A 57,671-nucleotide genomic window follows, 5' to 3' on the forward strand; every position below is an offset into this window, starting at 1 on the left:
AAAAATATAGTCTTGACCAGAGATAAAATAGTTGAACATGTATGGGGATATGATTACATGGGTGAAACCAACGTGACCGATGTCTATATAAGATATTTAAGAAGTAAATTGGACCAAAAATACGGTATTGATTTGATAAAAACCATACGTGGGGTGGGTTACAAAATCAGTGATGAAAAATAAGAATAGAAAAATCGGCCTGAGACCCTCAGCGCTCGATAAAATTATTGGGGCGCCTTTAACTGCACTGGAAGATATCAAACAGCTAATGAAATTTTCAATAAGAACCAAGATATCCATCAGTTACCTAATTATATTCACATTTATATTTTCCGTCACAACAGGATTTCTGGTTGCGGGATACATTTATTCAGTAAAAACGCAATTATACGAAAAAAATTTTGATGTTGTGGAACAAGTTCTAAGTCTTGTATCTGAGGAAGGACTTGTGCCGGATGTTAAGGATCATCTAAGCCGGATATACATCGATCAAAACATTGGGGTTTTGATACAAGATCGAAACGGAGAAGAAAGTTATGCCAACTCTCCCTTATATCCGATTGTTAATTATGATTCTCTTAAAGGTAGCGGTTTTTTTAAGGATATTTTTCCACTTCTGGATTTGGCTTCATACGAGTTGATGCCATTGGAATTCGATTTGGATACTGATGGAAAGGCGACATTTTTCTTTGAGATTTCAGGTGAAATAAATTTGGGAAGGAGAATGTGCGCAATTTTAGGCATATGTTATTTTGTAGGACTTATGGTGATGTTCTTATTTGGAGGAATAAAAACAAAACAAGTAATAAGTCCCATAAACATGATTTCCCAGACTGCGGACAATATCAATTCACAAAACTTGGATGCCAGGATAGATGTGGGAAAAGCCAAGTACGAATTGAAAGATTTGGCAATCACTATCAACGAAATGATAGATCGCATACAGGATGGATATAAAAAACAACAAAGATTCGTATCTGATGTAAGTCATGAACTAAGAACACCCATATCTGTTATTGATGGGTATGCCAATATGCTTGACAGATGGGGAAAAAAGGATCCTGAGATACTGCAGGAATCTATTGATGCACTAAAAAATGAAGCTGCAAACATGGGGAATTTGGTTGAGAGATTACTTTTTTTAGCGCGCTACGACCGGGATGTCCTAAAATATGAAATTAAATCATGTAATATCAGCGAAATCATCGAAGAAGTCGCTAAGGAGACTCAAATGATTGATTCTGACCATAAAGTAAACTGGTTAATAGAACCTAATTTATATGTTTTAGGGGACTGCGACAGAATTAAGCAGGTTGCAAGGATTTTCGCCGATAATGCTGTCAAGTACACTCCAAAAGGAAAACACATTGATTTTGGATGTTTTGTTAAAGAAGGGTATGCAGCCGTTGAAGTTAAAGACAGCGGCATAGGGATCGAAAAGAAAGACTTGGAGAGTATTTTTGAACGATTTTATAGAGCGGATGAGTCTAGAAATAAACAGACCGGTGGTTACGGTTTGGGTTTGAGCATAGCGAAAATAATCGTATTACAGCACAAAGGGAAAATAAAAGTTAAGACAAAAATCAATAGAGGAAGCATATTTAGTGCATATTTTCCTTTGCAAAAAAACAAAACGCCATAACAGCGTTTTGTTTTTGGATACAATTATTCGACTTCTTCAGTTATCGTGAATTCTTTCAAGTCGATTTCCATAACAAAGTCTATCGCTTTATTCAGTTTTTCTTTGAAAACTTTTTCATCGATCCCGACACTCAAAATCCAGAAACGAGTTATAAATAACATGGCTTCTCTGTAGCCCATATTCAAATTTCCGGAAATTATACTTCTGAATATGCTTGTAGCTATAGAAAATGCGGAAATCGTGTACGCCTTCAATAGATCTTCGTTCATATCGACTTGATAATTCTTGAGTATCTCATCGAATTGTTTTGTGACCATGTAGTTTAAATCGTAGTCGTCAACGATAAGTACCGGGCTGTCGAAGGGATGGGTAGATTCCATATAAAGGGTTTGGTAGAGCTCTTCTTCCAGCAATATCCTGTAATATAGCGAAACATAAATGAAATGGCTCAACATGCAATCCTCTTTTAAAGGAACGCTTTTTTCTGCAAAGTCCAATGTTTTTAGTATCAATGTCCCCAATATGTAATCCGCAATACCTTGTTTGTTCTTGAAATAGTAGTAAAGCAGTGGATTTTTAACTCCGGCGCGCTCTGCTATATCTCTTACAGAGATGTCTTTCCATCCTTTTTCAAGTACCAATTCTTTAGTTACATTAAGTATTTTTTTTCTTGTTTCAAAACTTTTTTTATATGCCATTTTCATCACCACTATAATTATACCACAAATTTTTAGTGTTAAACTAAAAATTGATGTCAAGATTAAAAATCACCAAAAATATATCATATGATATAATTTATTTATTAAAGATTGAGGAGGATACGCGTGATTTATGGTTTGGGTACGGATATTATCAATATAGACAGAATTTCAAAAGCCATTCAGAAGAACCCCAGATTTCTGACAAAATACTTTACCGATAGTGAAATCAAATACATAAAATCAAGAAAAAACGCAGCTGAAACAGCTGCAGGAAGGTTTGCAGCCAAAGAAGCCGTATCAAAAGCATTGGGAACTGGTTTTAGAGGCTTTGGAATGATCGAAATCGAAGTGCTTAATGATGATTTGGGCAAACCGTTTATTAATCTTCTGGGACGAGCCAGACAATGGGTAAATGAGTTGGGAAACGTAAAGATCCTCGTGTCTATTTCTCATACAAACGAGTGCGCCATGGCTACGGCGATTGTCGACAAGGAGGATTGAAATGAATATATATACTGCGGATGAAATGAGAAATATAGACATGCATACAGTAAAAAGCAGCGATGTCTGTATGTATGACTTAATTGAGAAAGCCGCAAATGCGATTCATCACGTTATTGAAAACAAGATCCCCGTCAGTAAAGGAAACTACAGTTTTTTGGTAATTTGTGGCAAAGGAAACAACGGTGCAGATGGAAGAAAGCTTGCCGAGCTGATAAGCAATAAATTTATTCCTGTCGAGATCCTCATGTTATTTGGGGAAGAAGATTTTGACTTTGAATGCGATGTTGAAAAAAAATCAATATCAGGGCAAATAAAAGTACATTTTGTAGAAAATCTTGGCACAGAAGAATTGATAAGCCTGGTAAAAAAGCATGAATACGTGATAGACGCAATCACGGGTACTGGTCTCAAGGGTAAACTGATTGGTAAAGTTGTTGATGTCATCCAAATTATTAATCGGTTTGCGAAGAACGTGATAAGTATAGACATACCTACCGGTGTGAATGGTACAAATGGATTAGCAGACGAGAACAGTGTGAAAGCCAAATACACCATAGTTGTAGACTCATATAAAACAGGGAATTTACTGGGCGAAAGCTGTGATTATTCGGGGAAAATGTTTTTAACTGATGAAATAGGTTTGAATAAGGAACGAGCCCCCAATAACAAAATTTTATTGGACAGCTTGTCGGTTGGTATATTAAAACCCAGAAAACTTTCAGGTCACAAGTATACATTCGGGAAACTTGTGATTGCAGGAGGATCGAAAGGCATGGAGGGTGCTCCTATAATGGCGGCTTTGGCCGGCTTGAAAACAGGCTGTGGTCTTTCTGCAATCTTAACGGACAAACAGACGTTCAAATCCTTGGATTCTTCAAATCATGAACTGATCAAAATGTGCTATGATGAAGAAAAAACCTATGAAGACTGCCTTTACAAGGCTTCTGCAGTGGTATTTGGTCCGGGACTCGTTTGCAATGACGATAATATCTCAAACTTGAAGACTTTGTTATGTAAAGATATTCCAATGGTTGTGGATGCAGGAGGGTTAAGTGTATTTAACGAAATGGCGGACAAAAGCAATTTAAAAAACAAGAGAATCATCGCAACCCCACACTACGGTGAGATGGCCTCATTGTTCAATGTAAAGACCCATGATATTTTGATGGATCCTTTGCATTTTGTAAAAAGTTTTGTTGCCTGTTACAATATGGATATAATACTAAAAGGTCCTTGTTCGATCCTGGCTGTGGGTGGTAAAATTTGGTTTAACTATAATCCTAATTCTGGAATGGCAACGGCGGGAAGCGGCGATGTTTTAGCGGGTATCTTGGGTGGATTGCTTGCACAGGGATACAATAACAGGGATTCAATGTTGTTGGGAACAAGAATCCATAATTTAGCAGGCAGATATGCTCAAAATTCAAAAGGGTCGTGGAGCATGATGGCTGGTGATATCATAGAAAACATTCATAAAGCTATAATGCATATGCAAAATAATAATGAAATTACATGAGGTGGTATATTTTGGAAAGATTTGGATTTTATAGAATTATGTGTTCTACACCGGAAGTCAAAGTTGCTGATGTGGGTTTTAATTCAAGTGAAATAATCAAGATGATGAAAGATGCAGACAAGCAGGATGTGGATATTCAAGTTTTTCCCGAACTTTGCATAACTGGCTATACTTGTGCAGACTTGTTTTTTCAAGATGCGCTTGTTATTGAGGCTGAGAAAGCAGTGGCGCAAATTGTGGGACAAACCCGCGACAAAAAGCAGTTGGTGGTGGTAGGAGCGCCTGTAAGGATTTTTAACAGGTTATACAATTGTGCTGTCGCTATTCAGAATGGATCCATACTCGGAGTCATTCCCAAGCTATACTTGCCTGAATACAACGAATTTTACGAAAAACGCTGGTTTTCCAGCGGATTTGATTTTGTGGAAAATACCAAAATAAACTATGCGGAACAAAGTGTTGAAATAGGTCACAAAATTCTTTTCCAAAATTCAACGGATCCAAATCTAATTGTAGGGGTAGAGATATGCGAGGACTTATGGGTTCCGATCCCACCGAGCAGCTATCAATCACTTAGGGGAGCAACTGTGATTTTAAATCCTTCTGCAAGCAACGATTTAGTAGGCAAAAATGATTATAGAAATGAACTGGTGAGAAATCAATCCGCCAGAATAATGGGGGCTTATTGCTATTCATCTGCAGGATATGGCGAGTCCACCACTGATGTTGTTTACGGTGGAGGCGCAATCATATGCGAGAATGGAGTCAAACTGAAAGAGAGTGAAAGATTTTCTTTGGAAAGCGAGTCGATTTATGCAGATGTGGACATAAACCGATTGGCAGGCGAAAGAATCAAAAAACAAGGGTCGTTTCATATGAATAATCCTGCGGAGGATAGCTCATACAAGATCATATCTTTTAGTTTGCCGGATAAAATAAAGAAAATAGACAGAATCGTATGGAAGCACCCTTTTGTTCCTTTTAATACTTACGACAGAAATCATAGGTGCGAAGAAATATTCAACATACAGATAAGTGCTTTAGCCAAGAGATTGGTGCACACCGCAAGTAAAGGTTTGGTTGTAGGCATTTCGGGTGGTTTGGATTCAACGCTGGCACTACTGGTTTGTGTGAAAACATGCGACAGATTGGGTATAGATCGAAAAACCGTTAGAGCCATAACAATGCCGGGGTTTGGAACTACGGACAGAACATACAATAACGCATTGAATCTTATGAAGAATTTGAATGTTTATTATGAAGAGATATCTATCGTTGACGCTACTTTACAGCATTTTAAGGATATAGGGCATGATCCACAGGTACACAATGTGACATATGAAAATTCTCAAGCCAGGGAAAGAACTCAAATTTTAATGGATGTGGCAAACAGGGACAATGGATTAGTAGTGGGAACTGGTGATCTTTCAGAGTTGGCACTGGGATGGGCTACATATAATGGCGATCATATGTCGATGTATGGGGTAAACAGTGGTATTCCAAAAACATTGGTTAGATATTTGGTGAAATGGATAGCAGACAATAGCCTTCAGGAGGTCAAAGAGACCTTATACGATATTTTAGATACGCCTGTTAGTCCCGAGTTGTTGCCCCCTGACGATCAGGGTTTGATTTCTCAAAAGACTGAAGAAGTAGTTGGACCTTACGAACTTCATGACTTCTATTTATATTATGGAATAAGATTTGGTTTTACACCGGGGAAAATTTTTGAATTGGCAAAACTGGCCTTTGACGATCAGTATGCTGATGAAATACTGTACAAATGGCTTGAAAAGTTCTGCTACAGGTTTATTTCTCAACAATTTAAAAGGTCATGTCTTCCAGATGGACCTAAGGTAGGTTCTATAAATTTATCGCCAAGGGGTGATTGGAGAATGCCAAGCGATGCATCGGTGAAAGTCTGGGAGACCGAATTGAAAATAATCAAAGACAGTATTTAAATGGGTTGTGGATGTTTATTTGTTGATTTTAGCGAGGATCTGTTTGTATCCTTCTCCATATTTCAGACATCTGCTGACCCTGCTGACCGTTGTTGAACTTGCTCCTGTAATTTCTTGAATCTCTGAAAAAGTTTTGCCGTTATTGAGTCCCTGTGCAATTTCAAGGCGATGTTGCATATCTTCTATTTCTTTGATTGTACAGAGATCTTCGAGGAAATCGGAAACTTCATCTTCGTTTTCCAGAGATATAAGACATTTTAGCAGTAATTGAAACTTGTTTTTGTCCAAATTTATTCCTCCAAAACTTTATTGCCGAAAAAATGGCTTTAAGTAGATTATACTTTATTAAACTAAAGCAGTAAAGCAATAAATGTTTTTAATGTTTGATAAATAATTTTGTGGTATAATTCATTGGTTGATCAATGGAGAAGGTGAATTTATGGAATGGATCAAGTATTTAAAGAAATTAGATTTCTTTCTTTTGTTTATTGTTGTAGTCCTGTTTGCTATCGGATTGTTTGCAATCAATGTGGCTACCAATACTGAAAACTTTTTAGCGGGGGAATCATCTTCATTCATATTCAGGCAATTGCTGGCTTTTGGATTGGGGATTGCTGGAATGATTATGATCACCATGTTGGATTATAAGACCCTTGGCCAGTACTGGATACACGTTTATGTGATCTCCATAATTGTGCTGTTGCTGGTGTATGTGCCTGGATTAGGAATAGTAAACAAAGGTACAAGAGGATGGATAGATCTGGGAGTTATGGAATTTCAGACATCGGAAATTGCAAAACTTGGATTCATAATATCTTTTGCAAAATTGTTGGACATCAGAAAAAATAAACTTGATAAACTCTCAGATGTTTTGTTGCTTGTCGGATTTATACTCGTACCGGTACTATTTGTGTTTATACAGCCTGACTTGGGCCAATCAATAGTGTTTTTGTTCACTGCTGCCGGTATGCTTTTTATTGCAGGACTCAATATGAAATATTATTACAGCCTTATTGGTGTTTTTATCATTGGGTTTCCCATATTTTGGAACTATTTTATGCAGGACTTTCAGAAAAACAGGATAATAACTGTATTCAATCCTGCAAGTGATCCATTGGGGGAAGGATATCATGCCTTACAATCCATGATCACAGTGGGATCAGGTGGGTTGTTCGGCAAAGGAGTCGCTGCAGAAAATACTATGACCAAACTGAATTACTTGCCTGCTCAGTGGACTGATTTCATTTTTTCGGTGATTTCTGAAACCGCCGGTTTCATCGGTGCATCCTTGGTGGTTTTATTATTATTCACCTTTTTATTCAGGTTGCTGAAAGATGCAAAGACCGCTAGAGATGAATTTGGTACTTTGATAATTTCAGGTGTGTGCTTTATGTTTATGTTTCAAATTTTTGAAAATGTCGGGATGACTATGGGAATCATGCCTATAACAGGAATAACTTTGCCCTTTCTAAGCTATGGAGGTAGTTCGTTGATGACAAATCTACTGGCAGTCGGAATGGTATTGAATGTAAATATGAGACGGCATCAAATTAATTTTTAAATTGGAAAGGAACTGTTGATGAAGGAAAGATTGGAAAAATTGCTCCCATTGGTTGAAACTCCGGCTAGATATACGGGAAATGAAGTGAACAGTATCAAAAAAAGTATAAATGAAGGCACCATAAGATTTTGTATGGGTTTTCCCGATGTCTATGAAGTAGGTATGTCTCACCTTGGGATAAAGATATTATACTCGATGCTAAATGATAGAGAAGATGTATATTGTGAAAGAGTTTTTGCACCATGGACAGATATGGAAGACTTGATGAGAGAGAATGAGATACCTTTATTCTCACTTGAAACACAAACACCGGTAAGTGAGTTTGATTTTGTAGGTTTTACTTTGCAATATGAGATGAGTTATACAAATATTTTGAATATGCTGGATTTAGCCGGCGTACAGATTTTTGCCAAAGACAGGGATGAAAGATCACCATTGATAATCTTTGGCGGACCATGCGCCTACAACCCCGAACCCATAGCTGAATTTGCAGACATGGTTATAATAGGTGAAGGCGAAGAAGTATTGTCCGAGTTGATGGATCTATATAGTACTCATAAAAATAATTATAATAGAAAGAGCTTCTTAAAAGCAGCTGCAAGAATTCAGGGAGTTTACGTTCCCGAGTTTTACAAAGCGGAATACAATGACGATGGAACGTTAAAAAGATTCGATGCAGTTGAAGCGGAAGTACCTGAAATGATTAAAAAAAGGTTCGTAAAAGATCTGGATAATATATATTATCCAGACAATTTTGTCGTGCCTTATATTGAGATCGTTCATGATAGAAGTTTGCTGGAGTTGTTTAGGGGATGTACAAGAGGGTGTAGATTCTGTCAAGCAGGAATGATTTACAGACCATTAAGAGAAAAAAGTCTTGAAACTTTAAAAAAAGATGCAGATGCTTTAATTGAAAGCACCGGTTATGAAGAAATATCATTGTCTTCATTGAGTACCATGGATTATACATGTCTTCCTGAGCTGACTGACTATCTCATGGAAAAGTACGCTGAAAAAAGGATAGCTGTAGGTTTGCCCTCATTGAGGATAGACAGTTTTTCAATTCAGACAGCAGAAAAAATACAACAGGTTAGAAAAACTGGATTGACTTTTGCCCCGGAAGCTGGAACTCAGAGAATGAGAGATGTCATTAACAAAGGTGTGACGGAAGAGGATCTGATAAGTTCGGTAAGTGAGGCTTTTGATTTGGGATGGGGGCATGTCAAACTTTATTTCATGATAGGTCTGCCTACTGAAACAATGGAAGACGTAGACGGGATCGCCAAGCTCGGCTACAAGGTTCTGGACAAATATTTTGAAACTAAGAGCGAGAAAAAAAATAAAAAAATTAAAGTGGTGGTTTCCACTTCCTCATTTGTTCCAAAGGCATTCACGCCTTTCCAGTGGGTAAGACAAGATACTATCGAAGAAATTACTGAAAAGCAACGATATCTTATCGATAATATGCGCAGTAAGATGATCAACTACAGCTGGCACGATCCGAAAGTGAGTTATCTCGAAGGTGTTTTTGCCAGAGGGGACAGAAAGTTGGCAAAAGTCTTGTACTCAGCCTTTAAAAAAGGTTGCAAATTCGATGGATCAAAGGAGCATTTCAACTATGAAAAGTGGCTTGAAGCTTTTAAAGAAGAAGGTATCGATCCTGATTTCTATACAGCTAGAGAAAGATCTGTAGATGAGCTGTTCCCTTGGGATTTTATTGATATGGGAGTAACAAAGGCTTTTCTTGCCAAGGAATATCAAAAGGCACTTCAAGGTAAATTGACTGGATTTTGTAAATTCAAATGTGAGAATTGTGGATTTAACGAATTTGAAGAAGGATGGAAATGCCATGTATACAGCAAGAGTCAAGTTTAAGCGCGGAAACGAAATCAGATTTATTTCACATTTAGACATGCAACGGATGGTACAGAGAATACTTAGAAGAGCTCATATTCCCATGAAATACAGCGAAGGATTCAATCCGCACCCCAAGCTTGCATTTGCCATGGCTATGTCTGTAGGAATGCTTTCCGATTGTGAGTACTTTGACGTGGAATTGGAAAATCATGTCGATCCTGATGAGATGATTAGTAGAATCAACAAATCTTCACCGGAAGGATTTACTGCAGTCAATGCACTGGTAACCAATCAAAAAATGCAGTCGCTCACTTCATTGATTGAAGAAAGTGAGTACACCATCAATGCAAAGTTGTTAAATTCCGAGGACTCAAAAAAACTTGAGGATGCCGTAAAAACTATTTTAGGAGAGGAAAGCATCAAATATAGAAAAAGGAATAAAAAAGGTCGATATAACGAAAAAGAGATCAGACCTTTGATAAAAGACCTTGATTTGGTGATTGAAAATTCTAAAATAAAGTTGGGAATGAGACTTTCCACAGGCAGCAAAGAGAATTTGCGACCGGATGTAGTGATTGGGATTTTGGATCCTGAAAAAATTTTATTTGACTGGGAGTTTGGATTTTTAACTAAAAGAACTTTTCTAGGCAAATCAAACTTAAGGGAACGTATTTAATTTTAGATTTACTTAAAATCATATATTTAAGGGAGGAATTTAAATGACAAGAGTCAGATTTGCACCTAGCCCTACAGGATACGTGCATATAGGATCTCTAAGAACGGCCTTGTACAATTATTTATTTGCAAAGAAAAATAACGGCAGCTATATACTGCGGATAGAAGATACTGATCAAAAGAGACTGATTGAAGATTCCATGGTCAACCTCATAAAATGTTTGGAGACTACCGGCATCGTTCATGATGAAGGACCCACTTTTGAAGGCGAAAAACTGATTCAAAAAGGGGAATACGGTCCGTACATTCAATCTGAAAGATTGGACATTTACAAAGATCATATACAAAGGCTTATTGACGAGGGGCACGCTTATCATTGTTTTTGTTCCAGGGAAAGACTTGAAGAATTAAGAGAGGAACAGAGAAAAGCAAATCAGACTCCGAAATATGACGGTCATTGTAGAACACTTACCTCCGAACAAGTCAAGGAGCGGATAGCTAATGGCGAAGATTATGTAATAAGGTTGAAGATGCCTGAAAATCACAATATCAGTTTTTATGATGAGGTAAGAGGGGAAATATGTATCAACAGCGATGAAGTCGATGACCAAGTCCTTGTCAAATCTGACGGGTTTCCCACTTATCATTTTGCTGTAGTCATAGACGACCACTTGATGAAGATTACTCACGTAATTAGAGGAGAGGAATGGTTGCCATCCACTCCCAAGCATGTACTGCTCTACGAGGCTTTCGGATGGGAAAAACCTGTATATGTTCATTTGCCGAATATATTAAATCCGGACAAGAAAAAACTAAGCAAAAGACAAGGGGACGTAGCAGTAGAGGATTTTTTGGCCAAAGGTTATCTGCCTGAAGCGTTGATCAACTACATTGCGCTGTTGGGATGGAGCCCCGATGTAAATGAAGAGATATTCTCCATGGAGGAGCTTGTCGAACACTTTGACATAAAAAGAGTAAATAAATCAGGTGCAGTTTTTGACGTTAACAAGTTAAACTGGATGAATGGTGAATATATAAGAAAGATGACATTGGAAGACGCCACAAAATCGGCTTTGCCTTTTATGTTGGAAACAGGTTATGTAACCAAGGCAGATGAAATCGAAAGGTTTGAATACTTGGTAAGGATCGTAGATACATTTATTGAGAAAATGGACAAGTTTTCTGATATTAAAGATGAAATGAAGAGCATATTCGAATACAATTTGGAAAACTCTGAAGAAGTTACTGAAATGCTTAATTTGGACAGCACGCCTGTTCTAGCGAAGGCAGCGGTTGAAAAAATGTCTGAATTGGAAGACTTTAGTCCGGAGAATCTCAAGTCTCTATTCAAGGAAATTCAAAAGGAATATGGCATTAAAGGAAAGAATTTGTTCATGCCGGCACGAATAATAGCTACAGGATCCATGCACGGATCTGATTTGATGAAGATAATGAGCATCCTAGGCAAGGATGAAACCATTAAAAGATTCAGTAGCTACAATAGATAAATATTTAAAAAGAATCTCATTTTATGAGATTTTTTTTATTGATAAGTATCACAAAATTATTTAATGTGGTAAAATGAACAGGTAAACCATTACATTTTATGGAGGGAAACTATGAACGTTCAAGAAGAAGCAAAAAAATTATTTGACAATGCTGACCTGATTCCAAGAGAATCTATTTCTTTGAACATCGAAGTCAGAAAAATGTGCGAAAGAAATCAATGTGGCCAATATAACAAAAACTGGGCTTGTCCCCCGGCATTGGCACCCCTTGATGAAATAAAAAAGACATTTGACAGATTCGATAATTTTATTATGTTGTCCAACGTTTATCAATTGGAGGACAGTATGGATTTTGAAGGAATGATAGAGGGGATCGAAGACTTTCAAGAAAGATTGGTAAAGTTGAACAAGATCCTTAAAGGGAAAACCGAATATTTGATATTAGGAGCAGGAGGATGCAGCCTTTGCAGAAAATGTACTTATCCGGATGAACCTTGCAGAAGACCTGAAGACATGATCATATCACTTGAAGCATACGGAATAGAAGTAGTCAAGCTGATGAAGGACAACGGACTTAAATACAATAACGGCCCCAATACCATGACTTATATGGGTGGCGTGCTGTTTTAAAATCTTGATTAAAAAATTATAGGCCCTTGTCTGTTTAAAATGCGGACAAGGGCCTGTTTGAATTTCAGCTTTCCATAAGATATTTTTTGTTGATATCAAGAACCTTTTTCATGGCGTCGGGAGAAGGTCCGCCCAACACCTTTCTGTTGTTAACGCATGCTTCTATGGTTATATCATCGTATATGGATTCGTCAAATACAGATGAAATTTCATTGAATTCGGCCAGTGTCAAGTCCTCAATGTTTTTGTTTTTTTCGATACAGGTCAAGACCAACTTTCCTATCACTCCATGAGCTTCTCTAAAGGGCATGCCTTTCTTAACCAGCCAATCCGCAGCATCAGTAGCATTTGTAAAAGCTTTTTTTGCTCCAAGGTACATGGATTTCTTGTTGATTTTCATGGTTTTGACCATGTCTGTAAAAATAGGAAGGCACATGGATAGGGTTTTGACTCCATCAAAAACAGCTTCCTTGTCTTCCTGCATATCTTTGTTATATGCCAGGGGAATGCCTTTCATGGTGGTCAATAGTCCAATCAAATCTCCAAAAACTCTACCAGTTTTGCCCCTTACCAATTCTGCAATGTCAGGGTTTTTCTTTTGAGGCATTATGCTGCTTCCAGTACTGAATTCGTCATCCAGTTTGATAAAATCAAACTCATCGGAACACCATAATATAATTTCTTCGCTGAATCTGCTGAGATGCATAATTATCATGGATAAAGCGCTTAAAAATTCGATGGCATAATCTCTATCACTGACACCGTCCATGCTGTTAAGTGTTATACTGTCAAAATTCAGCAAATCTGCGACCATTTCTCTATCCAAGTCATAGGTAGTACTTGCCAATGCACTGGAACCAAGAGGCATGACATTTGTTCTTTTATAGCAGTCTTGCAGTCTTAGCCTGTCACGCTTGAACATCTCGAAATATGCTGTAAGATGATGAGCCAGTGTTACTGGCTGTGCCTTCTGAAGATGAGTATAACCAGGCATGATAGTATCGATGTGTTCCATTGCCATTTCGTACAAAACCTGTTGCAGGTTCTTCAGCATTTTATCAATGGATTGTATTTGATCTTTGACGTACATCTTCATGTCAAGAGCTACTTGATCATTTCTGCTTCGTCCTGTATGAAGCTTCTTTCCAACCTCTCCAATTTTGTCGATAAGAAGTTTTTCAATATTCATGTGGATATCTTCGGCAGAAACATCAAATTCTACTTGGCCTTCTTCGATATCTGATAAAATTTCTTTAAGTCCTGAAACGATGACACGACTCTCAGCTTCGGAAATGATGTTTTGTTTTCCGAGCATTTGGGCATGTGCTATACTGCCTTTTATATCGTAAGGATACAATATGTGATCAAAGTGTATGGACGAATTGAAATCATCTGTCAGCGGGTTAGTTTCTTTTGTGAATCTTCCACCCCAAAGCTTCATTCTTTCACATCCTCATATGCCATGTTGTTTTTTTCTTTCATCAATGCTCTTACTTTCAGTGGAAGGCCAAATAGTTTTATAAAGCCTTCAGCATCTTTATGGTTGTATAATTCACCCGTATCAAAACTGGAAATTTCTTCATTGTAAAGAGAAAAAGGAGATTCTATACCTGCAAGAACGATATTTCCCTTGTAAAGCTTAAAACGTACAGATCCGGTAATAACCTTCTGAGTTTCATTTACAAAAGCGCTCAGTGCTTCTCTCAAAGGCGTAAACCACTGTCCGTTGTATACCATCTCTGAAAATTTGGTTGCTACGATCTGCTTGAAGGAATAAGTTTCCTTATCCAGACACAAGTGTTCAAGTTCTTGGTGCGCTTTATAAAGTATTGTGCCGCCGGGAGTTTCATATATTCCACGGGATTTCATTCCGACCACACGGTTTTCAATTAGATCGATCACTCCTATGCCGTGTTTTCCTCCCAATGAATTCAGAGTTCTCAATATCGAAGTTCCGTCCATTTTCATTCCATTTATCGAAATTGGAGTTCCTTCCTCAAACTCTATACTCACGTATTCGCTTTCGTCTGGCGCATCTTCGATGGTATTGCACATTTGCAGGATTTTTTTCTGGTTTGGCTCTATTGCCGGGTTTTCAAGTTCAAGACCTTCATGACTCAAATGCCAAAGATTTTTGTCTCTGCTGTAGCTTGTGTCTTTGTTCATGTTAAGTTTGATGTCGTGCATTATGCAATACTGGATCGCATCTTCACGAGACTTGATATCCCAAATTCTCCATGGGGCGATAATTTTCAAATGAGGAGCCAGGGCAGTTATTGTAAGCTCGAATCTAACTTGGTCGTTGCCCTTTCCGGTAGCTCCGTGACAGATGGCTTCAGCATCTTCTTTCAGGGCGTAATGAACTAATCTTTCAGCTATGAGTGGTCTTGCTATGGCAGTACCCAGAAGATATTTGTTTTCGTATACTGCTCCCGCCTTCAAGGTTGGGATCACATAATCATTGACAAAAATATCGGTCACATCGTCTATGTATAATTTGCTGGCGCCGGACATAAGTGCTCTTTCTTCCAACCCATCGATTTCTTGACCTTGTCCCACATCGATGCATACGGCGATAACTTCATAATCGTAATTTTCCTTTAACCAGGGTATGATAGTGGTAGTATCGAGACCACCGGAATATGCTAAAATAACTTTCTTTTTCATTGTAATTTATTACCTCCATGATTTTCAATTTTCAATAAGCATAATTATACAACATAAATGCATAATATGCAATAATATTTAAAAAATACTTGATATAACAGTTAAGTATATGTATAATTATGTGACATAAAGAATGTGGTAGCTCTTTGAGAAATTAAAGACCACCAAGGGTCCTTTTCCCTGGAAGTCTTATTACATTATATAGGAATTGCGAATAATTATATAGTATTATTGAATACTTAATTAAGAAAAGAGGTATAAAAATGATTAGAGCAAGTGTTGTAGGTGCATCAGGATATGTAGGGCAGGAATTGATAAGGCTTTTGATTGCACATCCTGAAGTTGAAATAGTCCATGTCACTTCCACAAGCAAGGTTGGGGAGCAGTTTGACGACATGTATGGCAATTATAGAGATATATTTGTAAAACCCTTTGTCGAACAAGATCTGGAAAAGATTGCGGAAGATTCTGATGTAATATTTTTAGCACTGCCACACGGAGTGGCTTCCCATCTTGTTACTGAAGAATTGATAAAAAAAGTCAAGGTAATAGACATGGGAGCAGATTACAGGCTGGGCGATGTGGAGGAGTATGAAAACTGGTACAAAACTCGTCATGAGAGTCCCCAACTGATTAAAAAGAGCATTTATGGTTTATGTGAAATCAAAAAAAGCAGGATCAAGGAATATGATCTTATAGCAAATCCTGGATGTTACACTACCTGTAGCATATTGACTTTGGCACCTGTCATGGGGAATGAAGCTTTCGACAGCGATTCCATAGTGATCGACGCCAAGTCTGGGGTTTCTGGAGCAGGCAGGGGACTTAATTTGGGAACCCATTACACGGAATGCAATGAATCGATCAAGGCATACAGCGTGGCGGCACACAGGCATACTCCGGAAATCGAGGAACAGCTAAGTCAAATCGGTGGCAAGGGTATAAGGCTTCTATTTACACCGCATTTGGCACCTATGAACAGAGGAATCCTGGCAACTTGTTATATAAGATTAAATGAGGATATGGAGGAAAATGAAATTCGCGAATTATATAATAATTACTATAGAGAAAGTGGTTTTGTAAGAATTTTGAAAGAAGGAATCCTTCCTGAAACTAAATGGGTCAAGGGATCCAACTATTGTGACATAGGATTGAAATTGGACAAAAGAACGAATACTCTTGTTGCAATAGGCGCTATCGACAATCTTGTTAAAGGAGCGGCGGGTCAGGGCATACAGAATATGAACATTATTTTCGGACTGGACGAAGGAACGGGACTGATCCATGTTCCCATTTTTCCGGCTTGATAAAATTTTAAAGGAGGTACATGAAATGCATATAGTTGAAGGAGCAATAAATAAACCTGCAGGATTTAAAGCTGCAGGGAAACATATAGGTGTGAAAAAGAAGAGAAAAGATCTGGCTATAGTTTTCAGTGAAAAGCCAGCTGTCTTTGCGGCCATGTTTACTACAAATAAGGTGAAGGCAGCTCCGGTATTGTGGAATATGAAGATTTACGATAGTGAAAAACCAATTAAAGCCATCGTCGTTAACAGCGGAAATGCCAACGCTTGCACAGGGGTGAGGGGCAGTGAAGATACTGAGAAAATGGCATCAGCTACAGCAAAAGCGCTAGAGTGCCAGCCTGAAGAGGTGTTTGTAGCCTCTACCGGAGTTATCGGAGTTCCTTTGCCCATTGAGCTTATAACTGAAGGAATAAGTGTTCTTGCCAAGGAAGTAAGTGATGAAATGACATCGGGTTTGAATGCATCGGAAGCCATAATGACAACAGATACGACGATGAAAGTGATCACCGTTGAAACAGAGATCGGGGGCAAGGTAGTAACGATCTCCGGAATGGCCAAAGGATCTGGAATGATACATCCCAATATGGCCACCATGTTATCCTTTATAACTACGGATGTGGACATAAGCCAGGATCTATTGAGAAAAGCTCTCAAGGAGATAGGAAAAGATACTTACAATATGATTTCAGTGGATGGAGATACCAGTACGAATGACATGGTTATGGTCATGGCAAACGGAATGGCACAAAATCCGGCTATTACTGATGAAAACAATGATTTTCATAAATTTTACAAAGCGCTATATCATGTCAATGAACATTTGGCCAAAGAAATCGTGAAAGATGGCGAAGGAGCGAGCAAATTTTTGGAAGTAACACTGGAAGGTGCAAAAACGGAAGATGATGCCAGAATGCTTGTGAAAAGTGTCTTGACGTCAAATCTCGTAAAAACAGCCATGTTCGGAGAGGACGCTAACTGGGGAAGAATCCTTTGTGCAATGGGTTATTCCGAAGCAGATTTTGATCCGGAGGGAACCAGCCTGGAATTCGAAGGTGGTGGTCAAAAGATAATCCTTATGAAAGAGGGCTTGCCCATTGCTTTTGACGAGGATTTCGCATATGGGATACTTCAAAATAGAGACATTAAAATAAATATATCCCTGGAAGACGGCCAGGCTTCAGCTACCGGTTGGGGTTGCGATCTAAGCTATGAATACGTAAAAATCAATGGAGAGTATAGATCATAGGAGGAAAAATGGACAAATATATAAATCAGGCGAAAACATTGATGGAAGCTCTGCCTTACATCAAAAAATTCAATAATAAAATAATCGTCATAAAATACGGCGGAAGTGCCATGATAGACGAACAGCTAAAAATGTCCGTAATCAAGGATATAACCCTGATGAAGCTGGTAGGCATCAAGCCGGTTGTAGTGCACGGTGGAGGAAAGAAAATAAACGAGATGCTTTCCAAAATAGGAAAGGAAAGTGTTTTCATCGATGGATTGAGGGTTACAGATGACGATACAATGGAAATTGCTGAAATGGTATTGAGCGGAAATATCAATAAGAGCATAGTTCAAATGTTTCAACAACAGGGAATCAAGGCAGTAGGTATAAGTGGTAAAGACGGGATGACTATTCAAGCTGAAAAAAACATGCCTGGAGGTAAAGACATAGGATGGGTGGGAGAAATCAAACAGGTAAATCCCGAACTGATAATCAGTTTGATCGAAGATGACTTCGTGCCCGTTGTTGCACCGATTGCAACTGATAAAAATAATCACACCTACAACATAAACGCCGATTACGTGGCCAGTGCCGTTGCTTCATCGCTAAAAGCAGAGAAACTCATTTATTTGACTGATGTAGAGGGCGTGCTGAGAGACATCAATGATTTGGACACTCTTATATCAAGAATAAATGTGAACGATATTGAATCCATGAAAGAGGAAAAAACTATCACAGGCGGGATGATACCGAAATTGGACAATTGCAGAAAAAGCATAGAGGACGGGGTAAACAGCGTACATATCCTTGACGGCAGACAGGATCACTGTCTGCTCTTGGAACTTTTTACAAATTCAGGAATAGGAACTATGATTTATAAAACGGAGGATCAAGATGGAAAATAAAACTATAGAAAAAGCAAAAAAACACGTTATGAGCACATACGGTTCATACCCAATAGTTTTCGATCATGGAAAAGGATGCTATTTGTACGATGATGCAGGTAAAAAGTACCTTGATTTTGTCGCAGGAATCGCAGTAAACGCTCTTGGTTACGGTCATGAGAAATTGGTCGAGAAAATCTCGGAACAGGCAAAAAAGCTTACGCATGTATCAAATCTCTATTATAATGAACCAGCTGTAGAACTTGCTGAAAAATTTACCGACTACGCAGAAATGGACAAAGTGTTTTTCTGCAATAGTGGTGCTGAAGCAGTTGAAGCAGCTTTGAAATTAAGCAGGGTCTATTGCAAAAAAAACAAATCTGAAAAAGCTCACAAGATAATATCGATGAAGAACTCCTTCCACGGAAGAACTTTCGGAGCTATTTCGGCTACAGGTCAGACCAAATATCAAAAGGATCTCAATCCCTTGATGCCAACGGTGGAATTTGCCGAATTCAATAATTTGGACGATGTAAAGTCAAAGATCAATGAAGACACAGCAGCCATTATAGTTGAGCCTATCCAGGGGGAAGGTGGCATAAATCCTGCGGATCTTGAGTTTTTGAAAGGTTTAAGAAGCGTTTGTGACGATGAAAATATCGTACTGATATTTGATGAGGTGCAAAGCGGCATAGGTCGTACAGGCAAGTTGTTTGCCTATCAAAAGTTCGGTGTATACCCTGACATAGTTGCATGTGCCAAAGGATTGGGAGGGGGAGTTCCAATGGGAGCAATCTTGGCAAAAAAAGAATTTGCAGATGCATTTGTTCCAGGCAGTCACGCATCCACATTCGGTGGGAATGCATTGTCTGCATCAGCTGCTTTGGTAGTTTTGGATGAACTGATGGAAAATGGTTTGATGGAAAATGTTTCGACCCAAGGAGAACATCTAAAAGAAGTCCTGTATGAATTGAAAGAAAAATCAAAATTTATCACAAATGTAAAAGGTGAGGGATTGATGCTGGGCATTTCGGTAGATGGAATCGAAACTTCAAAAATTGTCGGCAAGGCTATGGAAAAGGGTCTTCTGTTGGTTGGAGCAGGAAGTAACGTAATCAGATTTGTTCCGCCTTTGATCGTAACTGAAAAAGAAATCGATGAATTCAAATCGATCATGGAGTCTGTACTGGAGGAACTTGAATGAAAGCTTTTCTCTACCTGGAAGACGGTTCTGTCATGGAGGGGAAATCCTTTGGGGCAGTCAAAGAAACAGTATCGGAAATTGTTTTCAACACGGGGATGACCGGATATCAGGAAATTCTGACAGATCCCTCATATAAAGGACAATCTGTCGTCATGACATACCCGATTATTGGCAATTATGGGATCAATAAATTCGATGATGAATCAAGTAAAGTTCAAGTGGAATCACTGATCGTTAGAGAATTTTGTGATTATCCCAGTCATTTCAAATCTTGTATGGGAATCAACGACTACTTGGTCGAGAACGATGTTCCAGGAATCTGTGGACTGGATACCAGAATGTTGACGAAAAAAATTCGTCAGAATGGAGTAATGAGATGCCTTCTTGCATATGAAGAAGGCATTGATCATATATCCAAGATCAGAAATTATAAATTTCCCACTGACGCTGCAAAATCTGCTGGTGTAAAAAGAAAGTTGGTCGTCAGCTCAGGCGAAGTCAATATTGGAATTGTGGATCTCGGATGCAAAAATGGCATAGTTCGACAATTGGTTCAGAATGACTGCAGAGTAACCATGCTCCCTGCAGATGTTTCAGCGGACGAGATAATTTGCGAAAAATTTGACGGGTTGGTAGTTTCAAACGGACCCGGAGATCCCAAAGACAACATGGAAACAGTAGAAGTGTTGAAAAAAGTTCTGGGCAGGTTGCCGATTAGGGGTATATGCCTGGGGAATCAGTTGCTTGCACTGGCATTGGGAGCCGATACCTATAAAATGAAATTTGGACATCGAGGCGGCAATCACCCGGTAGTAAACTTGAAGACTGGAAAAGTGATTATTTCATCTCAGAATCATGGATATGCCGTAAATGAAAAGACCCTGCCGCCAGGTGTGGTGAAAACATATGAAAATATCAATGACAATACTTTTGAGGGTTTTGAGTATACAAAATACAATATCAAAGCTGTACAGTTTCATCCAGAAGAAGGTCCCGGACCAGTGGACGGACATGAAATAATAAGGGAATGGATAAATGAAATAAAGGAAGATGAAAATTATGCCCAAAAATAAAGACATTAAAAAAGTTATGGTAATTGGCTCTGGGCCAATAATAATAGGTCAAGCGGCAGAATTCGACTATGCCGGGACCCAAGCTTGCAAAGCCCTCAAAGAAGAGGGGATAAGCGTGGTTTTGGTAAACAGTAATCCTGCAACCATCATGACAGATGAAAATATGGCCGACAGGGTTTACATAGAACCTCTCACCGTAGAGGCATTGGAAAGTATTATAGATTCTGAGAGACCCGATGGCATATTGCCCACTTTGGGAGGACAGACCGGGCTGAATTTGGCAATGGAGCTCGACGAGGCTGGTGTATTGAAACGTTTTGGAGTCAAACTACTGGGGACTTCTCTGGAAGCTATAAAAAAAGCGGAAGACAGGGAAAGCTTCAGAGATTTAATGAATGAGATCAATGAACCCATTCCAAGAAGTGAAATAGTATCCACGGTTGAAGATGGTGTTGCTTTTGCAAATGAAGCCGGATATCCAGTTATTGTAAGACCTGCGTATACTTTGGGAGGAACCGGTGGCGGGATTGCAAGGAATGAAGAAGAGCTGAGAAACGTAATCCACACTGGTATAATGTTCTCTAGAATAGGACAAGTCCTTGTTGAACAGAGCGTGGCAGGATGGAAAGAAATCGAATACGAAGTAATGAGGGATGCCAACGACACCTGCATAATTATTTGTAATATGGAGAATATTGATCCGGTAGGGATCCATACGGGTGACAGCATAGTGGTGGCACCATCTCAAACCTTGACAGACAACGAATACCATATGTTGAGAAAATCGGCATTAAAGATCATCAAATCTCTTAAAATCGAAGGCGGTTGCAACGTTCAATATGCTTTAAATCCTGAGAGTGAAGAGTATATAGTAATAGAAGTAAATCCCAGAGTCAGCAGATCCTCTGCTTTGGCATCAAAGGCGGCAGGCTACCCAATAGCGAAAATCGCCGCAAAGATCGCCATAGGATTGCACCTTCACGAAATAGAAAATAGCGTGACCAAAAGCACCAAGGCAGCCTTTGAACCTGTCTTGGACTATGTGGTGGTAAAGATTCCCAAATGGCCTTTTGATAAATTCGATTACGCAGATAGAAAGCTTGGTACGCAGATGAAAGCAACCGGAGAGGTAATGGCCATAGACAGAAGCTTTGAAAGTGCTCTTCTCAAAGCGGTTATTTCTCTTGAGGGAAATGTTGTCTCCATGAGAAAAGAGTATCTTCAAAGAATGAGCGATGATCAGTTGATTTCGTTCTTGGATAATGTTGATGACGAAAGGATATTTGTTATTTTTGAAGCGCTAAGAAGAAATATTTCCATCGAAGAAATACAGCGTAAGACAAAAATCGACAAGTGGTTTCTCAAGAAGTTTGAGAACATCACGGCAACTGAGAAGGAGCTCATGGAGAACCCCCTTGACAGGGAATTGTTGACAAAGGCGGAGAGATTCGGATTTAGCGACAGGGAAATCGAGCTTCTCACTGGTGAAAGCCACGCAGTCATAGATGCCATACGGAGAGCACATAGGATTTATCCTGTGTACAAGATGGTAGATACATGTGCAGGGGAGTTTGAATCGTACACCCCCTACTATTATTCGACATATGAAACCGAAGATGAGAACCAGATAAGCAAAAGAGAAAAAATTATCGTAGTGGGTTCCGGACCTATAAGGATAGGGCAGGGGATAGAGTTTGACTATTGTTCAGTCCACGCAGTTTGGGCAATCCAGAAACTTGGTTATGAGAGTATAATAATAAACAATAATCCTGAAACCGTGAGTACAGATTTTGATACGGCGGACAAGCTTTATTTTGAACCGCTTTTCATCGAAGATGTTTACAATGTGGTGCGAAAAGAAACTCCTAAAGGTGTAATTGTACAATTCGGCGGTCAGACTTCCATAAATCTTGCATCAAAACTTATGGAAAGAGGAGTGCAAATTTTGGGAACCAGTGTTAATTCCATAGATGCTGCCGAAGATCGAAAAAGATTCGACAGACTGCTGGAAGAGTTGGAAATTTGCAGGCCGAAAGGATTTGGCATTGTATCCATCCAGGAAGCAGTGGATGCTGCAAATGTCATAGGATATCCTGTACTTGTAAGACCGTCATATGTAATAGGCGGAAGAGCCATGCAGGTTGTCTATGAAGAAGAGGAATTATTGAAGTACTTGAACGAAGCTGCGGCTATTTCTCTGGAGCATCCAATATTGATTGACGAGTACATAGAAGGTATTGAAGTTGAAGTAGATGCTATTAGCGACGGCAAAAATGTTTTAATACCAGGTGTAATGGAGCATATTGAAAGAACCGGTGTTCATTCGGGTGACAGCATCAGCGTTTATCCTCCGCAAAACATTTCGGATCCCGAAAAAGAAATGATCCTTAGTTACACAGAAAAAATTTCTCGAGCGTTGAATGTTAAGGGGATACTGAACATTCAGTTTGTGTTGAAGAATGGTATTCCTTACGTCATTGAGGTAAACCCGCGAGCTTCCAGAACTGTACCGATCATAAGCAAGGTTACCGGGATTCCGATGATCGATATGGCTGTAAGGGTCATCCTTGGGGAAAACTTGTCTGACTTGGGCTGGGGAATCGGAATTTACCAGGAAATTGATTTTGTAGCTGTAAAAGCACCAGTGTTTTCTTTTCAAAAGTTGTTGAATGTGGACAGTGCTTTAACACCTGAAATGAAGTCGACCGGAGAAGTTTTAGGGGTCGATCGAAGTTATGGACATGCTTTGGCCAAAGCTTTTATAGCTTCAGGCAATAAATTTGAAAAACCTGGAAAAGTGCTGTTTTCACTAAATGATCGGGACAAGGAGGAAGGTTGCCGGGTAGCGGAAGGATTCATTTCTGCCGGTTGCACTGTTTTGGGAACGTCTAAAACGGCGGAATTCCTAAAAGAGAAAGGTTTGAAGGTGGAAAGTGTGGAGGGTAAAAACTTGGATGAAATTAAAGCCATGCTCAAATCTAAGGAAATTTCAGTAATTGTCAATACACCGACCATTGGAAAAGATCCCCTCCGACAAGGTTTTCAAATCAGAAGCTACTGCCAGAGTCTCGGTACGCCTTGTTTTACTTCTTTGGATACGGCTACTGCATATCTTGAGGCTTGGAAAGAAGTAAACAAGGTACAAAAATTGGAATACAAGACTATTTCAGATTACAGATCGATTTAAAAAAATCAGAAACTTTTTACAATCTGATTATTTTATGTGAAAAGTGTGTTATAATGATTTTCGTTATACTTGAAAAAAGGTGGAAATTCAATGGATATTGTTCTGATTTTGATCTCATATTTTATTGGAAATATTTCTTTTGCTTATATTCTTACAAAGTTGAAGCTGAAAGAGGATATAAGAAATTTCGGAAGTGGAAATGCTGGGACAACAAACGTTTTGAGAGTTTTGGGCAAAAAATATGCAGCGATGGTCTTGATTGGAGATGTATTGAAGGGGTCGTCGGCAGTTTTACTGGGCCAATTATTTGCTCAAAGTGAAATAACCATCGTTTTATGCGGCTTGGCAGTGATAGCAGGACATAACTGGCCTATGCTGATGGGATTCAGGGGCGGCAAGGGGATTGCCACATCCATCGGTGTATTTTTGCTATATGATCCCATGGTGGCTTCCATATGCATTTTATTGGGGATACTTATTATTGCTGCTACAAAGTATGTTTCATTGGGATCAATTTCAGGAATGGCTATTTTTCCTGTTATGACATTTTTCATCAGAGGAATCGGGTTAAGCCTGGGCTTCGCCGTGATTGTGTCTTTATTCTCAATATACAGGCACAGGAGCAATATTAAGAGACTACTTTCGGGGAATGAAAATAAATTGGGTCAAAAAAAATAATAAGTCAAAAAAACATATAAGTTCAAAGTATTGCAGTTAAAGGATAATGCGATTTTGCGGCATGTTAGTGCCGCAAAATTTATTTTTTTGTGTATTGTTTTTTACTTTTGTGTAGTATACTATATGTATTGCAAGTATGACTTATATATACCATATAAGGTATGAATATACATTTAGGAGGTTTTGGAATTGTCTCATTTAAAAGGGTCTTTGAAAAGGGTTTTTACACAAAAACTGGAGGAGGACAAGTCATTAAGCGTTTATGATCTGTTCAACTGGAAAACGGTGGACGTTTTCATGAAAAACTGGAAAACCGGTAAAGTGATTGCAGATATGCCTGAGCTGGAGTTTCCGGAAAATTATAGCCAAAACGCATGCAACATAATCGCTACGAAGTATTTTAGAAAAGCCGGAGTCAATAACGCTCTTGGTTACGAAAGAAGCATGAAGGAAGTAGCGCACAGACTTGTAAAATTTTGGTCAGACTCTTTAAAAGATGAGGGAATCATCAAAACAAGCTCTGACTATCAAATAGTTTACGACGAGTTGGTCTTTGGACTTCTAGCTCAGATGTGGGCGCCAAATTCACCACAGTGGTTTAATACAGGAATGTTCAACAGTTATGGCATCAAAGGAGAAAAGGACAATCTGTTTTACTATGATCAAGAGAAAAAAGAAGTGGTCGAAAGTCCTGATAGGTACACCAGAACTCAAGCATCGGCTTGCTTTATACTTTCAATAGAAGACAAGTTGATGGGTGACCATTCCATTACTGAACAATACGTCAGTGAAACAAAATTGTTTAAGGGCGGTTCCGGAGTAGGAACAAATTTTTCAAATATACGTGGATTGGATGAAAGACTTTCAAGTGGAGGACACTCGTCTGGAATGATGAGTTTTCTCCAAGGGCTTGATAAAAACGCAGGGGCAATAAAATCTGGAGGTACAACAAGGCGGGCCGCAAAAATGGTCATTGCAGATATCGATCATCCAGAAATAGAGACTTTCATCACTTGGAAGGCAAGAGAGGAAAAAAAGGTTCGAGATCTGGGTAAGATGGGATACGACACCTCAATGGATGGTGAAGCATATTCTACCGTCGGTGGGCAAAATAGCAATAATTCCGTCAGACTGAACAAATCCTTCATGGAGAGCGTATTTGACCTGGACAAGGATCCTGATGCTGAAATCACTCTAAAAGGCAGAGTAGATCAGAGCATAAATAAAAATGCCAAGGTATCCACATTGTGGAATCTGATAAACAAATCATCATGGGAATGTGCAGATCCCGGCTTGCAATTTGACGATATATTCAATGCTTGGCACACTTGTCCCGGTGGTGAAGATGGAGATGTAAATGCGAAGTACAACAGGATCAATGCAACCAATCCATGCAGCGAATACGCATTTTTAGATGACACGGCGTGTAACCTGGCATCCATAAATGTTTATAAATTTTACAATGAAGAAAACAATGAGTTTAAAATAGACGAATATGTCCACTTGATCGAAATGATCCAACTGGTTTTGGAATCATCGATCCACTGGGGGCAGTTCCCTACAAAAGACATAGCAAGAAAAAGTCATTTGTTCAGAACCACCGGTTTGGGACTTGCAAATACGTCATCTCTTCTTTTGGCACTGGGACTGCCTTACGATTCGGATGAAAGTAGAAATCTGGTAGCGGCCTTGTCGGGGATCATGACAGGGGCATCCTATAGAATGTCCTCATTTATGGCTGAAACTGTAGGACCTTTCGAAAAATTTGACATCAACAAGGATCATATGTTGAGAGTTATCAGAAATCACAGCAGGGTTGCAGGTGCGATGGATGATGAACTTGAAGAGATCCATTATGACGTACAAAAGATTGACCACGATGTCTTAAAGGCTGCAGGTCTTGGAAAATTGGGAGAAGAATTAAAGAAGGTATGGAAAGATGCCTATGCATTTGGTGAAAAATTTGGCTATAGAAATGCCCAAGTTTCGGTAATAGCGCCTACAGGAACAATTTCACTGGCAATGGACTGCGGAGCAACTTCAATTGAGCCATTCTACAGCCACATCGTCTTCAAACAACTGGTAGGCGGCGGAAATATGGAAATGGTCAATCCCATATTGGAGATTGCACTAAAAAACCTAGAGTACAATGAAAATGCCATAGAAGAAATAATTGCATACATAATTGAAAAAGACGAAGACGGAAAAGTTCTGCACGGCGGAGTGATTGGGGCACCGCATTTAAAGGAAGAACATTATCCCATCTTTGATACGGCAAATACAATATCCCCCGAGGGTCATGTTATGATGGTTTCCGCTATAACTCCACTGATAAGCGGTTCAGTTTCAAAGACGGTAAATCTGCCCAACAATGCGACTGTCGAAGATATAAACAAGATACACAAACTTGCTTGGAAAACCGGTACAAAAGCAATAGCTCTTTACAGGGACGGTTGCAAAGCAAGTCAACCATTGACATCCGGGGTATCCGAGGACAAGGAAAGAAAATTGCAAGATTACTCTTATTCAGAGCTTCTGGATTATGCAAAAAATTGTGTTAAACATGTACCAAATAGAAAGCGACCGGGTGGGATGAGAACCAGCAGGACACATTCCGCAAAAATTGGAGATATTGAATTATACATTACCATAGGGTTTTATGAAGACGGAAATCTTGCAGAGGTGTTTGTGTCTACTGATAAGGAAGGTACAGTGGTGAAAGGACTGCTGGCATCCTTGTCGAAGGCATTGTCAAACATGCTTCAATATAACATCCCGCCTAAAGAAATTTCCAGATTGTTGAGAGGTCAACAGTTTGAACCAGCGGGATTCGTAGCAAGGCATCCATATATTAAATATGCTTCTTCGATTTCTGATCTGGTAAGCAAGATAATCGACATTGAGATGGGTGATTTCAGCAGGTGCCAGGTTAAACCTGAAAACTTCACACCTATGAGCAAGGCGTCGATACATGTCGTTGGAAAACCAGCAACAGGTACTGATGTTAAGGAAGTTGAAGCGGAAGGTGAAAGAATCTACGGAGAGACGTGTTCTCATTGCGGAAGCACTAGAATGATGAAAAACGGAACCTGTAAAGTTTGTCTGGATTGTGGAAGCACAACCGGCTGCAGTTGATCGGATAATTAATTGGAAGGGGGGACTGTTTGAACGCAGTTCCCCTGTTTTATTTAAAAATAAAAAAACCTTTAATCCGTTGAACCATTGAACGTATTAATATAGAATATAATTGCGGCATAAAAATAAAATGGATGGCAAGGTGAAACTTTGGAAGAGAACAATTTAAATAGAATCGAACTTGATGGTAAACAGATCATACTTGTGGGTACGGCACATGTCTCGAAAAATAGTGCCGAAGAGGTGAAAAAGATCATCGATCAGGAAAAACCCGACTCAGTATGCATCGAGTTAGATGAACAACGGTACAAATCAATAAAAGATAAAGACAAATGGAGAAATACGGATATCGTAAAAATAATCAAAGACAAGAAAGCCGGTTTTATGCTCACTAACATTATTTTATCCAACTACCAGCGAAAGATAGCAGAGCAATTCAATATAAACCCCGGCCAAGAGATGATACAGGGTATAACTTCAGCCGCTGATACCGGAGCGGTTACTGTAATGGCTGATAGAGATATCCAGACCACATTTACGAGACTTTGGAGAAAAGTTTCTTTTTGGGGGAAAATCAAATTGATTGCAAGCATCATGTATTCGTTGATTGACGATGAAGATATAACAGAGGAAGATCTTGAAAGAATGAAAACCGAAGATATGCTTTCATCGGCATTATCCGAGATGTCAAAAGCTTTTCCAACTTTAAAAAAGTATCTGGTGGATGAAAGGGATCAATATCTGGCTTATAAAATAAAAAACGCGCCGGGAGAAAAGATCGTGGCAGTGCTTGGAGCAGCGCATACTCCGGGTGTAAGAAAAGAGTTGTTCAAGGATCAGGATATAAAGGAGCTTGAAAGTATCCCTGAAAAAAGTGCATTCTCCAAAATTGGTGGCTGGATAATACCTGGTTTGATAATTCTGATGATTTTATTTACTTTTACAGTTGACACGTCAATGGCATTTAATCAAGTAATAAACTTTGTGTTATGGGTCGGCAGTTTGGCTGCAGTAGGAACCATTGTTGCAGGAGGACACATCTTGTCCGCAGTAACTTCTTTTTTAATGGCACCCTTGAGTGCCATACATCCACTGCTTGCCACTGGTTGGTTTGCCGGGATTACGGAGGCACATATCAGAAAACCCAAGGTAGAGGATTTTGAAGATCTGTCGAAGGATCTTTATTCACTAAAGGGATTTTGGAAGAATAAAGTGACAAGGACCTTGATGGTAGTTGCATTTTCGAACCTTGGATGTACGATTGGAATCTGGATCAGTGGTGCTAATATAGTGAATACTTTTTTAAATACGCTTTTTAAATAACCGGACTTAAAGTCCGGTTATTCATTTTCATCAACGTCCACCAACAAAAACCTTTTTTTAAAGGACCCCCTGGCTTCTCGTTTTTTTAGTCTTAAATAATCTATGTGCATGGGTTCATAATCTTTCAGTTCGACCAGACAATCCAGTGCTTCGTATATGTCAGCCAGCTCCTCTTCGTTGTCAGTAGCTCTAAACTCGTTTATCTCTTCTATGATTTTGTCGATCAAGGCATCATGGTATTCCTTTTCATCCAAAACCTTGACGGTATGTTTTCGTCCGCTTTTTTCAATCAGTTCCGGGACTTTGTCTCTTATCAGCTTGTCATACTTGATTTTCATGAAATCACCTTCCAAAGATAATATTTAGTTTATTTATATCCAATAAATGTGTTGTTAAAACCATGCGTTGCAGGGTGCCATGTGATAATATTGAAGTATAATAGAATTTGGAGATGATTTCATGATATATACAGAAGGTAGATATATAAATATTAATGGAGCATTAAAAGAAATACACAAGCATATAAACGATCATAAGCCCAGCAGCGTTTATGAAGTTATCAGAACAATAGACAAAAAACCTCTATTCCTCAGTGAACATCTTGACAGGTTTTATACTTCGTTGGATCATGCGGGCTATAAAAACGTGCCGGATCGGAAAAAGTTGGAAGCCGACATTAATGAACTGATCAAAAAAAATGATTTGGAGGGAGTTAATGTCAGGGTTGTGTATACAGCAGACAACAATAAGTACGATTTGGTCATGTACCTGATAAAAACCAGAATACCTCAAAAATCTGAAGTGGAAAAAGGTGTAAAGACCAGGACTTACCATGCTGAAAGAAAGGATCCAAACATCAAAACGGCAGCTCAGTCGTTCAAAGATTTATTGAACAAAAAAGATTTTCAAGGTATCCATGAACTGCTGCTTGTGGACAGGAACGGGTATGTTACTGAGGGTAGCAAATCCAACGTTTTTTTTATTAAAGATGGAAAAGTGATGACGCCACCCTTAAAAGATGTTCTTCCCGGTATTACACGGAAGAAAGTAATTGAGATCTGTGAAGAAAATAAAATAGATGTTGAAGATCGATTGATACATATCAACGAGTTGGTAGGATTGACAGGATTATTCATAACGGGTACTTCAATAGGTGTTCTTAAGGTTAGGTCCGTTGATGATTTTAAATTTGATGTAAAAGATCCTGTTATAGAAATTTTAGCAAATGGATATGAAAAAAAAGTAAAAGAAGATATCATGAGTTATGAGGCTTTAAAATGATAATTGCAATAGTTTCAGAACAAATATCGTCAACCGCCAGAAGTATTCTAAAAAGCTATGCGGATAAACTCATAGATGTTTATTCCGATTGCAGGTTGTACGATGCCGTTTCTTCCCATCCGGACATGCAACTATGCCCGATAAATGAAAAATGTGTGGTGGTGGATCCGGAAATTTCAAAGATTACAATCAAGGAACTTGGAGATGCAGGGGTGAATATAATCAGGGGTGGATCAACGCTGGAAAGTAAGTATCCCTGGGATATTCCGTATAATGCGGGTATATGTGGCAGGTACTACTTTCACAATGTCAAATACACAGATTCTAAACTAAAAAACATCTTGGATGAAGCCGGACAGATTACTGTAGATGTGCCGCAAGGATATTCAAAGTGTTCGCTTGTACCTCTGGGAGAAGAGGGTATCATCACTTCTGACGTACCGATCTTTAAAAAAGCCTTGGAATATGGAATGAAAAGCATGCTGGTAAACCCCAGGGAAGTCTTTCTGAAAGGAATGAACCATGGATTGATCGGCGGTGCAACCGGTGTTTTGCAGTCGAAAAAAATTGTCTTTTTTAATGGAGATCCCATGCATCACTCCCAAGGAAATGAAATGATCGAATTCATAACCGATTGCGGGTACGATCATGTGTCCTTGAACAATGGATGTTTAAATGACATCGGAAGCATATTTTTTCTGGAATTGTAAGTGGATCTGCAATAAATGTTTTGTTGAAATTACCTGTGGTATATTATATACAACGGAGGTGGATTACATGAATACGGCTGCATTTTTTGACGTTGACGGAACATTGTACAGAGATTCTTTGATGGTTGAACATTTTAAAAAGTTGATAAAGTACGAAGTCCTGGATCCAGCTATCTGGCACGGAGATGCGAAAAGAAAATTTGAAAATTGGGTTAAAAGACATGGCGACTATGAAGATTACCTATTGGAGATAGCTGATATTTATATTAAAAACATGAAAGGCCTTGACTGTGACTATATAAATTTCATAACTGATCAAGTAGTCAAGCTTAAGGGCGAAAGAGTGTACAGATACACCAGAGACCGTATCAGATGGCATCAAAAAGAGAACCACATGGTTGTTTTTATTTCAGGAAGTCCAAGTTATCTTGTAGAAAAAATGGCTCAAAAATATGATGTCAAATTCTTCGTTGGTACAAGATATCTTGTAGATGAAAACAATAACTTTACCGGCGAAATAATACCCATGTGGGATTCGGAGAGCAAGAATGTCTTTATTAAAAAATTTATAGCAGAGCACGATATCGACCTTGATAAAAGCTACTCCTACGGAGATACTACAGGAGATTTCGACATGCTTAAAATAGTCGGGAATCCCATACTGATCAATCCCATCAAAAAGCTTGTGGAAATGTTTCAGGATGATGAAAGCCTCAAGTCCAAAGCGAGTATAATTGTAGAGAGAAAAGACGTAATTTATAAAATACCGGCAGATGTTGAGATATTGTGAAAAATCATTGACAGTGTATGTCATGTTAAATATAATATTCTAAAGACTGTGAAGAGGACAAGCTGCGATTATCCGGTTTTCAGAGAGAAGATGCGAAGCTGGAAGCATCTTTAAATCAGGGATTGCATGCACCACCTTGGAGTTGCGGGCTGAAAAAAGTATGCCTTGCCGGTATTGCCGTTATTAAAATGAGAGGATTTCAGTCAATTAGGGTGGAACCGCGTGAATTCACGTCCCTTGCATAAGCAGGGGATTTTTTTATTTTATTTAGGAGGGATCAAAGTGATTAAAATCAAATTAAAGGACGGAACAATAAAAGAATTTGAAAATAAAGTGTCAGCTTATGAAATAGCTCAAGATATAAGTGAAGGCTTGGGTAGAATGGCTTGTGCAGCTGAACTCAATGGAGAGATAGTTGACTTGAGAAAGGTTGTTGAGGCTGACAGCAATCTGAACATATTGACTTTTGACAGTGAAGGTGGAAAACATGCATACTGGCATACTTCAACACATATAATGGCCCAGGCTGTAAAAAGGCTCTTTCCAGAGGCGAAACTGGCCATAGGACCAGCTATTGAAAACGGGTTTTACTACGATTTTGACTTGGATAGAACTCTTGTGCCTGAGGATTTGGAAAAGATCGAGTCTGAAATGAAGAAAATCATAAAAGAAAAACTTTCGGTGACAAGAGAAGAGTTGCCAAGAGATGAAGCCATGTCAAAAATGGAGGAACTCGGAGAAGATTACAAAGTGGAACTTATAAGAGACTTGCCGGAAGATGCGGTGATCAGTTTTTACAGCCAAGGAGAATTTACTGATTTGTGTGCAGGTCCTCATCTTATGAACACCGGATCGGTCAAGTCCTTTAAACTTCTAAGCATAGCGGGGGCATATTGGAGAGGCAATGAAAACAACAAGATGCTCCAAAGGATCTATGGTATAGCTTTTCCGAAGAAATCAATGCTTGATGAATATCTTGACAGGTTGGAAGAAGCAAAAAGAAGAGATCATAGAAAACTGGGAAAGGAACTCGATCTTTTTTCAATACAGGAAGAAGGACCCGGATTTCCGTTTTTCCATCCCAAAGGCATGATTTTAAGAAATATACTTGAAAATTTTTGGAGAGAAGAACATATAAAGAGTAATTATGAGGAAATCAAGACTCCAATAATACTTGATGTTGAACTATGGAAGAGATCGGGACACTGGGATAATTACAGGGAAAATATGTATTTTACCCAGATAGACGATAGAGAATTTGCAGTAAAACCCATGAATTGTCCTGGGGGAATGCTTATGTACAAAAGAAAAATGCATTCATACAGAGATTTGCCCATAAGAATGGCGGAACTGGGCCTTGTACACAGACACGAACTTTCAGGGGCGCTACACGGACTTATGAGGGTCAGAAATTTCACACAGGATGATGCGCACCTGTACATGACCAGGGAACAGGTAAAAGATCAAATTATCGAAATTATAGATCTCACTGACAAAATCTACAAGGTCTTTGGATTTTCATATAAGGTGGAATTGTCCACCAAACCTGAAAATGCAATAGGCGATGACAAGGATTGGGAAGTTGCCACCGAAGCCTTGAGAGATACCCTGGAGGAAAAGGGGATTGCCTACCGTGTAAATGAAGGGGATGGCGCCTTCTATGGCCCTAAGATAGATTTTCATTTGGAAGACTGCATCGGAAGGACTTGGCAGTGTGGAACCATACAATTGGACTTTCAGATGCCGGAGAGATTTGATCTTACATATGTGGGAGCTGATGGTGAAAAGCACAGGCCTGTGATGGTTCACAGAACGGTACTTGGCAGCATAGAGCGTTTCATTGGGATACTGATAGAGCACTACGCTGGTGCATTTCCGCTTTGGTTGTCACCAGAGCAGGTAAGGATCCTGCCGATAGCTCCTGCACATCACGAATACGCTTACGAATTGGAGAAGTTGCTTAAGGAAAATAATATTCGTGTGGAAGTAGATGCCAGGGATGAAAAAATCGGTTATAGAATTAGAGAAGCTCAACTACAAAAGACTCCATACATGCTTGTAGTCGGACAGAAGGAAGCCGAGTCAGGGACTGTGTCATTGAGATCGAGAAAAGAGGCAGATCTTGGAACGGTAAGCAAAGAAGAGTTCTTAGATATGATTTTGATGGAAATCAAAGAAAAAAGAAATTAACCTTGACGACATAGTCGACATATGATATCATGACTTAGTAACAAAGTAGAAGGTCCACTTCTCACCTTGGAGTTTTTAAAGTCCGGGTTAATAGGTCAATGGATAATTTTTGGCAGGTGGATAATTCTACCTGCCATTTTATATTATGGCAAGATAAGTGATTGAGTCGAAGGCGACTCAAAATTATTACGGAGGTGTATACTTATCAGTAAAGAATTCCAAATCAATGAACAAATCAGAGATAGAGAGATCAGAGTGATTGGCGATGACGGTGAGCAGTTGGGCATAATGTCATCAAGAGATGCGCAGAAATTAGCTGATGAAAAAGAAATGGATCTAGTGAAAATTTCTCCAAACGCCAAGCCACCGGTCTGCAGAATCATGGATTACGGAAAATTCAAATACGAGCAAAGCAGAAAAGAGAAAGAAGCAAAAAAGAAGCAAAAGGTAATTAATGTCAAGGAAATCAGAATGTCTGCCGCAGTGCAGGATCACGACTTGAACGTTAAAGCCAAGAATTGCATCAAATTTTTGGAGAACGGAGACAGAGTAAAAGCTTCTGTTCGATTTAGAGGTAGAGAAATGGCTTATACCGATTCAGGTAAAGACTTATTGCTTAAGTTCGCAGAAATTGTTTCAGAAGTGGGTAAAATTGAAAAGGCTCCAAAACTTGAAGGTAGAAGTATGGTAATGTACCTTATGCCTAAGAAGGAAAGCTAAAATTCAAACCCAGTTTGATTATAGATAGCATAACTTACATGTACAGGAGGGAGGAACTGAAATGCCTAAAATGAAATCCCATAGAGGAGCAGCAAAGAGATTTAAAGTAACTAAATCTGGTAAGGTTAAAAGAGCAAAGGCTTTTAAAAGTCATATCTTAACCAAGAAATCTCAAAAAAGAAAGAGAAACCTTAGAAAAATCGGTTATCTTGAAGGCGCTGACGCCGCAAACATGAAAAAAGTATTACCATATCAATAATTGAAATCAGATAGGAGGTTAAAACATGGCTAGAGTAAAAAAAGCTATTAACGCGAAGAAAAAACATAAAAAAATTATGAAACTAGCTAAAGGTTACTACGGTTCAAAAAGCAAGCAGTTCAGACCTGCCAATGAAGCCGTAATGAGAGCCCTTAGATCAGCATATTCAGGTAGAAAGCAAAAGAAGAGAGACTACAGAAAGCTTTGGATCGCAAGAATCAACGCTGCTGCAAGAATGAACAACATGAGCTACAGCAGATTGATGCATGGTCTTAAATTGGCGGATGTTCAGATAGACAGAAAGATATTGGCAGAATTAGCTGTATCTGACATGGCCGCATTTACACAACTTGTAGATGTTGCAAAGGCGAAGTTAAATTAATAATTCAAGTGCCTGATTGAAATTCAATACGGGCACTTCGAATTTTTATGAATTTTCTCTTGACGAGATACTGTTTTATATGTTATTCTAATTCTTGTATTCACGGTGAGCCGAAGTGGTGGAATTGGCAGACGCGCTGGACTCAAAATCCAGTGAGGTAACACTCGTGCGGGTTCGACTCCCGCCTTCGGCACCATTTTAAAAGTAAATAATCCACACAAATCAAATCGAAATTTATTTCGATTTTTTTTTATGTCTGGACTGCTTTTGTTTCTTGTTTGTCATTTAGGATATAAGTTAAATATTAGATATATTGAGGGAACTTTTTTTGAACATGCTCGTCTAAATCAATGAGGGGGTAAAGTGATGGACATTTATGAGAAAGAGCTTTTGGCAGACTTTCAAAAGGGAAAAAGGGATGCATTTGAGATTGTAATGGATAGATACGGAAAAAAAGTGTACAACATTATCGCAAGAATGATTTCAGATAAAGAAGAAGCAAAAGATCTGACACAGGAAACATTTATAAAAGTTTACAAAAACATGAAAAATTTCAAAGGTGAGAGTGAGCTGTACACATGGCTTTATAGAATTGCAGTAAACTGCGCTCGAGACTATTGGAGAAGGAAAGTGGAAAACTATCCTATTTCCATCCTGGAAAATAAAATATCCAGTGAGGATTCTACTGAAAAAACTGTGATCAAAGATGAAAATCTCAAAAATATTTTGGCGGAAATAGATGAACTGGATCTTGAATACAGGGAAGTTGTTATTTTAAGAGACGTACTGGGGTATGCCTATAGCGAGATAGCCGCCATTTTAAGCTTGCCGGTGGGAACCGTAAAAAGCAGAATCAGCAGGGGACGCAGCAAACTCAGATCCCGCATTGATTTTAAAGATTGAAAGGAGGAAAGGCAATGGATCATGACAAATATATCGATTATATAAACAGATTTGTCGATGATGACTTGAGTGTCGAGGAAACCATTGAATTACAATCTCACCTGGAAACCTGTAAAGAGTGCAGCCGGTATTTTGAAGATGTCAAGGAATTCAAAAACAGGTTGTCCTCAGTAGAGGAATACGATATGGATTTTGATTTGAAAAAGGGAGTCATGAAAGAAATCGACAAAGGAAGGATGAAGAAAGTGAACTACAGGAAGTATTTCCCCATAGCAGCCGGTCTGATACTGGTGTTGTTTTTAATCACTCCATTTTTGAAAACATTTTTATTTGGATCCATGGCAAACCAGGATTCCGCTGAAAACGGTGGAGAACCTGCATATGACTACGATTATGATTACGGAGATGATGGAAAGGATTCCGATAGTGGCGGAGAGGAGTCAAGGGATGATTCCGGGATTACTCTCGATATGGCCGAGTCATTTGATGTATCAAAAATTATTTACACCGGTTCCATGAATTTGTACACTGAAGAATATCAGGATACGATGGAAAAAATCGAAGTTTATATAAAGAGTATTGGAGGATTTATCCAAGAATCCAGTTCGAATTATTATGATAGCTCTGATGGGGAGATTACTAAATCCGGATACGTTCTGTTAAGGGTCAAGTCAGTGGATTTCGAAGCGGCAATGGATACAATTGAGAGTTACGGGGAAGCACAAAATTCAAACATCAGAACCACCAATATAACCCGGCAATATCAGGATATAAAAGGTGAATTGGACAGTTATTTGATTCAACAGGAAAGATTACTCGAATATTTGGAAAAAGCTGAAAAAATCGAGGATATGCTGGCCATTGAAGATCAATTGTCGAGAGTAAGAAATGAGATCAACTACAGAACTACCATGATCAATAATTGGGATACTCAAATAGCATACTCCACTATTCAGGTAAACGTATACGAAAAAGAAGTCCCGACTACAAAAGTAAAATCACCATTTGAAAACTTTGGTTTCAGGATCAAGGAAGCTTTTGTTCAGTCCATCAACTCCCTGTTGATATTTACATCAAATTTGTTGGTAGTACTAACTTCACTGTTGCCCTACATTCTTCTAATTGGAATCCTCGGTCTAATCGGGTTGCTGATTTTCAAGAATAGACACAAGAAATAAGCAAAATTTCAGAAACTTTTGAAAGAAATCTCCGAAAGGAGGTTTTTTTCATATTTGACAGTAAAAAGTTTAAAGTTATCTAAATTAATGATACACTATATAAGAAAAAATACTTAAAAAAGTCGGTGGAATATGGATAACAAGAGATTGATCATTATAGATGGTTTTAGCTTGATTTATAGAATGTTTTATGGTGTCAGACCAATGGCCACCAAAGATGGAATTCCAACAAATGTTGTTTATGGTTTGGGGAATTTGTTGATCAACATACTGGAAAATTTCAAACCTGATTATATTGGGGTTGCTTTTGATGAAAGCGGTCCAACTTTCAGGCACGAATCCTATAACGAATACAAGGCAGGGAGAATGCTCATGCCTGAGGACCTTGAAGTACAGATTGCTCACGTTATGAAGATGCTCGATTTGATGGATATCAAAAAAATTTCATTGGAAGGCTTTGAAGCGGATGACATAATTGGAACCATATCTAAAATTTGTTCTGAAAATGGAATAGAAGTGGATATATTGACAGGGGACCGGGATGCATTTCAGCTGATCAACAATAAAGTCAAGGTTCTATACACCAAAAAAGGAATCAGTGATGTAGATATTTTTGATGAAGACAAAATCATTTCTGACTACGGGCTTTCGCCCAGAGATTTGATCGATGTAAAAGCCTTGATGGGAGATAAATCCGACAACATTCCAGGAATTGCAGGTGTAGGTGAAAAAACGGCGGTAAAGTTGATCAAGGAATATGGAGACTTGGATGGCGTATATGAAAATATAGAAGAAATTAAAGGTAAATTGCAAGAAAAGCTGATCAATGACAAGGAGAATGCCTACTTAAGCAAGCATCTGGCTGAAATAATAAGAGAAGTGCCTTTAGTATTTGAACTTGACGAATACAAAACACTTGATTATGGGAACAAGGAAGTGATAGATTTTTTTAATGATCTTGAATGCCACTCCATAGTCAAACGACTGGCAGGGGAAGATAAACTTGCAGAAGTTCAAAAAGAAATCACCGATAGTAAAATCGTTGTAATTAATGCCGATGAGGATTTTTCCCGTCTTAAAGAAAAAATTTTAGTGCAGGAAAAATTGTACGTAACTTATATAACAGAAAAAACAGATATTGTAAACTTAAAAGCTATAAGTTTTTATTTCGAAGATAAATGTTATTATATTTCTTCAAACCACATTACTGAAAATGTTATGATCAAAGAACTCAAAGAAATTTTTGAGTCAAAATCATTGGGGAAATATTGCTATGATGCAAAAGATCTGCTGACTTGGTCATTAGGCAGAAACATCGATTTTAATTCATTGAAATTTGATGGATTCCTGGCATCATACTTATTGGATCCTTCAGATAGCAGGTATGGCTTGAGTGAGATCGTGTCCAAATATTTTGGAATAGAAATCCCATCGCACGAGGAAGTGTTCGGAAAAGGAAAATCAAGAAAAAAGTTCACGGAAGTTGATGAAGAAACAGTTAAAAATTATATGTGTACTCAATCATCCATGATTCCGGAAATTTTTGTTAAATTGGAAAAACTGTTGGAAGAATCCGGCATGATATCTTTATTCCATGATATTGAGCTGCCTTTGGTGGAGGTACTTGCATCTTTTGAACATGAAGGATTTACCATTGACCAAGAAGAGTTGGATAAACTTGATATCGAATTTGACTCCATTTTGGAAAATTTGACGCAAAAAATTTACTCATTGGCAGGGAAGGAATTCAATATCAATTCGCCGAAACAACTCGGGGAGATATTGTTTGATGATTTGAAGCTGCCGGTGATAAAAAAGACTAAAACCGGTTATTCGACAGATGCCGAAGTACTTGAGAAGCTTTCAGACAAGCACCCGGTAGTTGAATCCATATTGGAATACAGGACTGTGGCAAAACTTAGTTCTACATACGTCAAAGGGTTCAAGCAAATAATAAACAAAAGGACTGGAAAGATACACTCGACCTTTAATCAGGCCTTAACTTCAACCGGGCGTATTAGCAGTTCAGATCCAAATCTGCAAAACATTCCAATAAAAATTGAAATGGGTAAAAAAATTAGAAAAATTTTTGTCCCCTCTAAAGAAACAAATAAATTGCTTGATGCCGATTATTCACAAATAGAATTGAGAATATTAGCTCACATATCCTGTGACAAGACGCTGATCGAGTCATTTAAAAGAGGTGAAGACATACATACAAGGACTGCTTCAGAGATTTTTAATGTCAAATTGGATGAAGTTGAGCCAAGACAAAGAATGTATGCCAAAACCATAAACTTTGGACTTATATATGGAAAACAGGCTTATGGACTATCCCAAGATTTGCAGATTTCACGAAAAGAAGCTCAAGAATATATAGACAGGTATTTTGGAAGATACCCGGGTGTCGAAGAATACATGAAAAACATAGTGAACGAGGCAAATGAAAAGGGCTATGTAACAACGATTTTTGGAAGAAGAAGATTCATTCCAGAAATCAATTCAAGAAATGCCATGATAGCAAAAAGTGGCGAAAGGCTTGCATTGAACACGCCCATTCAGGGAAGTGCCGCTGACATAATAAAGATAGCAATGATCAACGTTTATGGGGAACTGAAGAAAAGAAAATTGAAATCCAAACTTATACTGACCGTGCATGATGAGTTGGTATTAGATTGTCCTATAGAAGAAATTCGGGAAGTTCGAAAATTAGTTGTGGATAAAATGGAAAATGCTGCAAAACTTAAGGTGCCTATGACGGTTGAAATTTCAGAAGGGAATAATTGGTATGAAGCCAAATAATCAAATTAATGAGAGAATTAGTTGTTACCAATAACGAAGAGAAACAGAGGATAGACAGATTTCTCGGCAAATACATGAAAAATGCTCCAAAGAGTTTCATTGCCAAGAACATTCGAAAGAAAAATATCAAGGTAAATGGTAATAAGGTGGAGCCCTCGTACATGCTTCAAGCAGGAGACGTAATAAAAATGTTTCTTGCTGAAGAAACTATAAGAAAATTTTCTTTAGACAGCACAAATGGAAAGGAATCATTCAAAGAAAATATTTTAAAGAGTAAAAACATATTGTTTGAAGATGAGAATATATTGGCTGTATACAAGTTACCGGGAATTTTAACCCATGGCGATGATCTATCGGTAGTTGAGATTGCCGTAAATTATATGAAGAAACAAGGGTCATACGATCCTGAAAAAGAACTTACCTTCAGACCATCCTGTTGCAACAGACTTGACAAAAACACCAGTGGTATCGTGATTGTTGCAAAAAACAACAATACACTGATTAAAATCAATCAACTAATAAGGGAAAGAAATATAAAAAAATATTACATTGCTTTGATCAAGGGCGTAATTGAAGAAGAAATACATCTCGGTGGATATATAGAAAAAGACAAATCAAAGAATATATCAAAAATTACCACCTACAAGACTGAACACTCAAAAGCGGTGGAAACACATATGAAACCACTTAAGTGCAACGGTTATTATACACTTATGGAAATAGATTTAATAACCGGTAGATCTCACCAAATACGTGCCCATTTAAAATCAATAGGAAAACCAATAATTGGTGACAGTAAATACGGAGATGAAGTAGAAAATAAGCTCTATTACAAAAAATATGGATTGAAATCTCAACTACTGCACAACAGATCCATATCGATTAAAGATTATTACGGCGCAGGGAAAGATTTGGCAATAATTGCGCCTCTCCCCGAGTTGTTTGATAAAATCATAAAAGATCAGTTCAAGGAGTGAAAAAATGCCTTATTGGAACAGTAGAGGCTTGAGAGGAAGCACGTTGGAAGAATTTGTGAATCTAACCAACGAGGAATATATGCGTTGTGGTTTGGCTGTAATTCAAAAATTGCCCACAGCTATAAAACCTATAAGATTGGATCAGGAAAAGGGCATAATCAATCTTGCTTATTTTGAACAAAAAAGCACAGTTGATTACATGGGAAATATTCAAGGAATACCTGTGTGTTTCGACGTCAAGGAAACAGGTAAAGACAGCTTGCCCATATCAAATATCCATGAACATCAGTTGGAATTTATGGAAAAATTCAGAAAACAAAACGGACTAGCGTATATAATAGTCAGATATTCAAAAATCGATAGATGTTTTTTGATACCTTTTGAAGAAATTAAAAGATATTGGGATGATGCTGCTAGAGGTGGAAGAAAATCCATACCGTGGAAATCCATGAATATCAAATACGAGATAAAAAGAGAAGGTACGTTTCTTCTTCATTATTTGAAGGCAGTGAACGAATACCTAAAAGATTGTGAATGAAATATTTTATTGTGGAGTTGAATCAATGAAGGAAATTTTGATATATACAGACGGCGGATGCAGGGGAAACGATGCCTCAAAGGAAAATCTTGGAGGAATTGGAATAGTTATGATGTATCCCCATAAAGATCACACCAGGGAAATAAAAAAAGGATTTCGAAATACAACAAATAATCAAATGGAGCTTTTAGCTGTCATTACAGGGCTTAAAATGTTGAAAGAAAAGTGTGATGTAAAAATATATTCTGACTCAGCGTATGTAGTTAATGCATTTAATCAGGGCTGGGTCAAAAATTGGAAGCAAAAAAATTGGAGTAGGGGAAAAAGTGGAGAGCTGAAAAACAGGGAATTATGGATCGAACTTGACGAATTGGTCAATAAGCATAAAGTCGAATTCATAAAAGTCAAAGGGCACGGTGACAACATTTACAACAACAGAGCTGATCAGCTGGTAAATGAAGCGATGGATGAGTTGATTTAATTGGCATACTAAATCTGAAAGGGGTGAAGCGGCAAAACTGCCGCAGGAGAATGGACAAGAAAGAACTTAGAAAAAAGGTGTTGGCAGAAAGAAGCAAATTTTCAAAGAATTATATAAGCGAGGCAAGCAATAAGATATTCAATCAAATCAGGAATATGGAAGTATATAAAAAAAGCAATACTGTGATGATATATGTAAGTTACGAAAATGAAATCGACACTCATGATTTCATCAATGAAATGATTCGTGAGGGGAAAAGAGTTGTTACACCCATTTGTGATTTTAGCGATAGAAGTATGATTTTAGCCGTCACGAATTCATTTCCTGAAGGCTTTGAGATGACTAAATTCGGAATTTTAGAGATGCCGATTGAAGGTGCGGTTGCAGTGACGGAGGAAGAAGTAGATTTGATAATCACTCCTGGCGTTGCATTTACTAGAGATGGAAGAAGAATGGGTTATGGAGGGGGATTTTATGACCGACTTCTTGCAAAAAAACGTGCGGAGACATTGACGGTTTGTCCCTGTTACGAAGAGTTTTTATTGGAAGACATACCGACGGGGAAATATGATCTTCCTGTTGATATCATCGTAACGCCAAATGAAACGATTTATGCAGGATAAAGGCATGATCGATCGCTCCAACAATGAAATTTTCGTTAGAGGTAACGTTGTTGACAAAGAAATTTTTCACTTAAAGACAAGAAGAATTTATTTAATTAAAAGGGTTTTGGAGGTTAATGATGAACGAACTGCTGGTTAAAGCTATAACGGAATTGAATGAAGACAAAGTGTTGAAAATCGTAAAATCTGAATTGGAAAAAGGTACGGACATAAATGAAATTTTGTACCTGCTCCAGCAGGGCATGGACAAGGTTGGAGATTTATACGAAGAATGTGAATATTTTATCGCTGACTTGATAATGGCTGGGATAATATTCAGGGAGGTATTGGAACTCGAAGACATGAGATTCAATGGAGATTACGTTGGGGATAAACCTTTGGGGAAAATCGTCATAGGAACAGTTAAAGGAGATCTTCACGATATCGGAAAAGATATATTTCTCAATTTAGCAAGGTCGGCAGGTTTTCAAATCTATGATTTGGGAGTCGATGTGGAGCCCGAAAAATTTGTAGAAAAACTCAGGGAGACTGAAGCTGAAGTCCTCGGACTCAGCGGTGTTTTATCATTAGCCATACCCAGCATGAAACAAACGGTGGACGCAGTCAGAAATGCTGGTTTAAAACAAAATGTCAAAATAATAGCAGGAGGAAATCTTCTGAATTCTGATACTGCCGGGCATATAGGCGCAGACTCTTTTACCAACAATGCCATGGAGGGTTTGAAAATATGCAAATCTTGGATCAAGAACGATAGATAAGGAGATTTGAAATGGGATCACCTATATATTTGAAAATAGTTGAAGATTTTAAAGAGAGGATCAATTCCGGTGAAATCAAACCGGGCGACATGATCAAATCGGAAAATGCGCTTTGCGAAGAATACTCAGTCAGCAGGATGACGGTAAGAAAAAGTTTGAATGTCCTTGCTGGAGAAGGATATATATATTCGGTGCCTGGCAAGGGTAATTTTATAAATGAGCCCAATCAGGACAAATATATCTTGTACTTCAATGAAATGACTTCCATCGAAAGTAGTGTGGAAGACACTCAACTGTTGGATGTAAATATAATTAAGCCAACGCTTGAAATAATATTCAATATGCAGATACCTGAAAATAAAAGAGTTGTACTGATCAGAAGAGTATTCTTGAGCGACGATAACCCTGTGGCGTATGATATCAAGTACATTCCATATTATCGGGGAATACCCATCGTTGAAAAAGAGATACACTACGCTACTTTTCCAGAAATAGTAGCCAAGAAAAAATCATTATTTGCCATCAACAAGGAACTAAAGATCAAAGTGCAAAAGCCAAGCGAAGAGCTTCAGGAAATTTTGGGAATAGAAATTTCTGATCCAGTCATGGTGATAGAACAAAAAATGCTGGATGAGGGTAATCGACCTATAGGATGGGGTGTTACGTACTTCAGAGGGGATTTCTTTCACCTGCAGGCAGTATCATCATTTGCCGATAAATCAAACAGCATTTATTAATTGTAATGGCGCCCCGGTTATGTTACAATATTAACATAACTTGTATATACATGTAAGGGGAACTACAGATGAAGAATATTATAATTGCCTGTGACACACTTAAATATGAAATCTTGGTTGCTAAGGATAAAACCAACAACTCCGATGAAATCATTTGGCTTGATGGTATGCTTCATATGGATACTGACAGGCTGAGGACTGAATTACAAAAGGAAATCGACATTGACCGGGGGTGCGACCACATTTTGTTGGCATACGGAAATTGTGGGAATGCATTGGTCGGATTGAATTGCAGTCATGCCAAAATGGTTGTGCCTAAGACGGCAGATTGTATCTCGATGCTCTTAAACAAAAAGGAAGACGAAATCAGCAGAGACACTTATTTTTTGACCAGAGGTTGGATCGAACTTGAAAAAAATATTGTAAGAGAATATTCCCACTGTCAGGAAAAATATGGTGATGAGAAGACAAAACAGATTTTCAAAGTAATGTTGAACAATTACAGAAACCTTATGTTGATAGACTCTGGTGCATATGATCTTAATGATTACACCGCGCTTTCTAAAGAAATAGCCAAGAAAATCAATTTAAACTTCAGTATAAAAAAAGGTGAGACTACCATGCTTGAAAAATTGTTTGCAAATGATTGGGGCAACGATTTCGCAATTATCGAAAAGGACAAGCAGATCACCATGGCTGATTTTGAATTGGACAATGTAAGCATCATAAATTGTGTTTCTAACTTAATGTGATTATTAAGGCTCCTGAAAACGGGAGTTTTTTTATTATTCGAATTTCTATTGATTATTATTGAATAATTATATAAAATATAATTTGATAATCAAAGTATTGAGGTGATAAAATGAAAGAAGTAAAGGCGATACTTAATGATACATTGGTATTATTGTTTAATCTTGTATTGAAGAGTGAGGAAAAATTTTTAAGAGAAGTAGGTTGCAAGGACCTTTCCATAAATGAAATTCACGTTATTGATGCAGTTGGTAAAAATGAGAGCCCAACTATGGGAGCAGTAGCCGGAGAGTTGAATGTCACTCTTGGAACACTTACGACAGCGATAAATAACTTGGAAAAGAAAGAATACGTAGCAAGAAAAAGGGGAGTGAAAGATCGGAGAGTGGTTTTTTTATCTTTGACGGAAAAAGGTCAAAATATTTTTGATTTACATCAAGAATTTCATGATGACATGATCAACGAAATTGTAAACAGTTTAAGTGACTCCGAGGAGTTGGCTTTAATGAAAGGCTTGAACAACCTGATAGATTATTTTATGACAAATTACAGTTAAGGAGAAAAAAATGGGAGTAAGAATAATTACAGATAGTGCCAGTGACATATCCAAACAATTGGAAGAAGATTTTAATATCAAGGTAGTGCCATTGACAGTGAATTTTGGCGAAGATGAACATTTTAAGGACAGATATGAGATAGCATCGGATGCTTTTTTTGAAAAACTAAAAACTACCGAAAAGACTCCGTCAACTTCTCAGGTAAATCCTGGAGAATTCGAAACAGTATTCAAGGAAATTCTTGATGATGGAGATGAACTGGTCGGTATATTTCTTTCTTCTGAATTAAGCGGTACATACAACTCGGCAGTAATGGCTAAAGAAATGTTTTCAGAGAATCAGGACAAAATTTATTTGATAGATTCCCGAAGTGTCAGCTTGGGATTGTCACTTTTAGTTTATGAGGCTGCAAAAATGGCTAATAAAGGTGCTACAGCAGAAGAGATCAAAGAATATATAGAAAAGGCAAAAGAAAAAGTTGAAACTATTATTGTAGTGGATACTCTGGAGTATTTAAAGAAGGGTGGCAGGCTTTCAGCTGGTGCAGCTTTTATCGGAAGTGTACTTAATCTTAAGCCAATTTTGATTTTGGAAGATGGGAAGCTGGTAGCTGTAGACAAGGTTAGAGGGCGAAAAAAAGCAATCAGCTGGATCAAAGAATGGTTGTTAAAAAATAATTTTGATCTTGACGACAAATCGGTGTTTATGGTCCATGCAGCTGAACCTGGATATATGAACGAATTAAAGGAATTCATCGTTAAATCATACAATACAAAAGACATTTTCACCAGCCAGGTCGGGGGAGTTGTAGGAACTCATTCAGGACCTGGGGCAATTGGATTTTCATTTTTGAATTTATGATGGTTATGAAATAAATTTTAAGATCCTTTCGTAAACAGATTCTTTGCCTATTTCGTTTAAGACCTCATGTCTGAAGTTTTCAAACAGTTCGATTTCAACTTTCTCTGTACCCAAAACTTGGGTATAGAGTTTTTTTAGCTTAAAAATATCCCTGCCAAATCTACCCACAGGATCTTGTGAACCTCCGACGAAAAGAATTTTTGCATTTTTACATGTTTGGTGGATGAGTTCCACATTGTTGCAATAAAGTGTACCTGTGATTAAATCGACATAAAATTTTTTGGTGCAGACAAATCCGCACAAGGGATCTTCAATATATTCATTAACCACGCTATTGTCTCTTGTGAGCCAGTCAAAAGTTGTAGATGGGTCTTTTACTGAATTAGCATATGAACCGAATATCATTTTATCCATGAAATAGGATTTTTCCTTTGGATCTCCGATGGAGCAGGCTAATTTGGCCAGATTTAGAGAAGCTTTCATTTGAAAATCGGACAATCCAGCAGTTGTACCTGACAAGACCACTTTGCTTATTCGGGAATCGAAATACTTGATCAAATAACTTCTAACAAGAAGTGAACCCATGCTGTGCCCGATCATAATCATGTTTTCGTCGGAACCAATAGCTTTTTCAATGAAAAGTTTTATATCATCCAAAACATTGAACCAACCCTTTTGTGGGCCGAACCATCCAAGAAGGGAGTCTTCTCCAGTAGCACCATGACCTCTCAAATCCAAGGCGTATACGTCATAACCTGCAGAATTTAAAAAGGAAGCGAAATTGTTGTATCTTAAAGAATGTTCAGCCATACCGTGAATGATAATAGCCGAACCAACCTGTTGCTTGTGAGCCGGCCACTTGTACCAATAGATATTTGTTTCGTCAAATGATTTGAAGAGTTCTTTTGTATACATTTCACCATCTCCTTTTGAAACATTATATCATAAACAAAACGGATTATCTCTCCGATGCTTAACGCATCGGAGGTCGCGAGTGCTCAGCCATAGAAAATTTGAATTTTTCTCATTCTAGCATGGAAAAAACTAATTTTCTGCGGCATGATCCGTTTTTCGCGGATATTATATCATGAATTTAAAATTTAATTTTAAAAAGCCATAACATGGGTATCAAAGAAATGTCAACTATCACAGAACAGGAGCTGATCATATGAAAAAAATTGGAATAATAGCCAACCCAAATTCAGGCAAAGACATAAGAAGGATTTTTTCCTATGCTATGACAATAGGCAATAATGAGAAGGCAAACATGGTCGAAAGGATGATTTTAGGTGCCCAAGATTTGGGTGTCGAAAAATTTTATATAATGCCGGATGCATATAATATGGGAGCGAGTGTTAAGAACACTTTGGAAAACAACGGAGATTTAAAGTCAGAAATCTCAGTATTGAATATGAATTTAAAGAATACCTGGGAAGATACTATTGAAGCTGCCGAAAAAATGGAGTCAGAAAATGTCGACTGTATCATAGTCATGGGTGGAGATGGTACAAGCAGGCTTATTGCCAAAGCCAGGGTAAAGACTCCCATAATATCTGTTTCAACCGGGACCAACAATGTTTACCCTGAGTTTTTGGAAGGAACTGTAGCCGGAATGGCAGCGGCGGCACTTGCGCAATTTGGAAATTCTCCAGATTATGTGGATGAGGACAAAGTTATTGACATATACTTAAACGGAACTCATGTAGACGTAGCTTTGGTGGATGCGGTCGTAACCAAAAACATGTATGTAGGGAGTCGTGCCGTATGGGACATCAATGAAATATCTGAAATAATCGTGTCAAGGGCACATCCAGCATCTATCGGGTTTTCATCTGTAATTGGTATAAATACCGTTTGTCTACCTCAAGACAATTTTGGTTACAGGATAAAAATAAACGAAGGGACCAAAAGATTTCTAGCACCTTTTAGTCCCGGAAAAATGTCGGATATCAAAGTCGATGAGTCGGTTAAGATGGACTTGGATCAAATGTATATAGCCAAAACTTCACATAAGGGAACCATTGCACTTGACGGTGAAAGAGCTGTCATGTTCAATGAAGAAGATGTCTTGGGGTTCGTAATTAGAAGAAATGGTCCTCTCAGAGTTGACGTAAATAAGATTTTAGAACATGCTGTTAAAAACAATTTTTTTGAAAGAATAAATCAATAGTAAAAGAATGTGAGTTTTCCAAGTCCCATTTCGATATTCATATCAATAGTGTTTTCTGCACCTGCGTATCCTTCAGATATGTAGGTGCTTTCATTTTTGTCCAAATTCAACTGATCTAGATTAGTTGAATTCAACGCACCGGCCATATTGATTTTAAGCGCGGACTCTTTGGGAATGTAGATAGCAATATCGGAAACTCCGCTTTTTAAAACGAAGTTGGTATGTTCAATAGTATCCCCAAATTTAATTTTCATTTTTCCGGCACCCAGGTTTATTTTTAGCGAGTTGGTCTTTATCCCCGAAAAATCCAGGTCAGAATCTACTGCGCCTGTATTTATTTCGATATCCCAGTCGATACTGCTGTTTAGATATAAATCCAATTCATTTTCGGAAGAGTCGCCGATATTTATCATATTCCCCTTGTTGTCTATTTTCACAGATTTTAAATTCTCATCACCTGATACATCGACATAAAGTTCATCTATGTTAGAGTCCAATTCAATCAAATTTGTCTCACTCAATTTGTCGAGTGTGAATTTTGCAGCTCCGATGTCAATATCCAATTCACCATTCGAAACCGATTGCGTCAAAGGATAACTATAGGTATCTTTATTAATTTTATTGTTGCTCATATTATTTGACAAGGGATTTCCATATTGCAAGATAAAGGAGTAGACCAAAATTACTAGAAAAAACAATACCCAGAGTATCCTGTCTGCTGTTTTGTTGTTGATTATCATTCCTGCTCCCAGAATTACTATAAGCAGGGGCCATAGATCCGCAATTGAATTGACAAGGTATCTTGGAGAATAATCAATAAATCCAAGATTGTCCAAAAACCACAATGCACCAATACAAATCAATACCACACCAAGAAGAAGATTTTTGTTTTTCACTGATTATCATTCCTTCCTTTTATAATAAGAAATAATCCGAATCCAATTATTATTACAGGCCAAAGCATGTCTGTGTTGAAAAAAAATCTGAAGTTCTTGAGTAGTAAAAACAAGCCGGAGATAATCAATACAGCTCCCAAAACTTTTCGCTGGTTTTCTGTATCGGACCTTTGATCCTGATCGTTGTCTTCAACGGATTCGTTACTTCTGCCGTAAAGTTCATCTTCGTAAGGAAGAATAAAGGCGGCTATCAGGTATAACAAAACGCCGGTACCATACACCAATGCTGTTACAGCCCAGATGATACGGACCACCGAAGCATCGATGCCAAAATATTTTGCGACTCCTCCGCAAACACCCAATACCATTTTATCCTTGCGAGATTTAAAAAGTCTTTTATTCATTTTGCACCCTCCAATCTATAATTTAACTATAAGACAATAAGATTAGAAAAACATTAAGAAAAAATTACCACAGAATTAATCTTGCAAGGGTTCTGAAATAAGTGTAAATTTAAAAGAGAGTGGAGATGATGAAATGAAAAATGACTTTGGTTTATATATCTATAACAAATTGCTGGAAGAAGCTGGTATTCGGTATTATTGCAAATTCAAGGATACCAAAGACGAAAGGTATTACTATCTTTTGATAAATCATCTACTTGAACATTTTAGGGGAAGATCGGTGGAAAATTTATGGGTGACATACCTGGAAGAACTGATTTTAAAGGATGACAACATATTTTCGGAAATGGCGGAGCGAGGTGATAACGTACCGAAAAAAATTTTGCAGATGGTCATGCATGATTTAAATAAACTCAGAGCATTAGCTTCCTTCGACATATCAAAATTGTCGGCTGGTAAAACTGAGATCTTGTTGGGATTTAGAGGAAAAAAGGCTGCAAAGGGTTTTTTTGACAATAACATGATTGAAATGTTTCGTTTTTTGCATGCTTATCACAAAAAAGAAGGAAGGGGTATATTTGTAAGTAATTACGTTTTCAAAATCGACAATGGAGGGAACTTAATACCTATAACTCATTACGATGAAGTGATGTTTGAAGACCTTATCGGGTATGAAAGACAGATTGGGACTATACAAGCGAATACATTGGCTTTGATCGAGGGAAAAGCCTGCAACAATGTCTTGTTGTACGGAGAAAGAGGAACCGGCAAGTCATCTACTGTCAAGGCATTGTTGAACAAATATAAGTATATGGGGCTGAGGGTGATTGAAATGAAAAAAAGTCAATTTAATCATTTGCCGTCGGTAAGCAATATGGTCAGGAATAGAAAACACAAATTCATATTATTTATCGATGATTTGTCTTTTGAAAAGTTTGAAACAGAATACAAAGATTTAAAAGCAGCCTTGGAAGGCAGTTTTGAAAATAAGCCCGACAATTTGATAATAATGGTTACTTCGAATCGAAGACATTTGATAAGAGAAAGTTTTACAGACAGGGATGAAGATGTTCACGGAAGAGAATCAGTAAGCGAACAATTGTCTTTGTTTGATAGATTTGGAATTACTATTTATTTTGAACCACCCGATGAAGAATTATATTTTAGAATGGTAACCGAGTTGGCATCAAAAAATCAAATTTCATTGTCTGAAGTAGAATTAAGATCCAAGGCCAATGAATGGAAGGTGGCGAAAGCAGTAAAATCTGGAAGAAGTGCGCAACAATTTGTTGAATCATTGAAAATCAGATAAAAATCAGCAGATGCTTGAGCTCAAATCCTTGCCGCATTTTAAATGTTGGTTATTACATGTTTTACACTGATATTTCCATGTGATAAAATGATGAAAGTGGAAGGAGGCATGATTTATGAAATTTGAAATAGCACATATTTGCTTGAGAGTATTGAACCTCGAAAAATCCATTGAGTTTTACAGAACTGCTTTGGGATTTAGAGAAGTACGAAGAAAAGATTTCCCGGAAGCAGGGTTTACTTTGGTTTTTATGGCTGATGAGGATGACAAAAATCAAGTTGAGTTAACTTACAATTATGACAGGCAAACTCCATACGAGATAGGAGACGGATATAGCCACCTGGGTGTATTCACAGACGATCTGGAGGGAGCTTTGGATTTCCATCGAAAGAATGGGTATGAAGTTACTGATATCAAAGGCCTGCCGGGATCACCGGGGAAATTTTATTTTCTTACTGACCCGGATGGATACAAGGTTGAAGTAATCAGAAAGTAGAAATATTGTTACAATTTGTTAAGTTGATTATTTTTAACGTTCTGTTATAATAATTCATAAATATTCAACAGCGGAAATGAGATGATCGAATGAATCGTTTTACCAAATCAAAGAAATTAGACAATGTATGTTACGACATTAGAGGTCCTGTAATGGAACAGAGCATGATCATGGAAAGCAATGGGGAGAGTATTATAAAACTAAACATAGGAAATCCCGCGCCCTTTGATTTGTTCGCCCCTGATGAAATCATACACGATGTAAGGATCAATTTAAAGGAAGCAGAGGGTTATTGTGATTCTAAAGGGATTTTTCCAGCACGAAAAGCGATAATGCAACATTATCAAACCAAAAATATAATGGATGTAACATTGGATGATATATATGTGGGGAACGGTGTGAGCGAGCTCATTACCATGTCTATGCAGGCCCTTTTGGATGCAGGTGACGAAATTTTGGTTCCAGCTCCGGATTATCCTTTGTGGACGGCTTCTGTAAATTTGGCTGGGGGCAAACCTGTTCATTATATTTGTGATGAAGAAAATGGGTGGAATCCTGATATTGAGGACATCGAATCAAAAATTACTGATAAGACCAAGGGGATAGTGATCATAAACCCAAATAATCCTACGGGTGCAGTTTACTCAAGAGAACTGCTTCAAAAGGTGGCAAAACTTGCTGAAGAAAAGGGCATTATTGTTTTTGCGGATGAAATATACGACAAGATAATCTACGATGGGGTCGAACATGTACCTATGGCCACTTTGGTCAAAGACGTATTATGTATAACATTCAATGGATTGTCAAAATCACACCGAATAGCAGGGTTTAGGGTGGGGTGGATGATGTTGAGCGGCAACAGAGAAAATGCATCGGATTATATTCAAGGAATCAACATGCTTTCAAGCATGAGACTATGCTCCAATGTTCCTGCTCAGTATGCCATACAAACCGCACTGGGAGGATATCAAAGTATCAACGATTTGATCAAACCGGGTGGAAGACTTTATGTTCAAAGAGATTATATATATGAGCGAATAAATTCCATAGAAGGATTAAGCTGTACAAAGCCTACAGGCGCTTTTTACGCTTTTCCCAAAATAGATGTGGAAAGATTTAACATCAAAGATGATATGAAATTCGCTTTAGATTTTTTGAAGAGCAAAAAAGTTCTTATTGTTCAAGGAACTGGCTTCAATTGGAAAAATCCCGATCATTTCCGAATTGTTTTTCTACCAAACCTTGATGACCTAAAAATTGCGCTAGACAGACTTGAAGATTTTTTGAAATATTACAGACAATAAAATGGTCGAAAGACCATTTTTAGTGTTCGGTATTTAAGAATATTATGATATAATAATGTTCGTGCCTGAAAAAAAGTGATGAAATATGGTAAAACATGGGAATTAATTTGATTTTTGTCAAATTAAGAGTATAATTATGTATTAGATTTAGTACAAATTACGGTTGGGAAGTGTTTTTATGAATGAACTTAATTTTGTCTTATCGCGTATTGTCGATATGGATAAGAGAGCTGATGATGTTAAAAGCGAAACTGAGAATCAGCTGGAACTTATCGAACAGTCTGCTTTTGAAAAGATAAGGAATTTGGAAGCGGAACTTGATGAAACTACTAAGAAAAATTTAGACAGGTTTCGAAGTGAAATTATGGAAGAAGCCGAAACGAAGGCAAACCAAATCCTGAGTGAATCCAATGCTTATTGTGAGAATATAAAAAATTCATACGAAAAATTAAAATTGGAACTTGTAAAACGAATTACAGACTCAATAATTGCAGGGAGATGGTAGGGGATGTTTTTAGACACACAGTCAGACGCCATCTATTCCAAGACAAGTGCGCTCAAGTCAAAGATGCTTCAAATGGACGACTATAAAGCTTTGATGGGGAAAGATAACGTCAGGCAAATATATGATTACTTGTTGGAATTTTCTGTTTATGGCGAAAAACTGGCTGAGCTAAGAGGCCAAAAGATTCATAGGGGAGACGTTGAGCGAGCACTTTACATGCATCTAATTTCATCTATTGAGAAGATATTGCATTATTTAGGTGGAGATTATAGGAAATTTATAATTGCATATCTTAAAAAATTTGAAATCGAAGATATAAAATTGGCTATTGAATCGGTTACCGGCAGGACCAGTATAACGGATTTGGAAAATCATATACTGTCCACGGATTCTTTTTCAAAAATAGATATCAGGGAACTGCTGGCTCAAGAAACATTGCAGGATCTTATGGAGAAATTAAAGGGCACTGATTATTACAGGTTGTTGATACCTTATACAAACCAAGTCGATTCCAAGTTCAGCTTTTATGTCGAGATGATATTGGATAGGTTTTACTATAGCCAGTTGATAAAGGCTGCTAAAAAATTACCAGATGCTGACTTGAAAGGTGCGGTTGACCTTCTAGAAAGAAATATTGATCTATATAATTTGGAATGGCTGTACAGGGCAAGAAAATTCTACGATATGTCAAAAGAGGAAATTATAAACTTTGTTCTCGATTCAGGCAAGAAATTCAACTATTTTCAACTAAAGGATCTTGTCTATGAAAGCGATTTTCAAAAGATGATAGGATATCTAAGTTCAACGGATTACGGATTTTTATTCAATCATGACTGGGATATAGATTTGTACATGGAAAGAAGAATCGAAAGATATCTGTTTTACAAGAGTTTAAATCTCTATGGAAAGTCAGTATTGGATTTTAGTAAAGTATACGCTTTTATAATGCTGATGGAATTTGAGGTCAAAGACATTATTTCAATTATAGAGTGTAAAAGATACAAGCTGCCTATAGCTGAAATATCCAAGTACTTAATACGAGATACCGAGGTGGTGGAACAGTGGCAATAGAAAAATTAGCAATGATGAACGTGGTTGGCGAAAATACTTATGTGGATGATTTTATTAAAGAGATCCTCTTTATGGAAAATGTTCAAGTGGTAGATGCATACACTGAAATCGACAATTTCAGATTCACTATCGATGTGACTGAAGAAAACTTAAAGGAGATCCTGGGTTTTTCATTTCTAGAATCAGGAATGAATATCAGGGGAAAAGAAGATTTTGAAAAACGTATAGATCTGATAAAAGATGTTTATGGTGACGAGTTTGTAATCGACAAAAGAAATCTAAATAGACACATAGATCTAAATGAAGTGGTTAAAAGCGTTTATACCATTTACAATTCGTTACACAAAAGGCATAAAGTATTAAGGTTGTTCCAAAACGATTTGGATTTGATGAATCAGAGCATCAAGGCGTACGAATATTTAAGAGATTCCGATATTCAAATGTCGGAACTGAATAACTTGAAGTATTTTAATTGCGTGCTGGGATCTTTAAGCAAGGAAAACGTTGAAAAGCTTAAACGAAATTATGGGAATATCACCGCAGTAGTAGTTCACGTAGGAACCGAGGAAAACAATGAAGTGTATCTGGTAATATCCCCCAAAGATCTAGAAACCGAGACAAACAGGATTTTGAGATCATTGAATTTCAAGATAATCGAAGGGCTTAGAGAAGAATATGACAAGAAACCTGAAGAAATAATCGACTGGCTAAAAATGAAACGTGAAACCTTTAAAGAGAAAGCAGATACTCTCGAAAGAGAAATTGAAACTATTAAGGATGAGTACAGAGAAGAAAGCAATTTTGCCTTCAATGTTTTTCATCTCTACGGGCGAATTGAAGAAATTAAAAAACAGATGGCTTTCAGTGAGGAGCATTTCTATTTTTCCGGTTGGATACCCAAAAAAATGAAACACAGTATAAAGCATAAATTATCCCAGTTTAAAGATATAATCATTATGTTCAATGAAGATTACAATGACCCCAGTATGAAACCGCCAACCAAATTAAAAAACTTTTGGATGTTTAGACCTTTTGAATTCATGATCAAGATGTACGGGATGCCATCGTACAAGGAAATGGATCCGACACCGTTTTTTAGCATCAGCTACCTGGTGTTCTTTGGGTTTATGTTTGGCGATATAGGTCAGGGTTTCGTATTGCTGCTGCTTGGGATCCTTGCAAACAAAAAAGGCATTGCCTTGGGTAATATAATTCAGCGTCTGGGAATCAGTTCCATGGTTTTCGGGGTCGTATATGGCAGTATCTTTGGATTTGAAAACCTGTTACCCGCAATATGGGTCAAGCCTTTTCATCATATAAATACAATTTTGATCACAGCCATAATAATCGGCGTTGCTTTTCTTCTGGTAAGTTACATATATGGTATGGTAAATAGCATAAAGGTAAAAAACTATTCGAATTTTATTTTGGGTAAAAACGGATTAACAGGCTTTCTACTTTATTTGACCTTGCTTTTGATAGTTTTGGCAATAGCTACAGGAAATCGGGTCTTGTCAGTGGCATTTTTGTCTCTGATTGCAGTAGTGGCGGTAGTTATACTGTTTTTAAAAGAATCTGTTTCAAAAATGCTCGGTTTCAAGGAACCCGGACATGGGGAGCATGAACATGAGAGTGTTGTCGAAAAAGTGTTCGAGATGTTCGAGATACTTTTAAGCATGGCAAGCAATACATTGTCGTTTATCAGGGTAGGAGCATTTGCCCTTAATCATGTTGGACTGTTTCTGGCATTTGAATCCTTGGCTAAATTAACGGGATCGGGAGTTGGAAGTACGGCTGTATATATAGTCGGGAATGTCTTCATCATTGGTCTTGAAGGACTAATTGTAGGTATTCAAGTAATGAGATTGGAATATTATGAACTTTTCAGCAAATATTTTGAAGGTGGCGGCATAGAATTCAAGCCGGCAAAACTATAATTAGGAGGAATTTAAAATGTTGAATTTTATTTTGTACAGTGCGATTTTTGTGATTTTTCTTACCATATCGGGCGGAGTTTATTATTTGAAAAAAGGTTATGAACACAATAGTAAAATCCGTAGATTTCTTCAGTTGAACCTCACCATGTTCATACCAATGATGCTTGGTGCAATTCTCGTGATCATACCGGATATGGTCCACGCTGCTGAAACAGCGACTTCATCATCGGGTTTGGGATACATGGGAGCAGCTTTATCCACCGGTCTTGCATGTCTGGGTAGTGGTGTGGCAGTTGGTAATGTAGGATCTGCAGCTTTGGGAGCAGTTTCGGAAGACGAAAAAATGCTGGGTAAAACACTGATATATGTTGGTTTGGCAGAGGGCATAGCCATTTATGGACTGGTAATCTCCATAATGATATTGGGGGCTCTGTAAGGAGGCACTCATGAAATCATATTTAATAAGTGACAACAGAGATACATACGTAGGTTTGAGAATGGCAGGGATAGAAGGTGAATACCTGCAAAATATAGAAAATGCAGAAATGGTTTTTAAGACGGCAGTTTCTTCAGGATATGGAATTATATTCCTGACTGAAAAAATCTACGTAAAAATCAAGGAAAAAGTAATCGAATATAAAGAAAAGAACAGTATTCCTTTGATAACAGTTATACCGGATAGACACGGATTTGACGAAAGCAAGGAAAAAATAACGAACTATATAAAGGAATCCATAGGATTGTGACAGGAGGAAAATCATGATCACAGTAGAAGACAAGATAAGGACTTTTTCGAAATATGTTTATGAAAAAGAATTGAAGATAAAAGAGGACG

At 37.9% G+C, this 57,671-nt stretch carries 56 protein-coding genes, 1 tRNA gene and 1 other annotated feature (2 of these 58 running past the window's edge); of the genes, 49 read left to right on the forward strand and 8 right to left on the reverse strand.

Annotated elements, in window-relative coordinates:
- Both IWB18_RS05050 and IWB18_RS05055 read left to right on the forward strand, forming a co-directional pair.
- A protein-coding gene (locus IWB18_RS05050; protein ID WP_195682525.1) for a response regulator transcription factor crosses the window boundary here: on the forward strand, positions 1 to 183 show its 3' portion. It extends 510 nt beyond the left edge of the window; the window shows 183 of its 693 coding nt (coding positions 511–693); the start codon falls outside the window, past its left edge; the stop codon is at positions 181 to 183.
- Positions 173 to 1,642: a HAMP domain-containing sensor histidine kinase gene (locus tag IWB18_RS05055; RefSeq protein ID WP_195682526.1), complete on the forward strand. Its 1,470-nt coding sequence runs from the start codon at positions 173 to 175 to the stop codon at positions 1,640 to 1,642. The genes IWB18_RS05050 and IWB18_RS05055 overlap by 11 nt, the downstream gene beginning before the upstream one ends.
- A gap of 23 nt (positions 1,643 to 1,665) precedes the next feature.
- On the opposite strand, the gene IWB18_RS05060 is transcribed toward IWB18_RS05055, so the two are convergent.
- On the reverse strand, positions 1,666 to 2,340 hold the full coding sequence (locus IWB18_RS05060; RefSeq protein WP_195682527.1) for a TetR/AcrR family transcriptional regulator: 675 nt from the start codon (positions 2,338 to 2,340) through the stop codon (positions 1,666 to 1,668).
- Between the two features lie 126 nt (positions 2,341 to 2,466).
- On the opposite strand from IWB18_RS05060, the gene acpS reads away from it, so the two are divergent.
- Genes acpS through IWB18_RS05075 form a run of 3 tightly spaced genes read left to right on the forward strand, consistent with a single transcriptional unit; the run spans position 2,467 to position 6,324 of the window.
- Positions 2,467 to 2,844 (forward strand): holo-ACP synthase, encoded by a 378-nt coding sequence (gene acpS / locus IWB18_RS05065; RefSeq protein ID WP_195682528.1) that lies wholly within the window; start codon positions 2,467 to 2,469, stop codon positions 2,842 to 2,844.
- A gap of 1 nt (position 2,845) precedes the next feature.
- On the forward strand, positions 2,846 to 4,363 hold the full coding sequence (locus tag IWB18_RS05070) for an NAD(P)H-hydrate dehydratase (RefSeq protein ID WP_195682529.1): 1,518 nt from the start codon (positions 2,846 to 2,848) through the stop codon (positions 4,361 to 4,363).
- Between the two features lie 11 nt (positions 4,364 to 4,374).
- Positions 4,375 to 6,324 (forward strand): NAD(+) synthase, encoded by a 1,950-nt coding sequence (locus IWB18_RS05075; RefSeq protein ID WP_225877768.1) that lies wholly within the window; start codon positions 4,375 to 4,377, stop codon positions 6,322 to 6,324.
- A 15-nt stretch (positions 6,325 to 6,339) separates the two neighbouring features.
- On the opposite strand, the gene IWB18_RS05080 is transcribed toward IWB18_RS05075, so the two are convergent.
- Positions 6,340 to 6,612, reverse strand: coding sequence for a YerC/YecD family TrpR-related protein (locus tag IWB18_RS05080; RefSeq protein ID WP_195682531.1), 273 nt, complete (start codon positions 6,610 to 6,612; stop codon positions 6,340 to 6,342).
- Positions 6,613 to 6,763: 151 nt separating this feature from the next.
- Between IWB18_RS05080 and rodA the strand changes: the two genes are divergently transcribed.
- From rodA to IWB18_RS05105, 5 genes are all read left to right on the forward strand, one after another.
- Positions 6,764 to 7,885, forward strand: a complete 1,122-nt coding sequence (gene rodA / locus IWB18_RS05085; protein ID WP_195682532.1) for a rod shape-determining protein RodA — start codon at positions 6,764 to 6,766, stop codon at positions 7,883 to 7,885.
- An 18-nt stretch (positions 7,886 to 7,903) separates the two neighbouring features.
- Entirely contained in the window at positions 7,904 to 9,760 is a 1,857-nt protein-coding gene (locus IWB18_RS05090; protein ID WP_195682533.1) for a TIGR03960 family B12-binding radical SAM protein, read from the forward strand.
- Positions 9,735 to 10,418, forward strand: coding sequence for a TIGR03936 family radical SAM-associated protein (locus IWB18_RS05095; RefSeq protein ID WP_195682534.1), 684 nt, complete (start codon positions 9,735 to 9,737; stop codon positions 10,416 to 10,418). Before IWB18_RS05090 ends, IWB18_RS05095 begins: the two co-directional genes overlap by 26 nt.
- 43 nt (positions 10,419 to 10,461) lie before the next feature.
- Positions 10,462 to 11,925 carry a glutamate--tRNA ligase gene (gene gltX, locus IWB18_RS05100; protein ID WP_195682535.1) on the forward strand — a complete coding sequence of 488 codons (1,464 nt, stop codon included), beginning with the start codon at positions 10,462 to 10,464 and terminating at the stop codon, positions 11,923 to 11,925.
- Between the two features lie 111 nt (positions 11,926 to 12,036).
- Positions 12,037 to 12,555 (forward strand): DUF2284 domain-containing protein, encoded by a 519-nt coding sequence (locus IWB18_RS05105; protein ID WP_195682536.1) that lies wholly within the window; start codon positions 12,037 to 12,039, stop codon positions 12,553 to 12,555.
- Between the two features lie 64 nt (positions 12,556 to 12,619).
- Here the strand turns inward: IWB18_RS05105 and argH are convergent, their stop codons facing one another.
- Together argH and IWB18_RS05115 are read right to left on the reverse strand one after the other, a co-directional pair.
- Positions 12,620 to 13,996 carry an argininosuccinate lyase gene (gene argH / locus IWB18_RS05110; RefSeq protein ID WP_195682537.1) on the reverse strand — a complete coding sequence of 459 codons (1,377 nt, stop codon included), beginning with the start codon at positions 13,994 to 13,996 and terminating at the stop codon, positions 12,620 to 12,622.
- Positions 13,993 to 15,228: an argininosuccinate synthase gene (locus IWB18_RS05115; protein WP_408626596.1), complete on the reverse strand. Its 1,236-nt coding sequence runs from the start codon at positions 15,226 to 15,228 to the stop codon at positions 13,993 to 13,995. The genes argH and IWB18_RS05115 overlap by 4 nt, the downstream gene beginning before the upstream one ends.
- A gap of 257 nt (positions 15,229 to 15,485) precedes the next feature.
- On the opposite strand from IWB18_RS05115, the gene argC reads away from it, so the two are divergent.
- From argC to IWB18_RS05160, 9 genes are all read left to right on the forward strand, one after another.
- On the forward strand, positions 15,486 to 16,529 hold the full coding sequence (gene argC / locus IWB18_RS05120) for an N-acetyl-gamma-glutamyl-phosphate reductase (RefSeq protein WP_195682539.1): 1,044 nt from the start codon (positions 15,486 to 15,488) through the stop codon (positions 16,527 to 16,529).
- Between the two features lie 25 nt (positions 16,530 to 16,554).
- Positions 16,555 to 17,775, forward strand: a complete 1,221-nt coding sequence (gene argJ, locus IWB18_RS05125) for a bifunctional glutamate N-acetyltransferase/amino-acid acetyltransferase ArgJ (RefSeq protein ID WP_195682540.1) — start codon at positions 16,555 to 16,557, stop codon at positions 17,773 to 17,775.
- A gap of 8 nt (positions 17,776 to 17,783) precedes the next feature.
- A complete protein-coding gene (gene argB, locus IWB18_RS05130) occupies positions 17,784 to 18,665 on the forward strand; it encodes an acetylglutamate kinase (protein WP_195682541.1) in 882 nt (293 codons plus the stop codon).
- Positions 18,655 to 19,848, forward strand: a complete 1,194-nt coding sequence (locus tag IWB18_RS05135) for an aspartate aminotransferase family protein (RefSeq protein WP_195682542.1) — start codon at positions 18,655 to 18,657, stop codon at positions 19,846 to 19,848. The genes argB and IWB18_RS05135 overlap by 11 nt, the downstream gene beginning before the upstream one ends.
- Entirely contained in the window at positions 19,845 to 20,921 is a 1,077-nt protein-coding gene (locus IWB18_RS05140; protein WP_195682543.1) for a carbamoyl phosphate synthase small subunit, read from the forward strand. The genes IWB18_RS05135 and IWB18_RS05140 overlap by 4 nt, the downstream gene beginning before the upstream one ends.
- Positions 20,908 to 24,108 carry a carbamoyl-phosphate synthase large subunit gene (carB, locus tag IWB18_RS05145; RefSeq protein WP_195682544.1) on the forward strand — a complete coding sequence of 1,067 codons (3,201 nt, stop codon included), beginning with the start codon at positions 20,908 to 20,910 and terminating at the stop codon, positions 24,106 to 24,108. Before IWB18_RS05140 ends, carB begins: the two co-directional genes overlap by 14 nt.
- Before the next feature lie 90 nt (positions 24,109 to 24,198).
- Positions 24,199 to 24,786, forward strand: a complete 588-nt coding sequence (gene plsY / locus IWB18_RS05150) for a glycerol-3-phosphate 1-O-acyltransferase PlsY (RefSeq protein ID WP_195682545.1) — start codon at positions 24,199 to 24,201, stop codon at positions 24,784 to 24,786.
- Between the two features lie 189 nt (positions 24,787 to 24,975).
- Entirely contained in the window at positions 24,976 to 27,921 is a 2,946-nt protein-coding gene (locus IWB18_RS05155) for a vitamin B12-dependent ribonucleotide reductase (RefSeq protein WP_195682546.1), read from the forward strand.
- 150 nt (positions 27,922 to 28,071) lie between these two features.
- The gene (locus IWB18_RS05160) at positions 28,072 to 29,244 is read left to right on the forward strand and encodes a TraB/GumN family protein (RefSeq protein WP_195682547.1); all 1,173 of its coding nucleotides are present in this window, start codon (positions 28,072 to 28,074) and stop codon (positions 29,242 to 29,244) included.
- 17 nt (positions 29,245 to 29,261) lie between these two features.
- Here the strand turns inward: IWB18_RS05160 and IWB18_RS05165 are convergent, their stop codons facing one another.
- Positions 29,262 to 29,582, reverse strand: a complete 321-nt coding sequence (locus IWB18_RS05165) for a nucleoside triphosphate pyrophosphohydrolase (RefSeq protein WP_195682548.1) — start codon at positions 29,580 to 29,582, stop codon at positions 29,262 to 29,264.
- Between the two features lie 121 nt (positions 29,583 to 29,703).
- Here IWB18_RS05165 and IWB18_RS05170 point away from each other — a divergent pair, with 121 nt between their 5' ends.
- From IWB18_RS05170 to IWB18_RS05265, 20 genes are all read left to right on the forward strand, one after another.
- The gene (locus tag IWB18_RS05170; protein WP_195682549.1) at positions 29,704 to 30,525 is read left to right on the forward strand and encodes an aminotransferase class IV; all 822 of its coding nucleotides are present in this window, start codon (positions 29,704 to 29,706) and stop codon (positions 30,523 to 30,525) included.
- Entirely contained in the window at positions 30,522 to 31,235 is a 714-nt protein-coding gene (locus IWB18_RS05175) for a DUF6873 family GME fold protein (RefSeq protein ID WP_195682550.1), read from the forward strand. Before IWB18_RS05170 ends, IWB18_RS05175 begins: the two co-directional genes overlap by 4 nt.
- A 67-nt stretch (positions 31,236 to 31,302) precedes the next feature.
- The gene (locus tag IWB18_RS05180; protein WP_195682551.1) at positions 31,303 to 32,025 is read left to right on the forward strand and encodes an HAD family hydrolase; all 723 of its coding nucleotides are present in this window, start codon (positions 31,303 to 31,305) and stop codon (positions 32,023 to 32,025) included.
- Positions 32,026 to 32,064: 39 nt separating this feature from the next.
- Positions 32,065 to 32,266 (forward strand) — a binding site (T-box leader).
- A gap of 41 nt (positions 32,267 to 32,307) precedes the next feature.
- The gene (gene thrS, locus IWB18_RS05185; RefSeq protein ID WP_195682552.1) at positions 32,308 to 34,215 is read left to right on the forward strand and encodes a threonine--tRNA ligase; all 1,908 of its coding nucleotides are present in this window, start codon (positions 32,308 to 32,310) and stop codon (positions 34,213 to 34,215) included.
- Positions 34,216 to 34,413: 198 nt separating this feature from the next.
- Positions 34,414 to 34,935 carry a translation initiation factor IF-3 gene (gene infC, locus IWB18_RS05190; RefSeq protein ID WP_195682593.1) on the forward strand — a complete coding sequence of 174 codons (522 nt, stop codon included), beginning with the start codon at positions 34,414 to 34,416 and terminating at the stop codon, positions 34,933 to 34,935.
- A 61-nt stretch (positions 34,936 to 34,996) separates the two neighbouring features.
- Complete coding sequence (gene rpmI / locus IWB18_RS05195) at positions 34,997 to 35,194, forward strand: 50S ribosomal protein L35 (protein ID WP_195682553.1); 198 nt, start codon at positions 34,997 to 34,999, stop codon at positions 35,192 to 35,194.
- A gap of 25 nt (positions 35,195 to 35,219) precedes the next feature.
- Complete coding sequence (gene rplT, locus IWB18_RS05200; protein ID WP_195682554.1) at positions 35,220 to 35,576, forward strand: 50S ribosomal protein L20; 357 nt, start codon at positions 35,220 to 35,222, stop codon at positions 35,574 to 35,576.
- A gap of 109 nt (positions 35,577 to 35,685) precedes the next feature.
- Positions 35,686 to 35,772 (forward strand) — tRNA-Leu (locus IWB18_RS05205).
- Between the two features lie 170 nt (positions 35,773 to 35,942).
- Positions 35,943 to 36,479, forward strand: coding sequence for an RNA polymerase sigma factor (locus IWB18_RS05210; RefSeq protein ID WP_195682555.1), 537 nt, complete (start codon positions 35,943 to 35,945; stop codon positions 36,477 to 36,479).
- A gap of 14 nt (positions 36,480 to 36,493) precedes the next feature.
- Positions 36,494 to 37,657 carry a DUF4349 domain-containing protein gene (locus tag IWB18_RS05215; RefSeq protein WP_195682556.1) on the forward strand — a complete coding sequence of 388 codons (1,164 nt, stop codon included), beginning with the start codon at positions 36,494 to 36,496 and terminating at the stop codon, positions 37,655 to 37,657.
- A 132-nt stretch (positions 37,658 to 37,789) separates the two neighbouring features.
- Positions 37,790 to 40,459 (forward strand): DNA polymerase I, encoded by a 2,670-nt coding sequence (gene polA / locus IWB18_RS05220; RefSeq protein WP_195682557.1) that lies wholly within the window; start codon positions 37,790 to 37,792, stop codon positions 40,457 to 40,459.
- 8 nt (positions 40,460 to 40,467) lie between these two features.
- Positions 40,468 to 41,436 (forward strand): RluA family pseudouridine synthase, encoded by a 969-nt coding sequence (locus IWB18_RS05225; protein ID WP_195682558.1) that lies wholly within the window; start codon positions 40,468 to 40,470, stop codon positions 41,434 to 41,436.
- A 4-nt stretch (positions 41,437 to 41,440) separates the two neighbouring features.
- Positions 41,441 to 41,974 carry a Holliday junction resolvase RecU gene (locus IWB18_RS05230; RefSeq protein WP_195682559.1) on the forward strand — a complete coding sequence of 178 codons (534 nt, stop codon included), beginning with the start codon at positions 41,441 to 41,443 and terminating at the stop codon, positions 41,972 to 41,974.
- Positions 41,975 to 41,999: 25 nt separating this feature from the next.
- On the forward strand, positions 42,000 to 42,455 hold the full coding sequence (gene rnhA, locus IWB18_RS05235; RefSeq protein WP_195682560.1) for a ribonuclease HI: 456 nt from the start codon (positions 42,000 to 42,002) through the stop codon (positions 42,453 to 42,455).
- Between the two features lie 50 nt (positions 42,456 to 42,505).
- The gene (locus IWB18_RS05240; RefSeq protein ID WP_195682561.1) at positions 42,506 to 43,078 is read left to right on the forward strand and encodes a 5-formyltetrahydrofolate cyclo-ligase; all 573 of its coding nucleotides are present in this window, start codon (positions 42,506 to 42,508) and stop codon (positions 43,076 to 43,078) included.
- A gap of 119 nt (positions 43,079 to 43,197) precedes the next feature.
- Positions 43,198 to 43,836, forward strand: coding sequence for a cobalamin B12-binding domain-containing protein (locus tag IWB18_RS05245; protein ID WP_195682562.1), 639 nt, complete (start codon positions 43,198 to 43,200; stop codon positions 43,834 to 43,836).
- Positions 43,837 to 43,847: 11 nt separating this feature from the next.
- Complete coding sequence (locus tag IWB18_RS05250; protein ID WP_195682563.1) at positions 43,848 to 44,573, forward strand: GntR family transcriptional regulator; 726 nt, start codon at positions 43,848 to 43,850, stop codon at positions 44,571 to 44,573.
- 68 nt (positions 44,574 to 44,641) lie between these two features.
- The gene (locus IWB18_RS05255; protein ID WP_195682564.1) at positions 44,642 to 45,325 is read left to right on the forward strand and encodes a DUF1638 domain-containing protein; all 684 of its coding nucleotides are present in this window, start codon (positions 44,642 to 44,644) and stop codon (positions 45,323 to 45,325) included.
- 110 nt (positions 45,326 to 45,435) lie between these two features.
- On the forward strand, positions 45,436 to 45,879 hold the full coding sequence (locus IWB18_RS05260; protein WP_195682565.1) for a MarR family winged helix-turn-helix transcriptional regulator: 444 nt from the start codon (positions 45,436 to 45,438) through the stop codon (positions 45,877 to 45,879).
- A gap of 10 nt (positions 45,880 to 45,889) precedes the next feature.
- Positions 45,890 to 46,741: a DegV family protein gene (locus IWB18_RS05265; protein WP_195682566.1), complete on the forward strand. Its 852-nt coding sequence runs from the start codon at positions 45,890 to 45,892 to the stop codon at positions 46,739 to 46,741.
- 3 nt (positions 46,742 to 46,744) lie between these two features.
- Here IWB18_RS05265 and IWB18_RS05270 read toward each other — a convergent pair whose 3' ends face one another.
- On the reverse strand, positions 46,745 to 47,656 hold the full coding sequence (locus IWB18_RS05270; protein WP_195682567.1) for an alpha/beta fold hydrolase: 912 nt from the start codon (positions 47,654 to 47,656) through the stop codon (positions 46,745 to 46,747).
- Positions 47,657 to 47,909: 253 nt separating this feature from the next.
- Here IWB18_RS05270 and IWB18_RS05275 point away from each other — a divergent pair, with 253 nt between their 5' ends.
- Positions 47,910 to 48,911, forward strand: a complete 1,002-nt coding sequence (locus IWB18_RS05275) for an NAD(+)/NADH kinase (protein ID WP_195682568.1) — start codon at positions 47,910 to 47,912, stop codon at positions 48,909 to 48,911.
- On the opposite strand, the gene IWB18_RS05280 is transcribed toward IWB18_RS05275, so the two are convergent.
- Both IWB18_RS05280 and IWB18_RS05285 read right to left on the reverse strand, forming a co-directional pair.
- Positions 48,905 to 49,807: a LiaI-LiaF-like domain-containing protein gene (locus tag IWB18_RS05280; RefSeq protein ID WP_195682569.1), complete on the reverse strand. Its 903-nt coding sequence runs from the start codon at positions 49,805 to 49,807 to the stop codon at positions 48,905 to 48,907. The two genes, IWB18_RS05275 and IWB18_RS05280, sit on opposite strands and share 7 nt — an antisense overlap.
- Entirely contained in the window at positions 49,804 to 50,211 is a 408-nt protein-coding gene (locus IWB18_RS05285; RefSeq protein ID WP_195682570.1) for a PspC domain-containing protein, read from the reverse strand. Before IWB18_RS05285 ends, IWB18_RS05280 begins: the two co-directional genes overlap by 4 nt.
- A gap of 133 nt (positions 50,212 to 50,344) precedes the next feature.
- Here IWB18_RS05285 and IWB18_RS05290 point away from each other — a divergent pair, with 133 nt between their 5' ends.
- The 9 genes from IWB18_RS05290 to IWB18_RS05330 all read left to right on the forward strand — a co-directional run.
- A complete protein-coding gene (locus IWB18_RS05290) occupies positions 50,345 to 51,523 on the forward strand; it encodes an ATP-binding protein (RefSeq protein WP_195682571.1) in 1,179 nt (392 codons plus the stop codon).
- A gap of 115 nt (positions 51,524 to 51,638) precedes the next feature.
- Positions 51,639 to 52,019, forward strand: coding sequence for a lactoylglutathione lyase (gloA, locus tag IWB18_RS05295; protein WP_195682572.1), 381 nt, complete (start codon positions 51,639 to 51,641; stop codon positions 52,017 to 52,019).
- Positions 52,020 to 52,108: 89 nt separating this feature from the next.
- Positions 52,109 to 53,323, forward strand: coding sequence for a pyridoxal phosphate-dependent aminotransferase (locus IWB18_RS05300; RefSeq protein ID WP_195682573.1), 1,215 nt, complete (start codon positions 52,109 to 52,111; stop codon positions 53,321 to 53,323).
- A 178-nt stretch (positions 53,324 to 53,501) separates the two neighbouring features.
- Positions 53,502 to 53,828: a hypothetical protein gene (locus IWB18_RS05305; protein ID WP_195682574.1), complete on the forward strand. Its 327-nt coding sequence runs from the start codon at positions 53,502 to 53,504 to the stop codon at positions 53,826 to 53,828.
- 3 nt (positions 53,829 to 53,831) lie between these two features.
- The gene (locus IWB18_RS05310; protein ID WP_195682575.1) at positions 53,832 to 54,899 is read left to right on the forward strand and encodes a V-type ATPase subunit; all 1,068 of its coding nucleotides are present in this window, start codon (positions 53,832 to 53,834) and stop codon (positions 54,897 to 54,899) included.
- Positions 54,890 to 56,836, forward strand: a complete 1,947-nt coding sequence (locus IWB18_RS05315; protein WP_195682576.1) for a V-type ATP synthase subunit I — start codon at positions 54,890 to 54,892, stop codon at positions 56,834 to 56,836. Before IWB18_RS05310 ends, IWB18_RS05315 begins: the two co-directional genes overlap by 10 nt.
- A 16-nt stretch (positions 56,837 to 56,852) precedes the next feature.
- Entirely contained in the window at positions 56,853 to 57,272 is a 420-nt protein-coding gene (locus tag IWB18_RS05320; RefSeq protein WP_195682577.1) for an ATP synthase subunit C, read from the forward strand.
- 10 nt (positions 57,273 to 57,282) lie between these two features.
- Positions 57,283 to 57,582, forward strand: coding sequence for a V-type ATP synthase subunit F (locus IWB18_RS05325; RefSeq protein WP_195682578.1), 300 nt, complete (start codon positions 57,283 to 57,285; stop codon positions 57,580 to 57,582).
- 13 nt (positions 57,583 to 57,595) lie between these two features.
- On the forward strand, positions 57,596 to 57,671 hold the 5' portion of the coding sequence (locus IWB18_RS05330; protein WP_195682579.1) for a V-type ATP synthase subunit E. Its footprint extends 530 nt past the window's final position; the window shows 76 of its 606 coding nt (coding positions 1–76); it begins with the start codon at positions 57,596 to 57,598; the stop codon falls past the right edge of the window.

This window comes from Alkalibacter mobilis (genome assembly GCF_015594845.1).
Classification (GTDB): Bacteria; Bacillota; Clostridia; order Eubacteriales; family Alkalibacteraceae; genus Alkalibacter; species Alkalibacter mobilis.

Coding starts and splice junctions, on each gene's coding strand:
- IWB18_RS05055 (WP_195682526.1), top strand. CDS start 173: ATGAAAAATAAGAATAGAAAAATCGGCCTGAGACCCTCAGCGCTCGAT.
- IWB18_RS05060 (WP_195682527.1), bottom strand. CDS start 2,340: ATGGCATATAAAAAAAGTTTTGAAACAAGAAAAAAAATACTTAATGTA.
- IWB18_RS05070 (WP_195682529.1), top strand. CDS start 2,846: ATGAATATATATACTGCGGATGAAATGAGAAATATAGACATGCATACA.
- rodA (WP_195682532.1), top strand. CDS start 6,764: ATGGAATGGATCAAGTATTTAAAGAAATTAGATTTCTTTCTTTTGTTT.
- IWB18_RS05090 (WP_195682533.1), top strand. CDS start 7,904: ATGAAGGAAAGATTGGAAAAATTGCTCCCATTGGTTGAAACTCCGGCT.
- IWB18_RS05095 (WP_195682534.1), top strand. CDS start 9,735: ATGTATACAGCAAGAGTCAAGTTTAAGCGCGGAAACGAAATCAGATTT.
- gltX (WP_195682535.1), top strand. CDS start 10,462: ATGACAAGAGTCAGATTTGCACCTAGCCCTACAGGATACGTGCATATA.
- IWB18_RS05105 (WP_195682536.1), top strand. CDS start 12,037: ATGAACGTTCAAGAAGAAGCAAAAAAATTATTTGACAATGCTGACCTG.
- argH (WP_195682537.1), bottom strand. CDS start 13,996: ATGAAGCTTTGGGGTGGAAGATTCACAAAAGAAACTAACCCGCTGACA.
- argC (WP_195682539.1), top strand. CDS start 15,486: ATGATTAGAGCAAGTGTTGTAGGTGCATCAGGATATGTAGGGCAGGAA.
- argJ (WP_195682540.1), top strand. CDS start 16,555: ATGCATATAGTTGAAGGAGCAATAAATAAACCTGCAGGATTTAAAGCT.
- argB (WP_195682541.1), top strand. CDS start 17,784: ATGGACAAATATATAAATCAGGCGAAAACATTGATGGAAGCTCTGCCT.
- IWB18_RS05135 (WP_195682542.1), top strand. CDS start 18,655: ATGGAAAATAAAACTATAGAAAAAGCAAAAAAACACGTTATGAGCACA.
- IWB18_RS05140 (WP_195682543.1), top strand. CDS start 19,845: ATGAAAGCTTTTCTCTACCTGGAAGACGGTTCTGTCATGGAGGGGAAA.
- carB (WP_195682544.1), top strand. CDS start 20,908: ATGCCCAAAAATAAAGACATTAAAAAAGTTATGGTAATTGGCTCTGGG.
- plsY (WP_195682545.1), top strand. CDS start 24,199: ATGGATATTGTTCTGATTTTGATCTCATATTTTATTGGAAATATTTCT.
- IWB18_RS05165 (WP_195682548.1), bottom strand. CDS start 29,582: ATGAAAATCAAGTATGACAAGCTGATAAGAGACAAAGTCCCGGAACTG.
- IWB18_RS05170 (WP_195682549.1), top strand. CDS start 29,704: ATGATATATACAGAAGGTAGATATATAAATATTAATGGAGCATTAAAA.
- IWB18_RS05175 (WP_195682550.1), top strand. CDS start 30,522: ATGATAATTGCAATAGTTTCAGAACAAATATCGTCAACCGCCAGAAGT.
- IWB18_RS05180 (WP_195682551.1), top strand. CDS start 31,303: ATGAATACGGCTGCATTTTTTGACGTTGACGGAACATTGTACAGAGAT.
- rpmI (WP_195682553.1), top strand. CDS start 34,997: ATGCCTAAAATGAAATCCCATAGAGGAGCAGCAAAGAGATTTAAAGTA.
- rplT (WP_195682554.1), top strand. CDS start 35,220: ATGGCTAGAGTAAAAAAAGCTATTAACGCGAAGAAAAAACATAAAAAA.
- IWB18_RS05210 (WP_195682555.1), top strand. CDS start 35,943: ATGGACATTTATGAGAAAGAGCTTTTGGCAGACTTTCAAAAGGGAAAA.
- IWB18_RS05215 (WP_195682556.1), top strand. CDS start 36,494: ATGGATCATGACAAATATATCGATTATATAAACAGATTTGTCGATGAT.
- polA (WP_195682557.1), top strand. CDS start 37,790: ATGGATAACAAGAGATTGATCATTATAGATGGTTTTAGCTTGATTTAT.
- IWB18_RS05225 (WP_195682558.1), top strand. CDS start 40,468: ATGAGAGAATTAGTTGTTACCAATAACGAAGAGAAACAGAGGATAGAC.
- IWB18_RS05230 (WP_195682559.1), top strand. CDS start 41,441: ATGCCTTATTGGAACAGTAGAGGCTTGAGAGGAAGCACGTTGGAAGAA.
- rnhA (WP_195682560.1), top strand. CDS start 42,000: ATGAAGGAAATTTTGATATATACAGACGGCGGATGCAGGGGAAACGAT.
- IWB18_RS05240 (WP_195682561.1), top strand. CDS start 42,506: ATGGACAAGAAAGAACTTAGAAAAAAGGTGTTGGCAGAAAGAAGCAAA.
- IWB18_RS05245 (WP_195682562.1), top strand. CDS start 43,198: ATGAACGAACTGCTGGTTAAAGCTATAACGGAATTGAATGAAGACAAA.
- IWB18_RS05250 (WP_195682563.1), top strand. CDS start 43,848: ATGGGATCACCTATATATTTGAAAATAGTTGAAGATTTTAAAGAGAGG.
- IWB18_RS05255 (WP_195682564.1), top strand. CDS start 44,642: ATGAAGAATATTATAATTGCCTGTGACACACTTAAATATGAAATCTTG.
- IWB18_RS05260 (WP_195682565.1), top strand. CDS start 45,436: ATGAAAGAAGTAAAGGCGATACTTAATGATACATTGGTATTATTGTTT.
- IWB18_RS05265 (WP_195682566.1), top strand. CDS start 45,890: ATGGGAGTAAGAATAATTACAGATAGTGCCAGTGACATATCCAAACAA.
- IWB18_RS05270 (WP_195682567.1), bottom strand. CDS start 47,656: ATGTATACAAAAGAACTCTTCAAATCATTTGACGAAACAAATATCTAT.
- IWB18_RS05275 (WP_195682568.1), top strand. CDS start 47,910: ATGAAAAAAATTGGAATAATAGCCAACCCAAATTCAGGCAAAGACATA.
- IWB18_RS05285 (WP_195682570.1), bottom strand. CDS start 50,211: ATGAATAAAAGACTTTTTAAATCTCGCAAGGATAAAATGGTATTGGGT.
- IWB18_RS05290 (WP_195682571.1), top strand. CDS start 50,345: ATGAAAAATGACTTTGGTTTATATATCTATAACAAATTGCTGGAAGAA.
- gloA (WP_195682572.1), top strand. CDS start 51,639: ATGAAATTTGAAATAGCACATATTTGCTTGAGAGTATTGAACCTCGAA.
- IWB18_RS05300 (WP_195682573.1), top strand. CDS start 52,109: ATGAATCGTTTTACCAAATCAAAGAAATTAGACAATGTATGTTACGAC.
- IWB18_RS05305 (WP_195682574.1), top strand. CDS start 53,502: ATGAATGAACTTAATTTTGTCTTATCGCGTATTGTCGATATGGATAAG.
- IWB18_RS05310 (WP_195682575.1), top strand. CDS start 53,832: ATGTTTTTAGACACACAGTCAGACGCCATCTATTCCAAGACAAGTGCG.
- IWB18_RS05320 (WP_195682577.1), top strand. CDS start 56,853: ATGTTGAATTTTATTTTGTACAGTGCGATTTTTGTGATTTTTCTTACC.
- IWB18_RS05325 (WP_195682578.1), top strand. CDS start 57,283: ATGAAATCATATTTAATAAGTGACAACAGAGATACATACGTAGGTTTG.